This is a genomic window from Kitasatospora sp. NPDC056076 (genome assembly GCF_042266305.1).
Classification (GTDB): Bacteria; Actinomycetota; Actinomycetes; order Streptomycetales; family Streptomycetaceae; genus Kitasatospora.
In genome coordinates, this window is the sequence record NZ_JBHJWG010000052.1 from 1 (window position 1) to 55574 (window position 55574).

Sequence of the window (55574 nt, forward strand, 5' to 3'; positions counted from 1 at the left end):
TGCCCGGGACTTCCGGAGGGGAAGTCCCGGGCAGCGGCGCTTTCAGTGCCGGGGTCAGGCCGGGCGGGGTTTGCGGGCGATGGTGAGGGCGAGGGCGGCGCAGAGGATGGCGGCGAGGGTGGCGAAGCCGCTGACGGCGGGGAGGAGGCCGTAGGTCTGGACGAGGGCGCCGACGGCGATGACGGGGGCGGAGCTGCCGAGGTAGACGATGATCCAGAGGGAGCTCAGTTCGGAGCCCCGGCGTTCCGGGTTCATCGCGGCGACGGCGGTGGTGAACAGGGAGCGGAAGGCGACGCCCTGGCAGACGCCGCCGAGGACGCTGCCGATGAAGAGCAGCGCGGGTGTGTCGGTGTAGCCGGCCGCGACGACCAGGCCCAGGCCGGCGGCCAGGCCGGTCATGCCGAGGGCGATCACCGTACGGTCGGCGGTCGGCGGGATGATCAGCTGGGCGAGGGCCGAGGAGCCGAGCAGCAGGGCGGCCACGATCGCGCCGGTCAGGTGCGAGGGGGTGTGCAGCAGCTTGGCGGAGAAGGCAGGGGCGAGAGCCAGGTAGACGCCGAAGACCCCGTACGAGATGAAGCCCGCGGTGGCGGCGAGCAGGAACTCGCGGCGGCCGGTGCGCGGCAGCCGCAGGCGCTGCGGGCGCAGGTGGGCCGGGGTGGTGATCCGGGGCGGGGAGGCCGGCGGGCGGTTGCGGCCGGGCATCCGCGGGTGGACCAGGGCCAGTGGCACGCAGAGCGCCAGCAGGGCGACGGCGTGCAGCAGGAAGGGCGTCAGCAGCGGGTCCGAGCCGCCGGCGAGCAGGGCGCCGACCACCGGGCCGAGCGCGACGCCTCCGGCGGAACAGGCCAGGGTGAGCTTGGGGGCCAGCGCCGGGTGGTCGGGCAGCAGGTCGCCGAGGGCGGCCCCGGCTGCGCCGGTGGACAGGCCGACGGCGATGCCCTGGACGGCCCGGCCGACCGCGAGCTGCCAGAAGCTGCCGGCGGTGGCGAAGACGAGGTCGCCCGCGGCGGCCAGGGCGACGGCGGGCAGGATCAGGGCGCGGCGGCCGAGGTGGTCGGACCAGTGGCCGACCACGGCCAGTACGGGGAGCAGCGCGAACACGTAGATCGTGAAGAGGATCGTGGTGTCGAGCGGTCCGAGGCCGAGGCGCTGCTGGAGGAGCGGGTAGATCGGCGTCGCCAGGTTGGCACCGATCAGCATCAGCAGCAGGGCGCCGGCGACCAGGCCGACGCGTATGCCGCGCAGCGCGTTCCAGCGGCTGATCGCGGCGAGCTGGAGCTGGGCGCGGGGCGCGAGCTCCAGGGGGAGCAGGGCCTCCGACAGTCGGCGTCCGTCGAGCTGCGCGGTGCGCAGCACGGAGCCGGCGGGGGAGAGGTCCGCCATGGCAGGGGTCTCCTGTGGCCGGGCGCCACCGGGGTCGGCTGGGTGTGCCGGCGCGCCCGTCCTGAGGCGCTGTGGTGGTGGCCGCGGTGCGGGGCTCCCTGGTGGAGCGGGTGAGCTGAGAGAAGGGGCTTCGTTGCCCGGTGGCCCGCGCGGGGTTGTGCGCGGTGCCAAAGCGAAGGATAAGGGGTGGGCGCGTGGAAGCGGCGCGCGCCCCTTTGCGCGCCCTGTGAGGCCGGGCATCGGGGGTGCCCGGCCTATACGCTGAGGTGGTAGATCGACACGCGGAGCTGTTCGAGCTGACCGCTGGCTGAGGGAGAGCACACGACGATGGCCGGACGACGTCGGAAGAACACGGGGGCGGGGGCTTCGGCCGGAGAGGGCGCGGCCGAGGCGGTCCTGCCCGCGGACCTGGAGCTCCAGGACCTCTACGGGGCGTTCGCCGCGCACGGTCTGGACGACGAGGACCTGGACGACGCGGCGATCCTGGTGCCGCCGGTGAAGCTGCCCGCGGAGCAGGAGCTGGCCGAGCAGGCGAAGGCCGTGCCGATGTTCGGCTACGCGCTGGCGCTGGCCCGCTGGGCGTCCCCGCACCGGGTGGTGGACGAGTTCGGGGACCTCGTCCAGGAGGACCGGGCGCCGGTCGCCCGGCTGCTCGGGCTGGCCCCGGCCGAGGGCGAGGTGCCGGAGGAGGCCGAGGTCGAGGCGCTGCGGGCCTGGTCGCTGGCCTGCGACCTGGACCTGGTGGAGCTGGGCACGACCAAGGCGGGCGAGCACGTCGCCGTCCCGGGTCCGGACCTGGAGCCCGCCGAGCGCGGGGACGCGGAGACCGTCCTGGAGCTGTGGCTGACCGCCGCCGGGATCGTCCGGGAACTGGCGGTGGAGGCGGACTCGCTGCCGGAGCAGGACGAGGCGGCGGAAGCGTCGGCGGACCAGGCGGACCAGGACGACGCGGACGAGGACGACGAGGACGGCCTGAGCGAGGTCGAGGAGGCCCGGGACGCCGCCGCCGAGCTGCTCGACGAGGCGCTCCAGGTGCTGTACGAGACCACCGCCTTCGCCGACCCGGGCAACGAGACGGTGCCGCTGGGCGTGCTCGCCGCGCTGCTGGTGGTGCCGGAGGGCGAGGAGCCGAGCGAGGAACTGCTCGGCGACATCACCGACGTGATGGTCGCGCTGGACCCGATGCTGGGCGACCTCGCCGAGCTGGGCCTGCTGGAGTACCGGCCGATCGACCCGGAGCTGTTCGACGAGGAGGAGGGCGAGGAGCCCGCCCTCGTCGGGGAGGCGCCGCTGGACGAGGAGGAGTCGGCCCGCTTCGGGCTGGTCCGGCTCACCCCGCTCGGCCAGTACGGCATCCGGCAGTGGCTGCTGGAGGACGGCTACGACGCCCCGCTGGTCGGCGAGCTGGCCCAGGGGGACGCCGCCGAGCTGCTGCGCGGGGTGTGCGAGGCGGCCAACGTGCTGCCGGAGGAGGAGCTGCGGGCTTGGGTGGCCGGCCGGGAGCCGGAGCCGGCGGCGCGCGAGCTGCTGGCGGCGGCGCGCGGCGACGACGCGTACGGTCCGCTGCGCCGGATGCTGTGCGTCTCGGCGCTGAACCTGCTGGGGGCGGGCGCCGAGCCCGCCGCCCGGGAGGTGCTGGACGACCCGGAGCTCGGCGGTGCGGTGCGGGCCTGGCTGTCCGCGCTGGGCGCGACGGACGTGCCGGTGCCGGAGCGGACGATGGCGCTGTGGACGGTGGTCGACACCTTCGCCGCCCAGCTGCTGGACAGCGGCGGCGACGCGGCGCTGCTGCGCGAGCTGATCACCGACCTGCCGGTGAAGGGCGACCCGGCGTCGTGGTTCGGTGAGCTGTGGCGGGTCGACCACCCGTACACGGCGGACGTCCTGGAGGCGATCGGCGAGCTGCACACGGACCGGGCGCTGGCCAAGGAGGCGCGAAAGGCGGCCTTCAAGGCCCGGTCGAAGGGCTGACGAGGCGCTGAGGAAGGGCTGAGGAGGGGCGGGCGAGGACGGCGGAGGGACGGACGACGGGCTACGGGAGGTCCAGCGAGCCGTCCTCGGTGAAGGGGAAGAACGGGTTGTGGGCCAGCTCCCACAGGTGCCCGTCCGGGTCCTCGAAGTAGCCGGAGTAGCCGCCCCAGCTGGTCGGGACCGGCGGCTTGACCACCACGGCGCCGGCCTCGACCGCGGTGCGCAGCGCGGCGTCCACCAGGGCGGGGGACTCCAGGTTCACCGCCAGGGTGACGCCGCGGAAGGAGGGTTCGCCGGTCGCGGGTACGCCCGCGTCGGCGGCCAGCTCCTCGGAGGGGAAGAGGCCCAGCACCGAGTCGGAGGTGCGGAACCAGACGATCTCCGGGCTGGAGGCGGCGGAGCGCCGCCAGCCGAGGTCCTGGTAGAACCGGGCGCTGCGGTCGAGGTCGGAGACGCCGAGGGTGACGATGCTGATCCGGGCGGGGAAGGCGGGCTGGGCTGCGTCGTTCTGTGCTGTCATGCCGCCAGCGTAGGGAGGGCTGCTGACATCGTGGCCGACGGACACGGCCACCGCCCCCGTACGGCAGCGGAGCTGATGACCCGGCAGCTCCCGGCACGTAAAGTGGCGTCAGCGGTGCGGGCGCGAGGACTCGGGGGTGCGGCAGAGGATGGTGCGGGAGAGCGGCGGAAGGCCCCAGGAGTGGAACGTCGAGCGGTCGGGGCCGGAGCGGTCGGGCGGGCCGGAGCGCTTCGCCGGCCAGGAGGACTTCTCCCGCCGGACCCTCGCCACGGTGGACTTCCCGGTGTACGGCGTGGCCGGGCCGCCCGGCCGGGGCGAGGCGCTCGCGGCCTTCGAGACCTGCGGCGGTGAGCTGCGCTGGGTCGAGGTGCAGTGCGGTGACTGGACCACCGCGGCCGGGCCGTACGTGACCGTGCGGACGTACCGGCCGGGGGCCGACGGCTGTGAGGTGCTGCCCGAGCTGGAGGACGTGGTCGAGGACGAACGGGACCGCGTCTACGAGCAGTTGGGCGTGGACGAGGGGGACGGGCCGGGCCGGGTGCGGACGCTGCGGGAGTGGATCACCGTGGACGGTGAGCCCTGCGCGGTGGAGGTGCACGAGGACCGGCCGGTGCCCGGCGGGGCGGCGGGTGGCGGGGCCCCGGGCGGTGCGTCGGTCGTTGGGTCGGAGGCCGCCGGGCCGGTGTGGGCCGTCCGGTTGCGGGTCGACGGGCAGGCCGTCACGGTGTGCGGGCGCGGGCTGCCCCCCGGCGGGGTGGAGCTCGCCGGGATCGGGGACTTCGACTGCTACCTGCGCGGGCGCACCGAGCTGCTGCGCGACCTGGCCTCCCGGCGGGCCCGCTACGTCCCGGTCGAGGAGCGTGAACTGCCGACCGTCGCGGGGCTGGAGGCGCACCGGGAGCTGATCGCCCAGAGCATCGCGGAGGCCGCCGCGATCGAGGCGCAGGTGCGGGTCGGGCGGACGCCGCGGCTGCCGCGCGGGCTGCGCGGGGACGTCTGCGCGGTGCGCTGGGAGGCGGCGGTGCGCCAGCAGATGCGGCTCGCCACGGAGACCCGGGAGGAGGCCGCGGCGGCGGTGACCTCGATGGTCAACCACCTCAACCGGCTGTCCCAGCAGACGCACTGGCTGATCGGCACGCCGCAGGGCGAGGCGGCGGTCGAGGAGGTGGTCCGGTACACCGTGTTCGCCAGCGAGGTGGCGAGCCTGCCGGCGCAGCGGGCCTGGGAGCAGCTGTGGCGGGAGCGGCCGGGGACGGCCGGGTCGGGCACACCGGAGGAGCACCGGCTGGTGGAGCAGCTGTGGCTGGCGGCCTGGGAGCAGTGGCGGACCGGGCGGGGCTGATCCGCGCTCGGGCGGCCCGCCTTCGGTAAAGCGCGGGTCATGTGTCGGTCATCGGTTGGCAAATGGTCGCCTCGTCGTGCGGTGGGCGTCATGCCGGGTTCACCCCTGCGGCGGAGTCTGCTGGGCGTCGACGACCTGCCTCGACGCCCGTACACCCCCCCAGGAGTTGCTGCCATGTCGCTGTCCCGTCGGGACTTCGTCAACCGTTCCACCCTCGTCGGGGCCGGCGTGCTGATCGCCGGCGGTGCCGAGGCGCTGGCCAGCGCCCCCGGTGCGATCGCCGCGCCGGTCGGCGGCGAGGCCCCGGTCGCCGCCGCGGCCGGTGCCGCCGGGACCAACGCGGCGGGCGGCGCCGCGATCGGCTACGGCCCGCTGGTGCCGGACCCGGCCGGGCTGCTCTCGCTGCCCGCGGGCTTCTCGTACAAGGTGCTCAACCGGGCCGGGCAGACCCGGCTGCGCACCGGCGAGTTCACCCCGAGCAACCACGACGGCACGTCCGCCTTCGAGGACGAGCGCGGCGGCAACCTGATGGTGGTCAACCACGAGCTGTCCGGCGCCCGGGCCAACTGGCCGCACCCGGTGCCGCTGACCGAGGGGCACGTCTACGACCCGGGCGCGGCCGGCGGCTGCACGATCGTGCACGCCAAGCGGGACGGCTCGGTCGAGCAGTGGGTCGGCATCGCCGGCACCGCCACCAACTGCGCGGGCGGGGTGACCCCGTGGGGCACCTGGCTGTCCGGCGAGGAGACCGAGGACAAGGCCGGCAAGAACGGCTTCACCAAGGACCACGGCTACGTCTTCGAGGTCGACCCCTTCGACGACGACTACAACCGCGACCCGCAGCCGGTGAAGGCCTTCGGCCGGTACGCCCACGAGGCCGTGGTGGTGGACCCCAAGCGCGGTCACGTGTACCTCACCGAGGACGCCTCCAACCCGAACGGCCTGCTGTTCCGCTGGACCCCGCCGGCCGGCTTCCGGCACGGCCGGTACCAGCTGCGCAAGCTCGCCGCCGACGCCGGCGTGCTGGAGGCCTTCAAGGTCTTCGACGCCCAGGGCAGGTTCGTCGACGACCTCTCCCGGGCCACCAAGGTCGGCACCGTCTACGGCGCCGACTGGGTCAAGGTGCAGGACCGCGACGCCCGGACCGTCTCGGTGCGCAAGCAGTTCAAGGAGGGCGAGGTCACCCGGGCCCGCAAGCTGGAGGGCATGTGGTGGGGTGACGGCGGCTTCTACTTCGTCTCCAGCTACGCCCGTTCGGAGAGCCCGCTGCAGCACGACGGCCAGGTGTGGTTCTACAACCCGGCGCGTCGCACCATCACCCTCAAGGTGCTGCTGGGCGTCAACGACGACGTCCTGGGCGACCACGACAACTACGACGGCCCGGACAACATCACCGTCTCGCCGTACGGCGGCATCGTGATCGCCGAGGACGGCAACGGGATCTCGCACCTGTTCGGCGCCACCGAGGACGGGCTGGTCTACCCGATCGCCCGCAACGAGCTGAACATCGGCAGCGCGGCCAAGCCCGAGTTCAGCGAGTTCACGGGGGTGACCTTCTCGGACGACGGCCGGACCCTCTTCGCCAACATCCAGGAGCCGGGCATCCAGCTGGCGATCAGCGGGCCGTGGCGCCGGCTGAACGAGCACAAGCGCGGCCAGGGGTACGGGGCCTGACGGAGTGTCAACTGAACGGCTGCCTGCGGACTACTCGTCCGCGGGCAGCCGCAGTTGCAGCATCGCCAGCAGCCGCTGCTGCGGCTGGGCGAGGTCGATGCCGGTCAACTGCTCGGCGCGGCGCACCCGGTAGCGCAGGGTGTTGGGGTGGATGTGCAGGGCGTCGGCGGCGACCCGGACCTCGCCGAGCGCGTCCAGCCAGGCGAGCACCGACTCGGCGAGCCGGGTGTGATGGCGGCGGTCGTACGCGGTGAGCGCGGTGAGCCGCGGGTCGCGCAGGCCGGTGCGGTCCTGGAGCAGTGCGAGCACCTCGCTGACCAGCACCTCGGCCTGGACGTCGATCAGCGCCGCGACGTCGAGGTCGACCCCGCCGCGGCCCATCGCGTCCAGGATGCGGTCGGCCTGGGCGCGGGAGTCCGGCACCTGGGACAGGCCGTCGACGGTCGAGCCGATCGCGGCGCGCAGCGGGACGCCGAGGAGCTCCCGGGCGGCGGTGACCACCTCGGCCGCCCAGTCGCGCACGGTGGTCATCGGCAGGCCGGGCGGGAGCTCGGGCAGCAGCACGTAGACCCGGGACTCGATCGGGGCGAGCAGTGCGGCGCGGTGCCGGGCGGCGGTGTGCACCGAGATCAGGCCGGTGACGTCGGAGCGGTGCAGCGCCTCGGTGGTGCGGGCCCCGTACGCGAGCACGGTGGCCGGGCGGCGCAGGTCCAGGCCGAGGTGGGTGGCCAGCGACTGGGGGCCGGTGGAGCCCTCCAGCAGTCCGGTCAGCAGGGTCTGGGTGAGCCGGACGTCGGCGGACAACTCGCGTCGGCGGCGCACCAGTTGGGCGGCCGCGACCCGGGCGGCGCCGACCAGGGCCTGCTCGGCGTGGGCGGCCAGCGGCTGGGCGCCCTCCTGCACCCAGATGGTGCCGAGCGGTTGTGCGCCGGCCCGGATGCCGACCGCCAGGCGGCGGCGCAGGCCGAGTTCGGGGTGCGGTTCGACCGCGATCGGGGTGTCCGAGCTGCGCAGGTGCTGGAAGATGCCCCACTCGCGGAGCTTGGAGAGGTACGGCTCGGGGCCCTGCCAGCCGAGGATGGAGAGCCGGCGCAGGTCGTCGACCTCGTCGGAGTCGGAGGAGCGGGAGTAGGCGAGGACCCGGCTGGAGGTGTCCTCGATCGAGACGATGCCGTTGGTGAGCACGGCGACGGTCTGGGCGAGGGAGAAGAGGTCGCCCGCGTTGGGTTCGGGGGCGCCGGGGGAGGCCGGGGCGTCGGGACCGGCGATGATCGCCCGGGCCAGCGAGTCCAGGTGCTCCCAGCGGGTCTCCCGGCGCACCGACAGCAGGGCGACGCCCGCGTCGGTGGCGGCCTCGCGCAGGGCGTCGGCCTGGCCGGGGGCGTCCAGCTTGACCGCGACGGCGGCGGCGCCGGCCCGGCCGGCCGCGCGCAGGGCGGGGAGGGCGGCGCGGCCGCGGGCGCCGATCGCGAGCACGAGTTCGCCGGGGGAGGCGGTCGGCGGGTCCTCCGGGTCGAGGATCGCGACGTCGCGGACGGGGACGTCCAGGCCCTGGGGGGCGGCCTGGAGTTCGACCAGGGGTTCGCCCAGGGACATCAGCAGCTGGCGGAGCGGGAGCCCGGGGGTGGTCACGCCGGGCCTCCTTCATCCGCTCGGACAACGGTGTGCGGTCGATTTTAGCCGGTTGGACAGCGCCGGGACCGTCCAACGGTTCCGGCCGGGGCGTCCGGCCGGGGGTGGTGTCGGGCGTGGTCCCGAGGGTGGTGCCGGGCGTGGTGCCGGTGGGGCGGGTAGGGCGGATGGGGCTGTCGTGACCGTTGTGTGATCGCTTTCGTCGGTCCGGACAACGCCGTACGGGGGAATTTAGCCGCCCGGCCAATCAAGTGGCCGGGCAGCCAGGAATAGCGTTCGTGCTGTGGCCCGTGCGTGACCCGCGCAGGCCTTCCCCCGCATTGCAACGAAGGAGAGCGTGCGCCTCATGGACGCTGTGACCCAGGTCCCCGCGCCGGTGAACGAGCCGGTCCACAGCTACGCCCCCGGCAGCCCCGAACGGGCTCGCCTGGAGGCCAAGCTGAAGGAGCTGGGCGGCCAGGAGCCGGTCCAGCTGACCATGACGATCAACGGTGAGCGCCGGATGGGCGGCGGCACCGAGATCCACGTCGTCCAGCCGCACAACCACGCGGCTCGGCTCGGCACCCTGCGCAACGCCACCCAGGCCGACGCGCAGGAAGCCATCGACACTGCCCTGGCCGCTGCCCCGGCCTGGCAGGCGCTCTCCTTCGACTCGCGCGCCGCGATCTTCCTCAAGGCCGCCGACCTGCTGGCCGGCCCCTGGCGCGAGACCCTGGCCGCCGCCACCATGCTCGGCCAGTCCAAGACCGCCCAGCAGGCCGAGATCGACACCCCCTGCGAGCTGGTCGACTTCCTGCGCTTCAACGTGCACTTCGCCCGCCAGATCATGGCCGAGCAGCCGGTCTCCTCGGACGGCGTGTGGAACCGCAGCGACCACCGCCCGCTGGAGGGCTTCGTCTACGCGATCACCCCGTTCAACTTCACCGCGATCGCCGGCAACCTGCCGACCGCGCCCGCGCTGATGGGCAACGTGGTGCTGTGGAAGCCGTCCCCCACCCAGCAGTACTCCGCGCACCTGCTGATGCAGCTGCTGGAGGAGGCCGGCCTGCCCAAGGGCGTCATCAACATGGTGACCGGCGACGGCCTGGACGTCTCCGCCGTCGCGCTCAAGCACCCCGCGCTGGCCGGCATCCACTTCACCGGCTCCACCGCCACCTTCCAGCACCTGTGGCGTTCCGTCGGCGAGAACATCGCCGGCTACCGCACCTACCCGCGGATCGTCGGCGAGACCGGCGGCAAGGACTTCCTGGTCGCCCACCCGTCCGCCGACCCGGCCGTGCTGAAGACCGCGATGACCCGCGGCGCCTTCGAGTTCCAGGGCCAGAAGTGCTCGGCGCTCTCCCGCGCCTACGTCCCCGCCTCGATCTGGGCCGGCCTCAAGGACGAGTTCGCCGCCGAGGTCGACGGCCTCACCATGGGCGACGTCAGCGACCTGTCCAACTTCATGTCGGCCGTCATCGACGAGCGCGCCTTCGCCAAGAACAAGGCCGCCATCGACCGCGCCCACGCCGACGCCTCCGTCGAGGTCCTCGCCGGCGGCAGCTACGACGACTCGGTCGGCTACTTCGTCCGCCCGACCGTCCTGGTCTGCCAGGACCCGGCCGCGGAGTACTTCCGCGAGGAGTACTTCGGCCCGATCCTCGCCGTGTACGTCTACGAGGACGAGAAGTACGAGGAGATGCTGGCCCAGATGGAGTCCGTCTCCGCCTACGGCCTGACCGGCGCCATCATCGCCCAGGACCGCGCCGCGGCCCAGGACGCGATGCACAAGCTGCGCTTCGCCGCCGGCAACTTCTACATCAACGACAAGCCCACCGGCGCCGTCGTCGGCCAGCAGCCCTTCGGCGGCGGCCGCGCCTCCGGCACCAACGACAAGGCTGGCGCCAAGCAGAACCTGGCCCGCTGGACGTCGACCCGCTCGGTCAAGGAGACCTTCGTCCCGCCGACCGACTACCGCTACCCGCACATGGGCTGACCGGCCCACCCCGACCGCTCTGCGCCCCGTAGCCAACGGTCACCCGCGACGCCCGGCCCCGCAGCCGGGCGCCGCCCCGCCGGGGCGGCGGCTCACCCCCGTACCGCCGCCCCGGCTCTTTCTGCCACCCTTGGAAACATCAGCTCCAGGAGTCACGATGCTCCGTTCCGCCCTTCTCGCGGCCTCGCGGTCCCCCCAGGTCCGCACCGTGGTCGAGAAGTTCCCCCCGACCCACGCGATAGTCGAGCGCTTCGTCGCCGGTGACGTCCTCGACGACGCCGTGACCGCGACCGACGACCTGGTCGCGACCGGCCGCAAGGTCACCCTCGACCACCTCGGCGAGGACACCAAGGACGCCGCCCAGGCCGCCGGCACCGCCGAGGCGTACGAGCACCTGCTCAAGGCCCTCAAGGAGACCGGCCTCGCCGCCGGCGCCGAGGTGTCCGTCAAGCTGTCGGCCGTCGGCCAGTTCCTGCCGGTGGACGGCGAGAAGATCGCGCTGGAGAACGCCCGCCGCATCTGCGAGGCCGCCGCCGACGCGGGCACCACGGTGACCCTCGACATGGAGGACCACACCACCACCGACTCCACCCTCGCCATCGCGCGCGAGCTGCGGGCGGACTTCCCCTGGCTGGGTGTCGTCCTCCAGGCCTACCTGCGCCGCACCGAGGCCGACTGCCGCGAGTTCTCCGGCCCCGGCTCCCGGGTGCGCCTGTGCAAGGGCGCCTACAAGGAGCCCGAGTCGGTCGCCTTCCAGGGCAAGCACGAGGTCGACCTCGCGTACGTCCGCGCGCTCAAGATCCTGATGGCCGGCGAGGGCTACCCGATGATCGCCTCGCACGACCCCAACATGATCAAGATCGCCGGCCAGCTGGCCCAGTGGAACAACCGCACCCGGGACTCCTTCGAGTACCAGATGCTGTTCGGCATCCGCCCCGAGGAGCAGCTGCGCCTCGCGGAGGAGGGCAACACCATGCGGGTCTACCTCCCGTACGGCCAGGAGTGGTACGGCTACTTCATGCGCCGCCTCGCCGAGCGCCCGGCCAACCTCACCTTCTTCCTGCGCGCCATGGCCACCCGTAGCTGACCCTGGCGGCAGGATGAACGGCCCGCACCCCTGACGGGGGGTGCGGGCCGTTCCGTTGTTCCGGGCGCCGGGCCTAGGATCTTCGCGACTGTGAACTGGGCTTTCAGTGGGAGGAGTTGGGGATGTCCAAGGGGTTCGAGGAGTTCGAGGGGTTGTCGACGCCGTTGGTGGCGGATGCGTGTGTGCGGCTCGGGGTGGGGGTGCGGGCGGCGCCGGTGGGGGTGGGGGCGGTGGTGGCCGGGGCGCGGGTGGCGGGGCGGGTGCTGCCGGTGCGGCACTACGGGAGCGTGGACGTGTTCCTGGAGGCGTACGGGGGCGCGCTGGACGGGGACGTGCTGGTGATCGACAACGGCGGGCGGACCGACGAGGCCTGCATCGGGGACCTCGCGGTGCTGGAGGCGCGGGCCGCCGGGGTGGCCGGGATCGTGGTGTGGGGGCTGCACCGGGACACGCCCGAGCTGGTGGAGATCGGGCTGCCGGTGTTCAGCTACGGCGCGCTGCCGGTGGGCCCGCTGCGGCTGGACGGCCGGGAGCCGGAGGCGCTGGAGTCGGCGCGGTTCGGGCCGCACCTGGTGACCGCCGGGGACGTGGTGTTCGCGGACGCGGACGGGGTGCTGTTCGTGCCGGCCGACCGGGCCGGGGAGGTGCTGGAGACGGCCGCCGGGATCGCCGCCACCGAACGGGCGCAGGCCGGGCGGATCACGGCCGGGGACACCCTGCGGAGGCAGACCCGCTTCGAGGAGTTCCTGGAGCGGCGGGCCGCCGACCCGTCGTACAGCTTCCGGCAGCACCTGCGGCGGGTCGGCGGGGCGATCGAGGAGTAGGGCCCCGTGGTTACAGCGGGCGGTACATGACGTGCAGGCCGACGTAGCCGTCGACCGGGTGGTGGAAGGCCTCGGGGACGGTGCCGACCACCTCGAAGCCCAGCGAGCGGTACAGCTTGACGGCGTGGTCGTTGTTGGCGACCACCGCGTTGAACTGCATGGCGCGGAAGCCCGCCCCGCGGGCCCAGTCGAGGGTGTACTCGACCAGGGCCCGCCCGATGCCCTTGCCGTGGTGCGCCGGGTCGACCATGTAGCTGGCGCTGGCCACGTGCCCGCCGTTGCCGGGGCGGTTGCGGTTCATGGTGGCGGTGCCGAGGACCGTGCCGTCCTCGTCGACGGCGACCACGGTGCGGTCGGGGGCGGTCTTCATCCACCACTCCCGGCCCAGCTCGGAGGGCATGTCCAGGGGGTAGGGGAAGGTCTCGCCGGCGGCGACGATGGTGCGGAAGAACGGCCAGATGGCCGACCAGTCCTCGGGGGTGGCTTCGCGGATGATCATCCGACCAGGATGATCCCCGGAGGTGGGCCGTGCCACTGGTTTTCCCGCCCGGCGCCGGTCAGTTGCCGGGGAGGACGGGCTCGACCTGGGCGGCGGCGAACTTCTGGCCCTTGGCGTTGGGGTGCACCAGCGCGTACTTGAGCGGGATGATGCTGGTCAGCACGCCGTCCAGCCAGTGGTCGGGGTCGCAGACGCTGTGTCCGGCGGAGCCGGAGTAGAGGTCGACGTAGGTGTCCTGCTGGGTCGAACTCGTCTGCTGGATGGCCAGGTTGAGCGGCTTGAGGATGCTGTCGCGGGCCCAGCCGAGGTCGCCGGGGGTGAAGGTGCCGAACTGCAGCAGGCTGCCGTACTGGCAGCGGGTGGCGTCCTCGGGGATCAGGTGCGGGTAGCCGACGGTGACGATCCGGGCGGACGGGGCCTTCGTCCGGAGGGCGGTGAGCATGGCGGTGTAGTCGGTGCGCAGCTGGTCGAGCCGGCCGGGGATCTGGGCGTCGTACTTGTCCTTGCAGGGCGTGCCCAGGCCGAGGTGGGCGGCGCCGAGTTCGATGCAGTCCTTGAGGATCTGCCCGAAGCCGAGGTCGTTGCCGCCGGTGCTCACGGTGATCACGTCGCTGGCCGGGTCGACGACGTCGATCTGCGGCGGGACGGGCGGGTACGGCGCGTCGGGGTCGCTGCCGAAGGGCGGGAGCGGGCGGCCGAGCGGGCTCTGCTTGTTCGTGGAGACGTCCGGGCTGGTGGCGCCGCTGCAGCTGGCGTTGTGGAGGTCGACCAGTGCGCCGAGGTCGCGGCGGATCAGCTCGGGGTAGGAGCCGGTGGTGCGGGCGCAGCCGTCCTGGGGCGCGGTGAGGTCGCCGGTGGCCTCGATGACGCCCGCGGTGTAGGAGTCGCCGAGGGCGGCCCACTTGAGCGGGCCGGTCCGGGTGGCGGGCTTGGTCCCGGCGTGAGCCGCGCCGGGGGTGATCAGGCCGACGGTGAGGGCGACGGCGGCGCCGGCGACGGCGAGGCGGGACGGGAAGCGGGGCACGGTCTCTCCTCCACGGGTGCGCGGGTGGTGCGGGTGCGCGGTCACGGGGGAGAGCGCGAATCACCCCCCGGAGAGTCAATCGAGTCGATCCGTGGACGACTTGATGCCCCAGGGGGGTGAAATCGCTGGCATGGCTTTGACGTTGAGCGATGCGGTCGGGATCAGAGCAGGGCGGCGGAGGGCTCGATCATCGCCCGGGCGGTCTTGCCGTCGACGAACTCGCCGAGCGCCGTCATCTCCCATTCGCCGGACGGGCGGCGGACCAGCTTGCACATCACCACGCCGGTACGCGGCTCGGAGTGGGTCAGGTCGAAGCGGACCAGCTCCTCCTCGGTGCGGACGTCCACCAGGCGGCAGTAGGCGTTCCGCAGCTCGGTGAACTTCTGGCCGGAGAAGGAGTTGACCACGAACACCAGCGCGTGGACCTCGGCCGACAGGCCCTCCAGGTGGACGGTGATCGCCTCGTCGTCGCCGCCGTCACCGCCGACCAGGTTGTCGCCGGAGTGGGCGATCGCGCCGTTGAAGATGCTCAGCTTCATGAACCAGGCCGTCTCCAGGCGCCGGTGCTTCGCGTCGAAGGCCAGGCAGGAGGCGTCCAGGTCGATGTCACGGCCGCGGGCGGCGGACTCCCAGCCGAGGGCCATCCGGACCGAGGAGAGGAAGGGGCGGCCGTTCTTCACCAGGGAGACGGAGCTGCCCTTGACCAGGTTGACCCGGCCCTTGTCGAGGGTGACCTTGGGGCGCTCGGCGGGGTCGGGGGCGGGCGTCGCTGCCGGGGCCGGGGCCGGGGCCGGGGCCGGGGCCGGTGCCGGGGGCTCCGGGGGTGCGGCGGGCATGGACGGGACGGTGGCCAGGGCGATCCGGGGGTCGACCGAGGGAGCCGGCGGCGCCGGGGGCACGGGCGGGGCCGGGGGCACCGGCGGGACGGGCGGGACGGGCGGCAGCGGAAGGTCGGCCGGGGAGTGCATCTGGAGGGTCGGCGCGCTCGGCTGCGGGGCGGGGGTCGGCGCAGGCTGCGGTGCCGGTGCCGGGGAGTCGTCGACGGTGACGCCGAAGTCGGTGGCGATGCCCGCCAGCCCGTCCGCGTACCCCTGACCGACCGCGCGCACCTTCCAGACCCCGTTGCGCCGGTAGATCTCGACCACGATGAGCGCGGTCTCCAGGCCCAGCCGGGGCGGGGTGAAGGTGGCCAGGACGGCACCGGTGTCGGCGTCCCGGACGGTGGCGGTGGGCTCGATCCCGGCGAAGGTGGCGGACTGGTCGGCCGGGCTGGCGGTGACCACGACCTTGCTGATGTCGGCCGGGACGGCCGGGGTGTCGACGGTGATCGCGTCCGGTGCTCCGGCGGCGGCCGGGCGCAGGCTCACGCCCGGGCCGTGCGGGGCGTTGAAGAAGACGAAGTCGGCGTCCGAGCGGACCTTGCCGGCGTCGGTCAGCAGCAGGCCGGAGACGTCCAGCGCCTTGGGCGCGGTGACCTCGACGGTCACCCGCGCGGCGGTCAGCGGTGCGTTGCCGCCTTGGGTCAGGACGGTGGACAAGGACTCCTCCTCGGGTGCGGAACGACGGCCCGGGCCGGGGCCGCTGGGGGCGTCGGGCCGGGTGCTGCACACAGTAACGAACGGGGGTGCGGGGAAGAGCCCGGTGAGCTGGCCGATCGTCGGACGATCGGATCGGCCGAGGGGAGGTCAGTGGATCAGCCGGGGGGGGGGAGGTCAGCGGACCTGGCCCACCGGCTGCTGGGCGGCCTGCGGCGTGGGCTGGAGCGCCTGCTGCGGCGCGGTCTGCCGGGTGGGCTGCGCTGCCGACGGCGGGACGGGCGGCCGGCCGCCGGGCTGCTGGGTGGCGTGCTGGGCGGGCTGCTGGTCGGCCTGCGGCGCCGACGGGCCGAAGCCGCCGAGTGCGGCGACCGCCCGGGGGCGGCCGATGCCGAAGGCAGCGGCGTTCCAGCCCTCCTGCGGGCCCGACTTGCGCACCGGACCGGCCTGGACGGCCGGGCGGGTGCCGCGTACGACGAAGCCGTAGCGGCCGGGCTCGACGTCGGTGCCGGGCGGGGTGGTGAAGCGGTAGACCAGGGTGCCGCGTTCCTGCTGGGTGGTCACCACGGCGCCCGGCAGGTCGGTCCAGACGGTTCCGGTGCCGGGGGCCAACTCGCCTGCGGCGAGCCGGAATTCGGCCTGCAGTGCGGTGACCGGTTCGGTCACGGTGAGGTCGAGCGCGTGCCGGAGGCCGTCGCGGCCGAGGGTGGTGGTCAGCCCGGTGCCGGTCAGGGCCTGGTCGGTGTCCGGGGCGGTGCCGTCGGTGCTGCCGTCGGCGGCGCCAGTGCCGTCGGTGGTGCCAGTGCTGTCGGTGCCGGCGGCGTTTCCGGGGACGACGGCGGCCGGCGGCGGGAGCGGGCGGCCGGGCTTGGCCGGCTGGAGCGCGGGCGGGTGCGGGGACTCGCCCGTACCGGCTGCGCCGACGTCCGGTCGTCCGGTGCCCGTCTGTCCGGTGCCGGTCAGCCCGGTGCCCGGCTGCCCGGGGGCCGGGGCGGCCGGGGCGGACGGGTCGGCGGCCGTGGACGGCTGGGCGGAGGGGGAGGAGCCGTCGGCCGGGGTGTCGGCCGAGGGGCGCGGGTCGTGCCCGGCGGAGGCCTGCCCGCCGGCCGGCGGTGTGACCGGGGCGGCCGTTCCGGCCCGCAGCCCTGACGGCGGCGTGGCGGCGGCGTTGGCCGGGCCGGACGGGTGCGTCGACGGGTGGCCGGAGGGCTTCGGGGCGTGCGGGTGGCCGGAGGGCGGGGGAGGGGTGTCCGTGGTCCGCTCGGAGGCGGCCTCGGCCTGGTCCGTACCGCTCGGGCTGGGCGGCGGGGTGGTGCCGACCCGGGCGACGCCGGCCCGACGGCCGATGCCCTGCTGCTCGTTCAGCAGGAGGGTGGTGGCGATGCTGATGCCGACGACGGTGGACATCGCCATCGCGGCACCGGAGAAGCGCAGGGTGGGCAGCCGGAAGCGGCCGCCGAACGGGCGGGGCCGACCGTGTCGACCCTGCCGTGCGGGTTCGTGCTGCACGTCCCGCGTGGTCTCCCCACGCACAGCCACCGGACCCCTCCCTCCCCGAAGCCGCCGTCGCGTCGCCGTATTCTCCCACGCACCACGCCGGGCAGCGGTCCGGCCGTTCCGGGCCGGCCTCGCGGGCGGGCCCGCGCCGGGAGGGGGAGAGCGTACCAGCGGGTGGCCGGACGACGGACAGTATCCCTCCATTTTCCGGACATCCGTTCGATGAGCGGAAGTTGACGATCCGTCTGATATTCCTGGTAAGGGTCGGCGGGCCCGGGCGGGGGTTATTGCAACCCCCTTGCAACCCTTGCCCGCCCGGTCGCGGGTGACGCAGGCTGATGGCATCCCGCGCCGTTCCCGGAGAGACCGTCATGCCGCCCGACCCGCTGTCCGCAGCCTCCAGCGCCCCCCTCGCCGCCACCCCCACGGGCGGCGATGGGGGTGGCTCCACCGCCGCTCCGGTGTCGGTGGAGGAGGTGCTGACGCTGCGGATCTCACTGGGCGACGAAGTGGTCGGCGAGGTGTGCACCCGGTTCCGCTTCGACGCCGTACGGCCCTACGAGGTGCTGCTGACCTTTCACCTGGGGCGTCCGGACGAGGCGGACTGGGTGTTCTCCCGCGACCTGCTGCGCGACGGCCTCCAGGGGATCAGCGGCCAGGGCGACGTCAAGCTGTGGCCGGCGTACTGCCCCTGCCACGGCTCGACCCTGCACCTGGCGCTCGAATCCCCGCACGGCAGCGCCCTGCTGGAGGCCTCCAGGCCCCGGGTGCAGGCCTGGCTGGACCGCACCTACGCGCTGGTCTCGGCCGAGGCCGAGCGCGACTGCGGGCCCACCGACGCCCAGTTGGCCGCGCTGCTCGCGGGCGGCTGAGGGGCGCAACTGCCGCTTGCGGGTGGGGTGGTGGTGACGGAGCTGCCGGTGGACGGGTGGTTCGTGGGGGTGCTGTCCGTCGGCGGGTACGGCGCGTCGGGGTCGTCGTCCCGGTCGTCGCCCGGGTCGTCGTCCGGGACCGGCGGGCGCCCGCCGTGGCGCGGTGACGGCACGGGTGCCGCGGCCCCGGGCAGCCGGACCAGGCCCGCCACCAGCTCCGCCCGCAGCCGCCGTACCGCGGGGGCCGTGGAGGAGGGCAGCAGGTCGAGCGGATCGGTCGGCCCCTCCACCGTGACCAGCACCGAGTCGGCGAAGCGGTACGGCCGGTGGGCCAGCAGGCCGCCCAGGTAGCGGCGCAGCCGGGACAGTTCGGCGCGGACCGTCACCGTCCGCCCCGCGTCGCCGAACAGCGCCTCGGCCAACTGGGCCGCCGTACTGCCCTCGCGGGCGGTGGCGAGCAGCAGCAGGAGCTCGGCATGGCGCGGGCTGACCGGGTGCGACCAGCTGTCGGCCGCGCCCCGGACGGACAGCTCGGGGCGGTCCGGTCGGCGCAGGTCGAGCCGGAGCCGGGCGCCCTCGGCGCGCTCGGCGGTCACCGTGCCGGAGCCGTCCGCCCCGGTCGGGCGGACGGGCCGCACCAGCCAGCCGTCCGCGAGCGGTTCCAGTACGCACTCGCCCAGCCCCGGCACCCAGTGCACGGCAGCCGGGACCCAGCCCTCGCTGGGGATGCGCAGCCGGCTCTGCGGCGGCAGCCCGGCCGAGGCGGCGGTCCAGCCGGCCGCGTCCACCACCAGGGCCGGTCCGCCGACCCGGGCGAGCAGCGGGGCGGCCAGGGTGCGCAGCCGGTTCAGCGCCTCCAGGCGGTGGGCGCGCAGCTCGGTCTCGGCGAGCCGGGCGGCGGTGGCGGTGAGCTGGAGCAGGTACGGGCGGACGTTGTGGGCCGGGCCGCTGAGGTTGATGGCGCCGACCAGCCGGCCGGTGGTCGGGTCGTGCACGGGGGCGGCCACGCAGGTCCAGGTGTGGTGGCTGCGCAGGTAGTGCTCGGCGGAGTGGACGTGCATCGGGCGCTGGGCGCGCAGCGCGACGCCGATGCCGTTGGTGCCGACGGTCTCCTCGATCCAGCGGGCACCGGTGACGAAGCCGATCCGGTCGGCGCTGCGGCGCAGGCCGCGTTCGCCCTCCTGCCAGAGCACGTGGCCCTCGGCGTCGGCGATGGCGAGGATCAGCGGTGCCTGGCCCACCGGCTCCAACAGGGTCTCGCGCAGCACCGGCATGACGTTGTCGAGGCCGCTGGACCGGCGGCGCTGCTCCAGCTCGGCGGGGCCGAGCAGGACGGTGGAGGCGCCGGTGTCGGGGTCGAGGCCGAGGCGGCGCAGCCTCGCCCAGGAGTCGCCGATCTCGGGGCGGGGTTCGAGCCGGCCGGGCGTACCGGGCCCGGGGCTCTCGGGGAGGACGAGTTCGCGGGCGGCGGCGTCGGCGAGGGTGCGTTCGTGGACCCTGGCCAGCTCCGCCGCGGTCGGCGGGGTGCGGCGCTCTGGTCGTCGGGACTGCCGTCCGGTCTGCCGCACTCGGGTTGCTCCTCGCCGCCGTTCGAGGACGCGCCGGGGTCGACGCGCTGACGAAAGAGTACGGGTGCGACGGGCGCGTGGGGACGGGGTCCACCAAGTCCGCATACCGGGCGGTACGGAAACGGCGGGGGGCGCCCGGCGGGCGTTCGGTTGGCGCCTTTCCCGTGCCCTTGCGGTGCCCTTGCGGTGTCCTTGCGGCGCCCGTCCGGCGCCCGGCCGGCAGCGCCCGTCCGGGGGCGGCTAGCGCTCCGTACCGGGTTCGTGCTGGGCGGCCTCGACGGTGTGGTGGAGGTCGGCGGTGGCCTCCAGGGTGGCGCCGGTGGTCAGGGCCAGGCAGGCGGCCAGCGCCAGTGCGACGGCCCGCAGCCGGGTGGCCGGGGCGGTGGAGGGGCGGGGCTGGAGGAGGGCCGCGACCCGTCGCGGGACCGGGCCGGAGTGGGCGGCGGCGACCAGCCGGGGCCGGGCCGGCCAGGGCGAGCGGCTCGCGGCGAGGGCGGCCCGGCCGACCGCGCGGGCGGTCACGGCACGGTCGCCGATCCGGGCGGCGGCCACCTCGTCGGCCCAGCGCTCCAGGTGGTACCCGAGGGGCGCGCGCAGTGGGCGGAGCGCCGGGTGGACGTCGGCGGCGTGCTCGGCGAGGGCGAGGAAGACGTGGTGCCGGCCGGTCAGGTGGGCGCGCTCGTGGGCGAGCAGGGCGGAGCGCTCGGGCCCGCTGAGGGCGCGCAGCATCCCGGAGGTGACCACGATCCGGCCGGGCTCGCCGGTCCGGCCGGGGCGGCGCAGGCGGCCGGGGAGGGCGAAGGCGTCGGCGCGCTCGTCGTCCAGCACGGTGAGCGGGTGGTCGGCGGGGTGCCGGAGCCGGGCCAGGGCCTGCCGCCAGGCCGCCAGGGCGGGGCGTCCGGCGGGGCGGCGTGCGAGGCGGCGTGCGAGGCGCGGGGAGGGGAGTCCGGCGGGGTGCAGGGCGGGGTCCTGGGGCCCGCGCTGGGCGCGCGCCCAGCGCATCGGGGCTTGCCGGGGGCGCGTGTCCGGATGCTGGTCGGCGTCCGTCTCAGCGTGCGTCGCGGTGTGCGATGCGGCGTCTGCCTCGTCGCCCGGCCCGGGGGCGCAGGCGGCGCCCGGGGCGGGCAGTGCGGCCCGGGCGGTGCGCAGTTCCAGGCACCGGCGGCGGGTCGTCCGTACGGCGAGGGCGCCGAGCGCGGCCAGGGCGAGGCCGGCCACCGCTGCGGCGAGCGGGGCGCTGGGCGCGGCGGCGGTGAGCCAGGGCAGCGAGAGGTGGCCGAGGGCGGCGACCGGGGGCAGCTGGAGCAGTCCGGCGGTGGCGAGCAGTCCGAGTGAGCAGAGGGTGCCGCCGGCCAGGACGGTGGCGGTGCCGGCCAGCAGCCAGGCGGCGGCCCGGGGCGGCAGCGACTCGGCGAGCCGGCGGGCCAGCGGGACGGTCAGGAAGGGCAGCAGCAGCGGCGCCCAGACGGCGATCATCACGGGGCGCCCGCCGATCCGGGGCCGCCCGTCGGTCGGGGGCCGCTCACCGGTCCGGGTCTGCCGGCGGCGCCGGCGGTGCCGTCGACGTCGACCTCGGCCTCGACCCCGACGTCGCTGCCGTCGGTGCTGTCGCTGCCGTCGCCGAGCAGGGCGCGCAGCAGCTGCTCGTCCTCGGCGGAGAGGTCGGAGACGAAGCGGGCGAGCACGGTGGAGCGGTCGGCCTCGCGGCCGAGCTCGGTGTGCATCCGGCGGGCGGCGAGGCCCGCCGTGTCCTGGACGGTCGGGGTGTAGGCGTAGGCGCGGCCGGCCCGGGTGCGTTCGACCGTCCCCTTGTCGTGCAGCCGGGCCAGGATCGTCGCGATGGTGGTGCGGGCGAGGTCCCCGCCGAGCGCCGTCTGGACGTCCTGCGGGGTCATCGGCTGCCGGGCCGACCACAGGGCGGCCAGCACCTCGGACTCCAGCTCCCCGGCGGGCCGGCGGGCGGACGGTACGTCGGACATGGCGGCGCTTCCTCCAGCTTTCGTCTACAGTCATGTAGACCGTCTACGTCACTGTAGACGGTCCCGGGCGGGTCCGCCGCGCGTCGCGGCGACCGCCCCCCAACGTACGGGAGGTCCGCCAGCCTTGCTCCAGTTCCCCGCCGATCCGGCCGTTCACCTCGCGATGGGCACCCACCTCGCCGTGAACCCGCTGGACGCCTCCTCGCTGCTCGCCGCCTTCGGGGCGTTCGGCATCGCCGTGGTGCTGTTCGCCGAGACCGGCCTGCTGGTGGGCTTCTTCCTGCCCGGCGACTCGCTGCTGTTCACCGCGGGCCTGCTCTGCGTGCCCGGCGCCACCAAGGGCCCGCAGCTGCACCTGTGGCAGGTGCTCCCCGCCGCCCTGATCGGGGCGCTGGCCGGGGCCCAGGTCGGCTACCTGATCGGCCGGCGCGGCGGCCGGGCACTGCTGAGCCGCACCAAGCGCAAGAGCCTGCTGGAGGGCGCGGCGCGGGCCGAGGAACTGCTGGCCAAGTACGGCCACGGCAAGGCGATCGTGCTGGCCCGGTTCATCCCGGTGGTCCGTACGGTGCTGAATCCGCTCTGCGGCGTACTCGAAGTGCCGGTCCGCTCGTTCACCTTCTGGCAGGTCGCGGGCGGTGCGGTCTGGACCGTCGGCGTGGTGCTGGCCGGGTACGGGCTCGGGTCCTCGATTCCCGGGATCGACCAGTATCTGCTGCCGATCATCGGTCTGGTAGTAGTTGTCTCCGTGCTCCCCATTGTTCTCGAACTGTTCCGCGCCCGTAAGGCGCGCCGTCACGGAGGTGACGTGTGATGTCCTCTCGGGCTCTCGCCGTGTACGACGGCAGTGGCATCGACGGCGGCCTCTACACCCAGGTGAACAAGTGGGCGCAGTCCGCCCCGACCTGGCTGGACGACGTGATCAAGGTCTGGTCCGCGATCGGCCTCGGCCTGTTCGCCCTGTTCATGCTGTACGCCTGGTGGCGTGCGCGCGGCGCCGACTCCGCGGTGATGGCCAAGGTGCTCGCCTCCCCGGTGATCGTGGTCGTCGCGTACGGCCTCAACTCCGTGCTCAAGGGCATGGTCGAGGAACTCCGGCCGTGCGCGCAGATCAAGGGCAGCGTCTCGCTGGAGACCTGCCCCGCCGCCGGGGACTGGTCCTTCCCCAGCAACCACTCGGTGATCGCCTTCGCCGCCGCGATCTCGCTCTGGTTCGTCAGCCGCCGGCTCGGCGTCGTCGCCACCGTCTTCGCGGCCCTGATGGCCGCCTCCCGGGTCTGGGTCGGCGTGCACTACCCCCACGACGTGGCGGTCGGCGCCCTCGTCGGTACCCTGGTCGCGCTGGTGCTGGCCCCGCTGGCCGGACGCTGCGGACCGCTCGTCGACAGGATGCGGTCGGGCGCGCTGCGCCCCCTGCTCGGCCCCGGCACGGTGCCGGTGGTGACCCGCGGGTACGCCTCGCACCGCGCGCAGTAGAACCCGTAGAACCCGTAGTACCCATTTCGTGAGCGGCCCGCCCCTTGTCCGGTTTCGGACGGCGGGTGGAGCATGTGAGCCGGGCGTGCGGCCCCTGACGGGGGCGCCCGCCCGGCTCAGTCGTGCTCGGGGCGCGAAGGCACCGGGCGCCAGCGGAGGGAGTGCCGAATGCCGTACCGACTCGACGTCACGCAGGGGGACTGGCCGGGCGACCTGCTGCACAAGGGCGTCGAAGGACTGCTCGCCGAGGCCATGGTGCTCACCCTCGCCACCGCCGGCCACGAGCACGGACCGCACGCCAACCTCGCCTTCTTCGCCTACGACGAGGACCTCGTCCTCTACTTCGTCAGCGAGCGCTCCACCCGGCACAGCCACCACCTCGCCGAGGAGGCCCGGGCCGCCGCCACCGTCTTCCTGCCGCCGCCCGCCTTCGGCGAGCAACTGCGCGGACTCCAGCTGACCGGCAGCGCGGGCGAGGCCTGGGGGCACCAGGCGGAAGCCGCCCTGGCGGCCTACCAGGGGCGGTACCCGGCCTTCGCCCAGGACGAGGAGGTCCGGCGGCAGTACCTCACCGGGGGCGGCGCGGCGGCGCTGTACCGGTTCCAGGTCGAGGACCTCACGGCGGTCGACGAGCCCAACTTCGGACGGCGCAACTACCTGCGGGCCCGGGTGGTGCGGGAGTAGCTCACCGCCCGTCCCGCGGGCTGCCGCCGATGACGAGGCCGCGCCGGTACGGCACCCGGCGCGGGCGGCCGTTGCGGACCACCGACACCCCGAGACCGGCTGTGCCCGCCAGCAGGACGGCGTTGAGGCCGAGGGCGACGGCCCCGTCCCTGAGGAAGTCGACGTTCTCCGGGAGGCGTGCCTCCGCGACACCCCTGGGGTCGTAGCGGACGGTGAGCCGGTCGCCGACCGCGTGCGAGTGCAGGCCCGCGGACACCATGCCGTTCGGGATCGGTACGCCGTTCTCGTCGGCGACCTCGTACGACGAGCTCGGCTGCTTGCCCTGCGGGCGGTCGTGCACCGCCGTGACACGGGCGGTGGCGGTCACCCCGGACGTGCTCAGGATCACCGAATCCCGGGCCGACGCCACCGACCCCAGCGCGAGGAGCCACAGGACCGCGCCGAACGCCGCCATCCAGCAGCCCAACGCCGCCCCGAGCAGCCGGACCACGCCCACGACCCAGGCCACCCCGACCACCAACCCGAGCAGCGACGCCGTACCGAAACCGATGTACGTACTCACCGCCACCAGCCCGAACGTCCCGACCGGCACCGCCGCCACCAGCGCACCCGCCAGCGCGACCGTCCCGCGCCTGGTTCCCGTCCCCGCCACTGCTACCCCCGCTCCTCGATGCGCCGGGGTGGAACGCTACGCCCGGCCCCTGCCGCCCCTCGGGCGGGGGCTCAGGCTCGTCGATGACGCCGTCGCGTGCTCCCGATGGGAGTAGAAAGTCGGCCGGTCCGACTTCCCGGTCATCATCGTCGGCACCGACAGGCGGCCGCGGAGGACGCCCCGGTAAGAGCGGGTGGCCAAGTCGCCCTTCACCTCGATGACTTCGGCCAGGACGAGGGGCGCCCCCGGCGTGGCGATCTACAACTCGGCGGCCGTCATGGTGACGGTCTCGCCGACGGCGGGTACCCACAAGTGCCGCACCTGCCACGATCGGTCGATCGGCATGCTCAAGCAGCAGCAGCGAGCAGGGTGGGGCCTGTGTGGAGGCGCAGCGGCTGACCTCGGGGATCGTGATCCGCGACTCGAAGGACAAGAGCGGCCCGAACCTCCAGTTCACCCTCAAGGCCTGGTAGGGCCTCGTCGCGGGCATCAGGGCCGGCGAACTCGGCTGGTTCGGAGCGCGGGCGGCTCCGGCGGGGCCGGAGCCGCCCGCAACGACGAAACCTCAATCGGGTGGGATCGGGGCTTCCTCGGTGTCGAGGAAGAGGTAGGCGTGGACCTTCGTCAGGTAGTCGTACATCTCCTCCTCGGTCTCGAACTCGACCCAGGTGAGTTCGCAGTACTCACCCCGGGTGAGATCCCGCTCGGCGAAGAGTTGAGTGAACCACTTCTGGAGTTCTTCACCCCATATGGGGTTCGACATGCTGATGGTTCTCTTCAGGCGATCCATGTAGGAGAAGGCCATCTCGACATTGAGGTAATGCCGCATGAATCCGGCGAGTTCAGGTTCCATGACGTCCTATGGATACTTTCCCGCTGCCTGGTTGGCGTAGGAGGTGACCAGATGCCACTTTCCATGTGTATCGGGTTCGTAGAAGGTAGCGATTTCCCCGCCTTCGAAGTCCACTGGCAGGTAGCGGCTCGGATCCTGCGGATCCTTGTAGAAACCGGTGAAGCGTTTGTGGCCGTCGGGTCCGAGGATATCTTCGATCGGGACCGGACTGTTGAGTGGGCGTCCGTTCTCCCTGATGTACTTCCGCATGTACTTGTCGACCGCGACCAGATCCGCGGGATCGTCGTACCGGGTGGCGTAAGGCTCGCACTTGTGAGCCCTTGCCCTTGCCGCCGTAGTACCGGCCCCAGAACGTGCCGAAGGCGTCGATGGCGGGGCCGTGGTTGTTGGCGACGATGGCGGCGGCGTAGTAGACCTCGGTGGTGCCGGTCGGGGGGCGCCGAGGGTGTCCCAGGGTTGGGCGAGGGTGGGTTGGAGGCTCTTGCCGCTGGGTGAGAGGCTGGTGGCCTGGGGGTCGAACTCCGGGAGCTGGCGGGAGAGTTCGCGGTGGACGAAGCGGCAGTGTTGGGGCCTTGGGGGCGGTCATGGGAACGCGGTAGCGAACGGGCCGGGTCGGGGCGCCGGTGTTCCGGTGCTCCGACCCGGCCCGGGGGCAGGCGAATTGACGGTTAATCAGTGGCCGCCCTTGAGGTTGAGGACGACGACTCCGACGATGATCAGGGCGATGCCGAGGATCTGCACCTTGCCCAGTGATTCGCCGAAGGCGACCACGCCGATGCCGGCGACCGCGGCCGTTCCGGCGCCCGACCAGACGGCGTAGGCGACCGAGACCGGGATGTGCTTGAGGGCGCGGCCGAGGAGGTAGAAGGACAGCGCGTAGCCGACCCCGACGCCGAGGCTGGGCCAGAGGCGGGTGAAGCCCTCGGTGAGTTTGAGGCAGCTGGTGGCGCAGACCTCGCTCAGGATGGCGAGGGCGAGCAGGACGTAGGGCATGTCGCTGTCAAACGGCCGGGGCGGTGGAGAGCTTCCCCAGCAGGGCCAGGTCGGCGCGCTCCAGGCTGTCCAGCAGGGTGATCCGCCGGCCGTCGGGCATCGGGACGGCGGTGGAGGGTACGGCGAGCACCGCGCAGCCGGCCGCGGCGGCGGAGGTGACCCCGGTGGGGGTGTCCTCGACGGCGACGCAGGTGGCCGGGTCGAGGCCGAGCCGCTCGGCGGCGGCCAGGTACGGGTCCGGCGCGGGCTTGGTGCGGGGGGTGTCCTCGGCGGCCATGGTGACGGCGAACCAGTCGCGGCCGATGGAGGACAGGACGAGGTCCACCACCAGGCGCGGGGAGGCGGAGACCAGCGCGGTGGGCACCTGTGCGTCGCGCAGGGCGGCCAGCAGGGCGAGCGCGCCGGGGCGGGGCACCGTCTCGGCGGCGACCTTGGCGGCGAAGGACTCGCCGAGTACCGTGGCGAGCTCGGCCTCGGGGCGGCTGGTGCCGCTGACCCTGTGCAGGTGGGCGGCGGTGTGCTCGACGGCCTGGCCGAGCACCTCGGGGGCGTCCTGGTCGGTGAGCGGGTGGTCCAGCTCCTCGGCGAGTTCGGCGGCGGCCTTCCACCACAGCTGCTCGGTGTCGACCAGGGTGCCGTCCATGTCGAAGAGGACGGCGGCGGGGAGGGGGACGGGGGCGGAGGGAGTGGGAACGGACGGGACGGTTTCAGGCATGGCGGTACCTTCGGTGGTTCTTCTGAGGGTGCAGAGGCGGTAACGAGGATCCCAGACGGGCCGCTCAGGCGGTGCGGCGGTCCACCAGTACCGGGCGCTCCGGCAGGGTGAGCTCGGCGCGCGCGCCGGCCGGGAGGGCGGCGGCGGCCTCGGTGGGCAGGTCGGCCTTGACCTCGGTGCCGTCGTCGAGGCGGACGGTGAGCCGGGTGACGGCGCCCAGGAAGGACGCGGTGACCACCTGGGCCGGGCCGGTCGCGGACGGGGTGAGGACGACGTTCTCCGGGCGGACCAGCACCTGGAGTTCGCCGTCGGCGGGCGCCGTGCCGTCGACCGCGTGCCGGCGGCCGAGCACCTCGACGCCGTCCGGGGTGCGGGTGCACGGGATGCGGCTCATGGTGCCGACGAACTCGGCGACGAAGGGGGTGGCCGGCCGGCCGTACAGCTCGGACGGGGTGGCGCACTGCTCCAGCTTCCCGGCCCGCAGTACGGCGACCCGGTCGGCCATGGACAGCGCCTCCTCCTGGTCGTGGGTGACGAACAGGGTGGTGATGCCCAGCTCCTGCTGGAGGCGGCGGATCTCCTCGCGCAGCTGGAGGCGGACCTTGGCGTCCAGCGCGGACAGCGGCTCGTCCAGCAGCAGCACGCGCGGCTGGAGGGCGAGGGCGCGGGCGAGCGCGATGCGCTGCTGCTGGCCGCCGGACATCTGGTGCGGGTAGTGCTCGGCGCGGTGCGGCAGGCCGACCAGTTCCAGCAGCTCCTGGGCGCGCTTGCGGCGCTCGGCCTTGCCGGTGCCGCGCATCCGCAGCCCGAAGGCGACGTTGTCCAGCGCGGTCAGGTGCGGGAAGAGGCTGTACGACTGGAACACCATGCCCGCGTCGCGCTTGTGGGCGGGGATCGAGGTGATGTCCTGTCCGTCGACCAGCACCTCGCCGGAGTCGTGCTGCTCGAAGCCGGCCAGGATGCGCAGCGCGGTGGTCTTGCCGCAGCCGGACGGGCCGAGCAGGGCGAGCAGTTCACCGGGCCGGACGGTCAGGTCCAGACCGTCGAGGGCGGTGGTGGCGCCGAACGCGCGGCGCAGCGAGCGGAACTCGACGGTGGCGCCGCCGGCGGCGGTCGCGGCCCGGGAGGCGGTGGCGGTGGCCGTGGTCATGGCTGGTAACTCCTGGAGAACGGGGGGTGGTTCAGGACCGGGCGGCCTTGCGGCCGCGGCCGACGGCGGACATCAGCAGCAGGACGAGCCAGACGATCAGCAGGCTGAGCATCGACACCGCGACGGACATCTGGCCGTCGCTCTTGCCGTTGGAGTTGATCCACACCGAGAAGGGGCCGAAGCCGAGGATGGAGGCGGTGGTGAACTCGCCGAGCACCAGGGCGACGGTGAGCACGGCGCCGTTCAGCAGCGCGCTGCGCAGGTTCGGCAGGACGACGGTGAACACCGCGCGCAGCCAGCCGGCGCCGCAGTTGCGGGCGGCCTCGACCAGGGTGACCACGTCCACGCCGCGCAGTCCGGCGTCGATGGCCCGGTAGGCGAACGGCAGGGCCATCAGCACGTAGGCGATGACCAGGACGATCGGGAAGTCCGGGTTCTGGATGGCCACCATGGTCTGGAAGAACGGGGTGTCCTGGAGGTAGTCCGGGCCCCAGCGCAGCACGCCGATGATGCCGGTGGTGAGGGCCACCACCGGGACGACCAGCGGCATCGAGCACATGACCTCGATGACCGGGCGCAGCTTCGGCGCGCCGAGCCGGGCGGCGAGCACCGCGGGGACGAGCAGGAGCAGCAGCACCGCCACGGTGACGACGGCCAGTTCGAGGCTGAGCACCAGGCTGTCGGTGAAGCCGGGGGCGTTCAGCAGCTCGGTGTAGGCGCGGAAGGTGGTGCCGTTCTTGTGGTCGTCGACGCTGAAGACCACCGACGAGACCAGCGGCACCGCGAAGTAGATCCCGCAGAGCAGCAGGACCAGGCCGCGGCCGAAACGGATGCGATTGATCAGGCGAGCCACTTGGCACTCCGGCGCTGAAGGGGCAGGTACACGGCCATCACCAGGCAGGCGACCACGATCATGTCGAGGCCGAGGGCGAGGGCGAGGTTGCCCTGGCCGACCAGGACGTTGCCGGACAGCGCGTCGCCGATCTGCATCGAGATCAGCGGCACCGAACTGCCCACCATGGCCTCGGCGGTGGCGTACGCGGCGAAGGAGGCGCCGAACAGCAGCACGAAGCCGCCGAGCAGCGAGGGCAGCAGGACGGGCAGCGCCACGTGCCGCCAGTACTGCACGCCGGTGGCGCCGTTGTTGTACGCGGCCTCGCGCCACTGGACCTTGAGGCCCTCCAGGGCCGGGGTGATGGTGATGACCATCAGCGGCACCAGGAAGTACAGGTAGACCACGGACAGGCCGGAGAAGGTGTAGAGGTTCCAGCCGTGCGCGGTCAGGCCGAGCTTCTTGGTGACCTCGCCGGAGTTGCCGAGGGTGGCGACGAACATGAAGGCCAGCGGGACGCCGCCGAAGTTGGCGAGCACGCCGGAGGCGGACATCACGGCCTCGCGGAAGGCGCGGAACCGGGAGGTCGCCACGGCCTGGGCCAGCGGCAGGCCGACCACGGTGGCGATCAGCGCGGTCAGCAGGGAGAGCTTCACGCTGCCCCACAGGGCCGTCCAGTAGGCGCCCTGGAGCGAGCCGGTGAGGTTGTCGAGGGTGAAGGCGCCGCCGCCGTCGGGGGCGTCCGAGGAGGTGGTGAAGGCGCCGATGACGATCGCGACGGCGGGCAGGCCGAAGCCGATCGCGAAGAAGAGGATCAGGGGGAGGGCGGCGAGCCAGGCGCGGCTGCCGCGGGCCCGGCGCGCGGCCGGGCGGGGGGCCTCGGTGTGCACCGTGGTGGCGGTGACCGGGGCCGGGGCGGGGGAGACGGGGCCGGGGGCGCCCCCGCCGCTCTGGGCGGCGGAGGCGCTGGCCGGCACCGGGGTGGGAGCCGTAGTCATCAGTCAGATCAGCCCGAGATCGCCTTGGCCCAGTTCTCCGTCACGACCTTCTTGGCCGCGGTGGTCTGGTCGTCGGTCGGGAAGGTGGTGAAGGGCTTCTCGATGGCCGGGAGCTTGGCGGCGGCGGCCGCGTCCAGGGTGCCCGCGGCCTTCATGGCGTCGAACAGGGCCGGGGTGGCGTAGCCGCCCAGGTAGCCGTTCTGGCCCTCCGCGCTGTAGAGGTACTCCTCCCACAGGCGGGCGGCGGCCGGGTGCGGCGCGTCCTTGTTGATGGCCTGGTTGTAGAAGCCGGCGTAGATGCCGTCGGACGGGATGCTGACCTGCCAGTCGATGCCCTTGTCCTTGAACTTGTCGGTGTAGCCGGCGTTCAGGTAGGACCAGTCGACGCTGATCGGGGTCTCGCCCTTCTCGATGGTCGCCGGGGTGACCTCGACCGGGTTGAAGTTCCCGGCCTGCTTGAGCTTGCCGAAGAAGTCGATGCCGGGCTGGATGTTGTCCAGCGAACCGCCGTTGGCCAGGGCGGCGGCCATGACGGCGCTGTACGCGGCGTTCGCCTTGGTCGGGTTGCCGTTGAGCGCGACCATGCCCTTGTACTCGGGCTTGAGCAGGTCGGCGAAGGTCTTCGGGCAGGCCGACACCTTCTTGGCGTCGCAGGCGATCGAGACGTAGCCGCCGTAGTCGTTGTAGCTCAGACCGTTGGCGTCCTTCATGGAGGCCGGGATCTTGTCGAAGTCGGCGACCTTGTAGGGGGCGAACAGGCCCTGCTTGCCGCCGGAGGTGGCGAACGCGGCGCCCAGGTCGACCACGTCGGGGGCGCGGTCCTGGCCCTTGCGGGACGTGATCGCGTTGATCTCGTCCTGGCTGGAGCCGTCCGGGTTCTCGTCCTCGATGTCGATGCCGTACTTCGCCTTGAAGCCGTCCATCAGCTTGCCGTAGTTCGCCCAGTCGCGCGGCAGCGTGATGACGTGCAGCTTGCCTTCCTTCTTGGCGGCGGCGACCAGGGCGTCCATGCCGCCGAAGTCGGCGGCCGAGGTGGCGGTCTTGGCGCTCTTGCCGCCCGCGGCGTCGCTGCCGGACTTCGCGGTGGAGGAGCCGGCGGAACCGCAGGCGGTGAGGGACAGCGCGGCGGCGGTCAGGACGGCCGCGAAGGCGGCGGAGCGGGCACGGTGCACGGACACGGGTCAGTCTCCTGATCGGGTGTACTGCGAAGGGGGTGCTGCACGGGAGTGGTGTCCGATCTGATCGGGGGATCGATCGTGCGAGTGGCCGGGGCGCGGATCCGTCGGTGGCCCGTCGGGAGATCCGTCGGGGTTCCTTGCCGCGTTCGTCCGGTATCCGTTCGGAACCGTCCGAGTTGACTAGCCAACTTCGCTGACGGAGGTAAGTAACCCGAAGTTCGGTGACGGGAAGGTGAACGGACGGCCCAGAACCGGGGTCGGCTGCGGGAACGGTGGAATCCGGCCATCGGTGCGTGATCCGTTCGGTGCGATGCTCGAACGGCGCAGCGGGATAAGGTCGGGCTGTCCGTGCCGGTACGGCTGCGCTGGACACCGCCCCTGGAGGGTCAATTGAGTGACGTGGCAGTAGAGCCCGGGCGCCCAGTCGAGCGCACGGCCGGAGCCCTGTACCGCAAGGTGGCCGCCGATCTGCGCGAGGCCATCACCACCGGCGCGTACGGCGAGGCCGGCCGGCTGCCCGCCGAGGGCGCGCTGGCCGAGCAGTACGGGGTCTCCCGCGGCACCGTCCGCCAGGCGCTCGCCGTGCTGCGCTCCGACGGGCTGGTCACCTCCCGCCGCGGCACCCGACGGGTGGTGCTCGGCGGCGCCCGGGTGCAGAGCTTCTCGGAACTGCTCAGCTTCACGCACTGGGCGTACTCGATGGGCGAGGAGCCCGGCGGCATCCTGGACTCCCTGGTGCGCCGACCGGCCGACGCGGCCGAGCGCGAGCAACTGCGGCTGGAGCCCGGCGCCGAGGTGTACGTCACGGTCCGGCTGCGGACGCTGTCCGGCACCCCGGTGATGGTCGAGCGGACGATCTACCCGCCGCGGGTCGGCGAGATCGTCGCCGAGCTGCCGCCGGACGTCGTCTCGCACACCGAGGTGCTGCGCGAGCACGGCATCCTGTTCACCGACGCCGACCACACCATCGACATCGTCGCGGCCAACGCCGAGGACGCCCGACTGCTCGGCTGCCGCCGGGGCGGCCCGCTGCTGCGCGAGCGGCGGCGCACCACCGACCCGACCGGCACGCCGGTGGAGTGGTCCCAGGACCGCTACCTGCCCGGCACGGTGGCGTTCAGCGTGCACAACTCGCTGGCCACGTCGGCGCTTTCGCGGCACGCCCGGGAGCTGGACTGAGCTCCCGGGCGTCGTTCGGGGTTCCTGCGCGTCCTGCGCGTCCTGCGCGTCCTACCGCATGAGCGAGGCGAGCAGCGGGCGGTAGTGCTCGAAGTCCGGCGTCCGCAGGCCCGGCTCCTTCGCCTGCTCGTCCCACCGGCGCACGGCCACCGCGTCGACGGCGCCAGGGAGTTCGGCGAAGGCGGCGGCCTCGTCGGCGTCCATCGGGCCGCCCTGGACGGTGAGGGTGTACTCGGAGGCCTCGGAGAGCCGGGCGCGGTAGCCGGGCTCGACCGCGCACAGGTAGCGCTTGGCGGCCACGTGCAGCCGGACCGGCTCGGTGACCTCCGGGCCGAACCAGGCGGCCAGCCGGTCGGCGCCGGTGTGGCTGTGCCGGTTGTCCTGGCCCTCCATCAGATCCCTTCCGTGCAGCGTGCCGTGGCCGTGCTCATCAAAGAAGTGCCCGACGTCGTGCAGCAGGGCCGCGGCGACCAGGTGGCCGGGGGCCCCGGCGGCCTCGGCGGCGGCCGCGGCCTGGAGCATGTGCTCGGCCATGGTGACGGCCTCGCCCAGGTACTCCCCGGCGCCCTCGCGCGCGAACAGCCCGGCCAGTTCGTCCAGGGCGGCGGTGCGGCGGTGCAGCACGGCGAGGGTGCTGTGCAGGGAGTCCAGGTCCGCGTAGCAGCCCTGGAGGTGCCGGTGGCCGTCCTGCTGGAAGGCCGTACGGGCGTGCAGCAGGCGGGTGTTGTCGAAGACCAGGCAGTCGCCCGGGCCGAGCCGGAAGGTCAGCTGGAGCTCGGGGCGCAGGGTGATCGCGGCGAACCGGCGGTAGGCGGCGTAGAAGGATTCCCGGTCGTCGCCGCGGAGGGTGCCGATCGAGCGGTTGTTGAACCGGACCTCGCGGATCCGGCCCAGCGGGTCCACGTCGATCAGCGGGCGGTCGGCGCGCAGTTCGGTGCGGCGGTCGCGGAAGACGAAGGGGACGGGGGTGCGGGTGAGCGTCGCGAAGTCCTCGGGGGCCTCGTCCCGGAGGATCGCGGCTGCCTGGAAGCCGTCCACCAGGCCGGAGTCGCCGCCGGTCGCCGAGTTCTCCAGGCAGTGCAGCAGCTGGAGGGTCGGCACCGGGTCGCGGTACGGGTTGTCGGTGTGCGGGGCGATCGTCCTGTTCGTGAACGCGAGGTTGTTGGGGTCCGGCTCGACCCGGACGTCGAACAGCTCGCCGTAGTTGGTGACCCGCACGTAGCCGAAGCTCTCGGCCACCCGCAGCACCTGCCGCTCCACGGTGGGCACCCCGCGCAGCACCGCGAAGCCGCTGTGCCGGACGGCGGCGAGGACGGCGGCCTGCTCGGCGGGGTCGGTGAGGTAGGCCCCCCAGTCGGCCTCGGGGATGCCGCGGGCGAAGTCGGCGGCCGTCCAGAGCCGCTTGTCCTGCTCGGTGCGGCCGTCGCCGCCCGCCGGCTCGGCCAGCCAGGCGAGCGGGTAGCGGGAGCGGTGGCCGTCGGACCAGAGCACCTCCAGGTGGCCGTCGGTCTCCGTGCTCGCGGCGATCGCGAGGTCCGGCGGGAGGTCGTCGATCTGGAACAGCTTCTGGCCGTTGCGCGGGTCCCGGCAGTCGGCACAGGGGCAGTTGTCGCGCAGCCAGTACGGCGGCAGCTCGGTCACGGTCTCCTCCTCGGCGGTAAGTTGTCTAGCCAACTTCGGCTCTGGGCGGAGCCTGCCGGTCCCCGGTGAGTTCCGCGTGCCGGTCGGATGAACGCCCGGGGAACTGTGTCGGGGGGAGTGACCGAAAACCGTCGGGGCGGGGCTGGGCCGGGCGGATGGTGCCGCGCCGACCGGCGGCAGGGTGCCGTCCGCTCCGGCCGTTCGGGTGAGGGGGCGTGGGGCGCGGCGCGTTTCTCGGTGGGTGCGGATGCCGCTGCGGCACTGTCGGGGGGATTCCCCGAGGTGAGAGGCGTGGCGCCATGGCCCATTCCAATACGACGGCATCGCCCCCCACGGGGCACGGCGGGCTGAAGCGCGAGGTCGGCGTCGCCGGGCTGCTCTTCGCCTCGGTCGGTGCGATCATCGGCTCCGGCTGGCTGTTCGGGGCGCAGAAGGCGGCGGTGGCGGCCGGGCCCGCCGCGCTGCTGTCCTGGGGCATCGGCGCGGTGGCGATCGTCCTGCTGGCGCTGATCCATGCCGAGCTGGGCGGACTGTTCCCGGTCGCCGGCGGCACGGCCCGCTACCCCCACTACGCCTTCGGCGGCTTCGCCGGGATGTCCTTCGGCTGGTTCACCTGGCTCCAGGCCGCGACCATCGCGCCGATCGAGGTCCAGGCGATGATCAACTACGCCCGGCACTGGACCTGGGCGGACGGCTTCCTCAACAAGGACCTGACGCTGACCGGGACGGGCTTCCTGGTCGCGGCCGTGCTGATGGGCGTGTTCGTCGCGATCAACTTCCTCGGCGTCCGGCTCCTCGCCCACACCAACAGCGTGGCCACCGTGTGGAAGGTCGCGATCCCGATCCTGGCGATCTTCGCGCTCGGCATCCAGGACTTCCACGGCTCCAACTTCACCGTGCACGGCTTCGCCCCGGACGGCGCCAAGGGCGTGCTCGCCGCGATCAGCACCAGCGGCGTGATCTTCGCGCTGCTCGGCTTCGAGCAGGCCATCCAGTGGGCGGGGGAGAGCCGCAACCCCCGCCGGGACATCCCCCGGGCCGTCCTCGGGTCGGTGGTGATCGGCACGATCATCTACGTGCTGCTCCAGGTGGTGTTCATCGGCGCCCTGCCGCCGGAGACCTTCGCCGGGGGCTGGGCCAAGCTCGACTACCCGGGGATCAGCGGCCCGTTCGCGGGCCTCGCCACGCTGATCGGCCTCGGCTGGCTGGCGACGATCCTGTTCATCGACGCGGTGATCTCGCCCGCGGGCACCGGACTGGTCTACATCACCTCCAGCTCCCGGGTCACCTACGGCCTCAGCCGCAACGGCTACGCGCCGCAGGCCCTGCAGTACACCGACCGCAACTCGGTGCCCTGGCTCGGGCTGCTGATCGCCTGGGTCGCCGGGGTGGTCTGCTTCCTGCCGTTCCCGAGCTGGCAGAAGCTGGTCGGCTTCATCACCTCGGCGGTGGTGCTGATGTACGCGGGCGCGCCGCTGGCCTTCGGGGTGCTGCGCAAGCGGCTGCCCGGGATGGAGCGCTCGTACCACCTGCCGGCCGGCACGGTCATCTCGCCGATCGCCTTCGCGGTGGCGAGCCTGGTCATCTACTGGTCCGGCTGGGACACCCTGTGGCGCCTCGGGCTGGCGATCCTGATCGGGTACGCGCTGCTCGGCGGGTACTCGGCGTACGCCGCCTCGAAGGGGGTGCCGAACGCGCCGCGGATGGACTTCAAGGCCGGGCAGTGGCTGCCGGTCTACCTGGTCGGGATGGGGATCGTCTCCTGGCAGGGCACCTTCGGCGTGGGCGCCCAGGGGAACCTGCCGCTGTGGTGGGACATCGGGGTCGTGGTGGTGTTCTCGCTGCTCATCTACTACTGGGCGCTGTCCGTCGCGCTGCCGGCGGAGGAGATCGAGCGGAACATCCGGGGCGTCGAGGTGGTGGACGCGGGCGGGCACTGAGCGCAGCCGGGAGAACGGCCCCCGAAGCGATCCGGGGGCCGTTCGGCGTTTCCTAGGCGGCGGCCTCCCACGCCGCCCCGGCCGCCTCCAGCGCCGCGTCGGCGTCGCCCCCGGTGGCCGTGGCGAGGGCGGTCAGGCAGGCCCGGACGGTGTCCAGCGAGGCCGCCGTGCCGTAGTGGTTGACGCGGAGCATGGAGGCCGCCAGCGCCCCGCCGCCGGGCTGGACGGGCAGCGCCGGGTCGAGGGCGGCGGCGAGCTCGGCGGCGTGCACCCCGGCCGGGGTGCGCAGGGTGGTGGCGACCGGAGCCGCGGCGGCGTCCTGGTGGACGTACGGGCTGAGCGTGCCGAGGGCGCGGGCGCCGGCCCGGGTGGCGGCCGAGGCGGCGCGGTGCCGGGCGATCACGGTGGGCAGGCCGTCGGCGGCGATCCGGTCCAGGCAGGCGCCGAGCGCGAGCATCTCCAACTGGGCCGGGGCGTGCGGCAGTACGGTGCGGCCGGCGTCCGTCCAGCGCTCCTTCCAGTCCAGCAGGGACAGGTAGGAGCGGCGCGGGGCGGCCGGGTTGGCGGCGATCCGCTCCCAGGCGCGCTCGGAGACGGAGACGGCGGAGACCCCGGCCGGGCCGCCCATCGCCTTCTGGCCGCCGATCACGCACAGGTCGATGCCCCACTCGTCGGTGAGCAGCGGCTCCGCGGCGACCGAGGCGACCGCGTCGAGCATCAGCAGGGCGCCGTGCGCACGGACCACGGAGGCGATCCCGGCGACCGGGTTGGTGTTGCCGGTGGCGGCCTCGGCGTGCACCAGGGAGACGAAGTCGATCTCCGGGTGGCTCTCCAGCGCCTCGCCGACCTGCTCGGGGCTCACCGCGCTGTCGAAGGGCACCGCGAGGTCGACCACCGTCGTCCCGCAGGAGCGCAGCCAGTTGCCGAAGGTCTGGCCGTACGGGCCGGTGACGATGTTGAGCGCGGTGGAGCCGGGGTGCGCGGCGCCGCGGATCGCGGCCTCCAGCGGCAGCAGGGCCTCGCCCTGGGTGACGATGACGTCGGCCCCGGTGTGCAGCAGCGCGGCGACCTGGTCCTCGATCGCCGCGAACCCGGCGGCGCTGAGCGGGGGGAGGTCGAGCAAGGAACTCACGGCGTCACGGCCTTTCACGGGGCGGGTGGTGGGTGCGGCAACGAGTCTGCCGCATGCGTGCCGGTGGCAGGGAACGCGCCCGTCGGTAGAGTGCGGCCATGACTGAAGGTGCGGTGCTGCACGTCCGGGGCCGGGTGCTGGTCGGTCCGGAGGAGGTCCGGGACGAACTCTGGGTGGTGGACGGGCGGGTGAGCTTCACCCGACCGCCGACCGCCGGGGACGTCCGGACGGTGACGGGCTGGGTGCTGCCCGGCCTGGTGGACGCGCACTGCCACGTCGGCCTGGACGCGCACGGCGCCGTGGACGCCGAGACCAGCGAGAAGCAGGCGCTCACCGATCGTGACGCGGGCACCCTGCTGATCCGCGACGCCGGCTCGGCCGCCGACACCCGCTGGATCGACGAGCGCGAGGACCTGCCCCGGATCATCCGGGCCGGCCGGCACATCGCCCGCACCCGCCGCTACATCCGCAACTACGCCCACGAGATCGAGCCCGGGGACCTCGCTGCCTACGTGCGGGCCGAGGCCCGGCGGGGCGACGGCTGGGTGAAGCTGGTCGGCGACTGGATCGACCGCGAGCGCGGCGACCTCGCCGCCTGCTGGCCGGGCGACGCGCTGGCCGAGGCGATCGCGGCGGCGCACGAGGAGGGCGCGCGGGTCACCGCGCACTGCTTCGCGGCGGAGTCGCTGCCGGACCTGCTGGCGGCCGGGATCGACTGCGTCGAGCACGCCACCGGGCTGACCGAGGAGCTGATCCCGGCCTTCGCCGAGCGCGGGGTGGCCATCGTGCCGACCCTGGTCAACATCGCCACCTTCCCGCAGCTGGCGGCGGGCGGCGAGGCCAAGTTCCCGGCCTGGTCGGCGCACATGCGGCGGCTGCACGAGCGCCGCTACGACACCGTGGGCGCCGCGCACGACGCGGGCATCCCGGTGTTCGTCGGCACCGACGCGGGCGGTTCGCTCGCCCACGGGCTGGTCGCGGACGAGGTGGCGGAGCTGGTGAAGGCGGGGCTGAGCCCGGCCGAGGCGCTGTCGGCGGCGAGCTGGGGCGCACGGGAGTGGCTCGGGCGGCCGGGGCTGGAGGAGGGCGCTCCGGCGGACTTCGTGGTGTACGAGGAGGACCCGCGGGCGGACGTCCGGGTGCTCGCGGACCCGCGCACGGTGGTGCTGCGGGGGCGGCCGGTGGGGTGACCGGGCGCGGCGGTCGGCGAGGCGGTGGGCAGCCCGTCGACCGTCCGCAGTGATCGTTCGCGGTGACCCTCCGTCGTGACGCCCTGTCGGTATCGGCCGATAGGGTGACGACCATGGCACCGCGTCCACTGAATGAGATCGTCGAGCCCGGCTGGGCCACCGCACTTGAACCCGTCGCCGGGCAGATCGCCGCGATGGGCGACTTCCTCCGCGCCGAGATCGCGGCGGGCCGCACCTACCTGCCGTCCGGGCCGAACGTGCTGCGGGCGTTCCAGCAGCCGATCGCCGACGTCCGGGTACTGATCGTCGGGCAGGACCCGTACCCGACGCCCGGCCACGCCGTCGGCCTGAGCTTCTCGGTGGCACCGGAGGTCCGGCCGATCCCGCCGAGCCTGATCAACATCTTCCGGGAGTACGGCACCGACCTCGGCCTGCCGCAGCCGTCCAACGGCGACCTCACGCCCTGGACGCAGCAGGGCGTCCTGCTGCTGAACCGGGCGCTGACCACCCAGCCGCGCAACCCCCGGGCCCACAAGGGCAAGGGCTGGGAGGCGGTCACCGAGCAGGCGATCCGGGCGCTGGTGGCGCGCGGCGGTCCGATGGTGGCGATCCTGTGGGGCAGCGACGCCCGCAACCTGCGGCCGCTGCTGGGCACCATCCCGACGGTGGAGTCGGTGCACCCGAGCCCGATGTCGGCCGACCGCGGCTTCTTCGGCTCGCGGCCGTTCAGCCGGGCCAACGAGCTGCTGGTGCGGCAGGGGGCGCAGCCGGTGGACTGGCGGCTGCCGTAAGGGAGTTGCCCCCGTAGCAGATCCCGGTCAGTGTCGGACGTCAATCTCACCCCAACGAGTGAAATGACGTTCCGTGAGGCTCATGTGACGGATCGTTTGAGAAGACTGGCGGCTCATCGTTTCACCTGTGTGGGGGTCTCGCCATGTCTTCCCGGTCCTTCCGGTCTTCCCAGCTGTCCCGGCCGTCTCGCCGAATCGTTTCCGCATCCGCCGCCGTGGCGGTGAGCACGCTGCTCACCGCCGGGCCCGTCCAGGCCGCGCCGGCCACGACCGGGTCGACCGCCTCCGCGCCGGCCACGACCGCGCCCTCGTCGGGCAAGGCCCGAGCCGTCACCGCCGAGGTCGCCCTGGACGTCAGCTTCCTGAACAAGGCGGTCGACGTCCCGGTGGACATCGCGCTCAACAAGGTGGAGACGCCTGAGCAGAGGGACGGCTCGGTGCTGACCGCCAAGGTCGCGGGCGTCGACCAGAACGGCCCGGTCGAGCTGGTCAAGGCGGACATCGGCACGTCCGTCACCCGGGTCGACGCCAAGGGCGCCACCGCCTCCGTCAAGCTGGTCAACGCCGACGTGCACGCCCCCGGCCTGCCCGCCACCGCGCTGCTCGGCCTGGAGGCGATGAGCGCCGAGGCCACCTGCCCGGTCGACGGGCAGCCGACCGCGAACGTCGTCGCCCCCGCCAAGCTGACCGTGCTGGGCAAGCCCGTCACCGTCGGGCTGTACGGCCCGACCAAGGTGGACGTGCCGCTGGTCGGCAGCGTGTCGGTGGAGTTCTCCAAGAAGAGCACCACCACGACCACCGCCGCCGCCTCGGCCCTGGAGGTGCAGGTGGAGGTGAACCCGCTCAACCTGAACGTCGCCAAGGTCACCGGGAAGATCACCGTCGCCTCGGTGAGCTGCGAGAAGCCGTCCGGCCCCGCCGCCACCGGCACTCCGAGCACGCCGGGCACCCCGAGCGCCGTGCCGACGTCCGCGCCCGCCGCCCAGCCGGTCGCGGACGCCGGCACCTCGCGCGCCGCCGTGCCGCAGGCGGCGGTGGAGAAGCCCGAGCGGCTCGCCACCACCGGCGGCAGCAGCGCCACCGGCCCGCTGGCCGCCGGGGCCGCCGCCCTGGTCGCGGGCGGTGCGGCCGCGCTGTGGGCCACCCGGCGCCGCCGGGCCGCGCACGCCCGTCGCGGCTGAGCACCCGCAGCGGTGCGGGGTGCCACGCCCGGCACTCCCGCACCGTGACCGTGCCGATGCGGACGGTTGGTTCACATGCGCGTTACACGAGAGGAACAACCGGGAAACGGCGGCTTGCGACGCTACGCGGGCATCCACCACCCAGCAATCGAGGGACACGCCGTGGCAATCAAGGCCGAGTACATCTGGATCGACGGCACCAAGCCGACCGCGAAGCTCCGTTCCAAGACTCGCGTCCTGCCCAACGCCGACAAGATCCCGACCTGGGGCTTCGACGGTTCCTCGACCAACCAGGCCGAGGGCCACGCCTCGGACCGCGTGCTGGACCCGGTGAAGGTCACCAAGGACCCGATCCGCGGTGGCGACAACATCCTCGTCCTGTGCGAGGTCCTGGAGACGGACGGCACCCCGCACGAGTCCAACACCCGCGCCCTGCTGCGCGAGGTCGAGGAGAAGTACACCGTGCAGGAGTCGATCTTCGGCATCGAGCAGGAGTACACCTTCTTCAAGGGCTCCCGCCCGCTGGGCTTCCCGGAGGGCGGCTTCCCGGCCCCGCAGGGCGGCTACTACTGCGGCGTCGGCGCCGAGGAGGTCTTCGGCCGCGAGATCGTCGAGCTGCACCTGGACCGCTGCATGGACGCCGGCCTGGCGATCTGCGGCATCAACGCCGAGGTCATGCCCGGCCAGTGGGAGTTCCAGATCGGCCCGGTCGACGCCCTGACCGTCTCGGACGACCTGTGGATCGCCCGCTACCTGCTCTACCGCACCGCCGAGGAGTTCGGCATCGACGCCACCCTGGACGCCAAGCCGGCCCGGGGCGACTGGAACGGCGCGGGCGCCCACACCAACTTCTCCACCAAGGCGATGCGCGAGGGCTACGACGCCATCATCACCGCCTGCGAGTCGCTCGGCGCCTCCCAGGAGATCGTGATGGACCACGTCACCCAGTACGGCGCCGACATCGAGTCCCGCCTGACCGGCAAGCACGAGACCGCCCCGTGGAACGTCTACAGCTACGGCGTCTCCAACCGCGGCGCGTCCGTCCGCATCCCGTGGCAGGTCGAGGTGGAGCAGAAGGGCTACATCGAGGACCGTCGCCCGAACGCCAACGTCGACCCGTACGTCGTCACCCGCCTGCTGATCAACACCTGCTGCGCGGCCCTGGAGAAGGCCGGCCAGGTCTGATCCCCGCCCCTGGCGTGCACCGTCCGTAGGCCCTTCCCCGCCCGGGGGAGGGCCTACGGGCTCTGCCCTGCCCGGTGTTCGCCGGGTCGGGCATAATCGAGCGCATGACCGCTCCCCGCCCCCGCCTCCTCGTGCGCCGACTGCACGTGGACCTGGCGCGGGTGTGGGCGGCCGGCTGTCGTCGTTGTCGGTGAGTTCTCAGCAGCAGGACCGAAGCAGGACCGACCGACCCCAGACCGCACCGGCCGCAGGAGTGTGTCCGTTCCATGGCTCTCACCTTCCACTGGTTCCTCCCCACCAACGGCGACAGCCGGCAGATCGTCGGCGGCGGGCACGGCTCGACGCCCGGGACGGCCGGCTCCGACCGGCCGCCGAGCATCGGCTACCTGGGCCAGATCGCCCGCAGTGCCGAGCAGTTGGGCTTCGAGGGGGCGCTCACGCCGACCGGTGCCTGGTGCGAGGACGCCTGGCTGACCACCGCGATGCTGACCCAGGTGACCGAGCGGTTGAAGTACCTGGTGGCGTTCCGGCCCGGGCAGCTCAGCCCCACGCTGGCGGCGCAGATGGCCGCGACCTACCAGCGGCAGTCCGGCGGGCGGCTGCTGCTCAACGTGGTGACCGGCGGCGAGTCCGCCGAACAGCGGGCCTACGGGGACTTCCTGGACAAGGACGCCCGCTACGCCCGCACCGGGGAGTTCCTGGACATCACCCGGCGGCTCTGGGCGGGGGAGACCGTCGACCACGACGGCCCCCACCTGCGGGTCGAGCGGGCGCGCCTGACCCGGCTGCCCGACCCGGTGCCGCCGGTGTACTTCGGCGGCTCCTCCCCGGCGGCCGGCGAGGTCGCGGCCCGCTCCGCCGACGTCTACCTGACCTGGGGCGAACCGCCCGCCCAGGTCCGGGAGAAGATCGGGTGGATCCGTGAGCTGGCCGCCGCCCGGGGCAGGACGGTGCGGTTCGGGATCCGCCTGCACGTGATCACCCGGGACAGCTCCGCGCAGGCCTGGGCGGAGACCGAACGGCTGCTCGCCGGCATGGACCCGGGGCGGGTCCGGGAGACCCAACGGGCCCTCGCCGAGAGCGAGTCGGAGGGGCAGCGGCGGATGCTCGCGCTGCACGGCGGCTCGGCGCAGCGGCTGGAGGTGCACCCGGGGCTGTGGGCCGGCATCGGGCTGCTCCGCGGCGGGGCGGGCACCGCGCTGGTGGGCAGCCACCGGGAGGTCGCCGACCTGATCACCGAGTACCACGAGCTGGGGATCGACGAGTTCGTGCTGTCGGGCATGCCGCACCTGGAGGAGGCCTACTGGTTCGGCGAGGGGGTCCTGCCGCTGCTGGCCGCCCGCGGCCTGTGGCGCCGACCGCAGGCGGGGTAAACCACTGGTCAATCCCGGTCGCCCGCCGGAGAATTCACGGCATGACTCGACAGCCGCTGCTCCTCCTCGACGTGGACGGACCCCTCAACCCCTACGCCGCGCCGAGGCTGCGGCGGCCGGACGGCTACCGGACGCACGAGCTGATGCCCACCTGGTGGGCCGATCGGCAGACCAGGCGCTCCGCCGACGGCGAGGCGAAGCCGTTGCGGGTGTGGCTGAACCCGGCGCACGGGCCGGAACTGCTGGCGCTGCCGTACGAGTTGGTGTGGGCGACGACCTGGATGGACGAGGCGAACGCCCTGATCGGCCCGCGCCTCGGGCTGCCCGAACTCCCCTACGTCCGCTGGACGGAGCTGTTCGGCGAGGACCCGGACGGGCTGCACTGGAAGACGAAGGACGTGGTGGCCTGGGCCGCCGGGCGGCCGTTCGTCTGGGTCGACGACGAACTCGGGCCGCAGGACGCCGAGTGGATCGCGGCGCACCACCCGGGCCCGGCGCTCACCCTGCACGTCAACCCCCGGGTCGGCATGCTCGCCGGCGACTTCGCGACCCTGCGGGACTGGGCGGCCGCCGCATGACCGGGTCGCCGTTGCTCCTGATCGACGTGGACGGGCCGCTCAACCCCTACGCCGCACCGGACTCCCGCTGCCCCGAGGGCTACGGCACCCACCGGCTGCTGCCCGAGTCCTGGGTCGCCCGGCACGCTCCGCAGCCGCGCGAGCAGGTCGAGCCGCTGCGGGTGTGGCTGAATCCGGCGCACGGTCCGGAACTGCTGGCGCTGCCGTACGAGTTGGTGTGGGCGACCACCTGGATGGACGAGGCGAACACCTTCATCGGCCCGCGCCTCGGGCTGCCCGAACTCCCGTACGTCCGCTGGACCAACCTGTTCGGCGAGGGCGGGGAGGACCCGGACGGGCTGCACTGGAAGACCAGGGACCTGGTGGCCTGGGCCGCCGGGCGGCCGTTCGTCTGGCTGGACGACGAACTCGGGCCGCAGGACATCGAGTGGATCGCGGCGCACCACCCGGCCGAGGCGCTGCCGCTCTGGGTCGACCCCCGGGCGGGGCTGCGGGACCTGCACTTCGCGGCCCTGCGGGAGTGGGCGGAGGACGCGGAGTGCTGAGCGGCGGATCCGCGGGCGAGCTGGTCGGCCGGGTCGAGCGGCTGCGGCGCTACCCGGTCAAGTCGCTGCTGGGGGAGGACCTCCCGGCGGCCGAGGTGTCCACGCGGGGCCTGGCCGGGGACCGGGCGCGTGCCCTGCTCGACCTGGAGACCGGACGGGTGGCCAGCGCCAAGAACCCCCACCGCTGGGCCGGACTGCTCGACTACTCGGCGACGGCCACGGCGGACGGCCGGGTGGCGGTGACCGGCCCGGACGGGCGCGCCGCGGGCGAGGCGGAGCTGTCCGAGGCCTTCGGCCGCAAGCTCGCCCTGATCGCCGAGCGCCCGCCCGGCGCGGAGGTCGAGCGGGCCGTCCCGGAGGAGGTGCTGGCGCGCGGGATCGAGGCGGAAGTGCCGGTGACCGTCAACGAGTTGGGGCGGGCCGCACCGGACGGCGGGTTCTTCGATTTCGCCCCGCTGCACCTGATCACCAGCTCCACACTGCTCGCCTTCGGCGTCGAGGCGGAGCGCTACCGGCCGAACCTGGTGCTCCGCACCGAGGGCGAGGGATTCGTCGAGAACGCCTGGGTGGGGCGGGAGTTGACCGTCGGGGAGAGCCTGCGGCTGCGCATCGTGGCACCCACTCCACGCTGCGCCGTCCCCACCCTGCGGCACGGCCCGCTGCCGCGTCGGACGGAGGCGCTGCGGGGCCCGGCCGCACGCAACCGGCTGGTCCCGCTGGCGGGCATGCCGGCGCTGCCCTGCGCGGGGGTGTACGCCCAGGTGCTGGCGCCGGGGGCGATCCGCACCGGCGACCCGGTCAGGCTGGACTCAGCGCCGCCTCCAGGGCGCTGAGGAACCGGTCGGTGGTCTCCTCGTCCCGGACGGCGATCCGCAGCCAGTCCTCGCCCAGGCCGGGGAAGGTGTCCCCGCGCCGGACGGCGAAGCCGAGCTCGCGCAGCCGCGCCCGGACCGCCGCCGCGCCCGGCAGCCGGACCAGGACGAAGGAGGCGGCCGGCTCGCCGTGCAGCCGTACGGTCGGGAAGGCGGCCAGGCCCTTCACCAAGTAGTCGCGCCACAGGGTGAGTTCGGCGGCCGCCCGGTCCGCCTCGGCGAGCGCCGCCGGGCCGCTGCACACCTCGGCGGCGGCCAGCGCCGGGGTGGAGACCGGCCAGAGCGGCTGGGCGGCGCCGAGGGCGGCGATCAGCGGCGCCGGTCCGAGCGCGTAGCCGATCCGCAGTCCGGCCAGGCCCCAGGTCTTGGTGAGGCTGCGCAGGACGACGACCCGGCCGGGGAGGTCCCGGGCGGCGGCGAGGGACTCGCGCTCCCCGGGCACGGTGTCCATGAACGCCTCGTCCACCACCAGGGTGCGCCCGGGGCGGGCGAGCGCGGCGACGGCTTCGGCGGGGTGCAGGACGGAGGTCGGGTTGGTCGGGTTGCCGAGGACGACCAGGTCCGCCTGCTCGGGGACGGCGCCCAGTCGGAACCCGTCCCCGGGGGAGAGCAGCACCCGGTGCACCCGGTGCCCGGCGTCCCGCAGTGCGGCCTCCGGCTCGGTGAACTGGGGGTGCACCACGACGATGTGACGTGCCGTCAGAACTCGGGCGAGCAGCACGAAGGCCTCCGCGGCCCCCGAGGTGAGCAGCACCTCCTCGACCGGGCGCCCGTGCCGGGCGGCCACCGCCGCGCGGGCGGCGCCCTGGTCGGGGTAGGCGGCGAGGGCGCCGAGGGTCGCGGCCAGGTGCTCGCGCAGCCAGGCGGGCGGGGTGCCGGTGCGGACGTTGACGGCGAGGTCGACCAGGCCGCTCCCGTCGGCGCGCACCTCGGCGTCGCCGTGGTGGCGCAGGTCGGGCTCGGGGCTGGTCCGGTCGGTGGCGGTCATGCGGGGACCCCGTCCGTGTCGGCGGGCAGGCCGGGCGCGCCGGGCAGGCCGGGCACCCGTAGGAGCTCGTACGCCCCGGCGGGCACGGTGAGCCCGGCGCCGTCGCCCAGGGCGACCAGCGCGACGGCGTGCCCGTGCGCGGCGAGGGTGGCGGCCGCCCCGGCCGGGTCGACCGCCCGGCCGGCCCGGTCGGTCGCCACCCCGGCCCGGTCCAGTACCGCGCCCCGGGCGTTCCGCACCGTCCCGGGCTCCGGCAGTACGACCTGTCGCGTTCCCGGCCGGAGCAGCGCGGCCACCGCCTCGACGTCCGCCGGCCGGCCCACCACCACCGAGGCGCGGCGCAGCTCGGCCAGCGCGCGCGGCACCAGCAGGTCGTGGGCGCCCGGCCCGAGGCCGATCAGCGCCAGCCGGCCGCGCACCGCCGCCCGGGCGATCGCGATCGTGGCCGTGGCCGACTTCCGCTTGGGGACGACGAGTTCGCCGCCGTCGGCGCCGGCCAGGGCCGCCGCCTCGGCGACGCTCGCGGTGCCGACGGCCGTGCCGACCGCCGCGGACGGGTTCGGCACGGTGAGCCGGGCCAGGGCCTCGGCCGGGTGCTCGTCGACCGGCACGTTCAGGCAGCGCGCGGCCCATCGCACCGCCGGGTGGTCGGCCTTGCCGGTCACGGTGGCGATCCGGGCGATCGCCGAGCGCAGGTAGCCGGTCTCCTTGAGCACGTCCGTCAGCAGGCGCATGGCGTCGGCCGATCCGGTGCCGCTGCCCGCGCCGATGCCGACGACCAGGGTGCGCGGGACGACCAGGAGGTCCTCGCCGTCCGGGTCCTCGCGGTCGGTGACCCGCAGGACGGGGGCGTCCTCGGGCGCGTCCGGCCGTACGTTCGGGGGCAGTGCGGGCAGCGGGTACGCCACCTCGGTGACCAGCCGGACCGGCCGGCCGTCCGCCGCCGCCTCCGCCGCCTGGCCGGCACCGGCCCGGCGGTACCGGACGGCGTGCGGGGTCAGCACGTCGAGGGGGTTCCCGGTGTCGGCCGGGCTCCCAGGAGCGGGCGGGTTCCCGGGGTCGGCCGGGCTCCCGGGGGCGGGCAGCGGGCCGGTGAACACCGGGGTGACGCCGAGGGCGCCGGCCACCTCCTCGGCCAGCTCCACCGCGGAGTCGGAGTGGGTCAGCGGGATCACCCAGCGCCGGCCAGGGTCCACGCAGAGCACCTCGGCGCCGCGCGGGACGTCGACGCGGGGGTCGGTCAGCAGGCCGACGACGGCGGCGAGCGATCCGACGGCGATCACCTGGCGGTGGCGGTCGAGGGCGAACTGCATCGCCTCCGGTCCTTGGACGCAGTTGCCGCGCGAGGCCCGGTAGGCGTGGCTGCTCTCCGGCCAGAGCTCCTGCAGCTCGTCGGTCAGCGGGCGGCCCGGCCCGTAGATGGCGACCAGTCCGATCACGTACCGCACTCCTTGCCGTCCCCGGCCCGGTGCTCGCGGGCCCCCGTGATCCCACCACGGGCGGTGGAGGGGGGTCAATCGCGGCGGGTGTGACCTGCGCCGTGGTTCCCGGCAGCTGCCCTGCACGGTGTGGTCCGGCGTCCGGTTGCTCCGTACCGGGACCGCCTCGCAGCTGTTCGTCTGTTCTTCACTTCTCTTGTGCGGTACACGACACGCCGCGATCCTACTGTTCTCGGCGCTCCCGCCCCGGAAGCCCCGACCCCCGGAGGACCCCATGGCCTTCGCACGACCCCGCACCCCCGGCACCCCCACGGCCGGCCCGCGCCCCGCCCGTCGCCGCAGGCTCCGCCCGATCACCGCCCTCGCCACCGGCCTCGGCCTGGTCGCCGGCTCGCTCGGCCTGTGGGCCGCCAGCGGCGACGCGGCCGCCGACACCGCCGCCGCCCTGCCCTCGCCCGACCACATCGTGGTCGTGATGATGGAGAACCACGCCTACTCGCAGGTGATCGGCAGCTCCAACGCGCCGTACTTCAACAACACCCTGGCGGCCGGCGGCGCGACGCTGACCCAGTCCTACGCGCTCACCCACCCCAGCCAGCCCAACTACTACATGCTGTTCTCCGGCAGCGCCCAGGGCATCACGGACGACAGCTGCGTGGACGTCGGCGCGATGCAGCAGCCCAACCTCGCCTCCGAGCTGCTCGCCGCCAACCAGACCTGGGCCAGCTACAACGAGGGCCTGCCCTCGGTCGGCGCCACCGACTGCCGGGTCGACAACTACGCCCAGAAGCACAACCCGTGGTTCGGCTTCGGCAACGTGCCCACCTCCACCGCCTACGGCATGGACGCCTTCCCGACCGACTTCACCACCCTGCCGAAGGTCTCCTTCGTCACCCCGGACCTCTGCGACGACATGCACGACTGTTCGGTCGGCACCGGCGACACCTGGCTGCAGAACAACCTCGACGCCTACGCCCAGTGGGCCAAGAGCAACAACAGCCTGCTGGTGGTGACCTTCGACGAGGACAACAAGCTGTCGGGCAACCGCATCCCGACCCTCGTCTACGGCGCCCACGTCGCCCCCGGCAGCTCCACCTCCACCCGGTACAACCACTACGACGTGCTGCACACCCTGGAGGACCTGGCCGGCGTCAACGCCCACGCCGGCAACTCCGCCGGGGCCTCCGACATCACCGGCATCTGGAACTGACGCCCGTGTACATCGCGGACTCCCGCAGCTCGAAGGCCCCCGTCGCACCGGCCACCGGCCAGGTGCGGCGGGGCGCCGCCCTGCGCTCGGTGCCGGGGGCGGTCCTCGCCCTCGGCGCGGTCAGCATGGTCACCGACGTCTCCTCGGAGATGGTCAACGCCGTGCTGCCGCTCTACCTGCTCACCGGACTCGGCCTCTCCCCGCTCGGCTTCGGCCTGCTCGACGGCATCCAGAACGGGTTCAGCGCCCTGGTCCGGCTGGTCGGCGGCCACCTCGCCGACCGCCGCGGCCGCGACGGGGCCGCCCGGCACAAGGCCGTCGCGGCCGTCGGCTACGGGCTCTCCGCGGTGTGCCGGCCCCTGCTGCTGTTCGTCCACACCGTGCCGCTGATCGGCGCCGTCATCGCCGTCGACCGCACCGGCAAGGGCCTGCGCACCGCCCCCCGGGACGCGATGATCTCGCTGGCCACCGAACCCGCCCACCGCGGCCGGGCGTTCGGCGTGCACCGGGCGATGGACACCGCGGGCGCCCTGCTCGGCCCGCTCACCGCCTTCCTGGTGCTGCGGCTGGCCGGCAGCCCGCTGCTCGCCGACGGCGGCGAACGGCACGGCTACGACGCGGTGTTCACGGTCAGCGCCTGCGTCGCGGCGCTCGGCGTGCTGATCCTGCTGCTGTTCGTGCCGAACCGGCAGACCGGCGAGGCGCCGTCGACCGCCACCCCCTCGCTGCGCAGCAGCCTCACCCTGCTGCGCCTGCCCGGACTGCGCCGGCTCACCCTGTGCGCCGTCCTGCTCGGGCTCACCACGGTCAGCGACTCCTTCCTCTACCTGCTGATCCAGCGCCGGCTCGGCCTGTCCGTCACCCTGTTCCCGCTGCTGCCGCTGGGCACCGCGGCCGCCTTCCTGCTGCTCGCCGTCCCGTTCGGCGCGCTCGCCGACCGGATCGGGCGCCGCCGCCTCTTCCTGCTCGGCCACGGGGTCCTGCTGCTCGGGTACGGGCTGCTGCTCTCGCCGCTGCGCGGACTGCCCGCCGTGCTCTGCGTGCTGCTGCTGCACGGCTCCTTCTACGCGGCCACCGACGGCGTGCTCGCCGCCGCCGCGGCCGACGCCGTCCCCGCCGCCCAGCGCGGCGCCGGGCTCGCCCTGGTCGGCACCGGGCAGGCGCTGGCCCGGTTCGCCTGCTCGCTGCTGTTCGGCGCGCTGTGGAGCGCGGTGGGCGGGTCGACCGCCCTCGCCTGGTCCGCGGGCGCCCTGGCGCTGTGCGTGGCCGGCGCGGCGGTGGTGCTGCGCCGTTCGGAACCCGTCGTCGTGGAGCAGAGCGTGGAGGAGAGTCCGTGAACCCGCAGAACAACCGCAGCCGGGTGCTCGTGCTGCTGATCGCCGTCCTGGTGCTCGGTGCGGTCGGCACCGGCGCCGTCCTCTACGCCGCCGACCGCAGCTCCGAACGGGACCGCGCCCAGGCCGGCGGGCCGGCCGTCGAACCCGGCCCGGTCTCGCTCCGAGTGCCGACCAGCGGAAGACAGTTGCTCTTCCGCAACATGGCCTGGGGGCCGCACCGGGACGAGATCACCAGCGTCCCCGCCGACCACCCCGACGGCCCGCGCACCGCCTCCGGCACCCAGTGCCTGCGCTTCCACGCCGCCGCGGGGACCGGCATCTGCCTCCAGGCCCAGCACGGCGCGCTCGACGACACCTACCGCGCCGTCGTCCTGGACGACCACCTGCACGAGCGGCGCTCCTTCCCCGCCGCCGGCATCCCCACCCGCTCCCGGGTCTCGCCGTCCGGGCACCTCGCCGCCTGGACCGTCTTCGTCAGCGGGGACTCCTACGCGGGCTCGGACTTCTCCACCCGCACCTCGATCGTCGACGTCCGGGACTGGAACCTGCGGGAGAACCTGGAGGACTTCGCCGTCGTCAAGGACGGCCACCCGTACCAGGCGCACGACGTCAACATCTGGGGCGTCACCTTCGCCGACGACAACACCTTCTACGCCACCCTCGCCAGCTCCGGGCAGACCCACCTCGTCCGCGGCGACCTCGCCGCCCGCACCCTCACCACCCTGCACGACAACGTCGAGTGCCCCTCGCTCTCCCCGGACGGCACCCGCATCGCGTACAAGAAGCGCGTCCCCGGCCTGTCGCCCGACGCCCCCTGGCGGCTGTACGTCCTGGACCTCGCGACCGGCACCGAGACCGCCACCGCCGAGCAGCGCAACATCGACGACCAGGCGCTCTGGTCCGACACCGGGACGCTGGTGTACGCCCTGCCCGGCGACTACGGCGCCGACCTGTGGACCGTCCCGGCCGACGGCTCCGGTGCCCCGCGGCTGGTCACCAAGGCCGCCGTCGCCCCCGCCTACCTGGGCTGAGGAACTCTCCGCTAGCGTCCCACGTCGAGCAGAGTGCGACGTCCCGACCCGAGGTGCCGGTCGGACGTCCTGATCGAAGCGGGGGAACGAGCAACCGTGGACGGCATCCCACCCGAGCGCGTGGTCACCGACTCCTGGCCCGCCCTGCACGGCCGACCGGTCCTGCGGCGCACCGTCGCCGTCGGACTCGTGCTGTGCGTGTCCGCCGGCGCCGCCCTGATGGTGCGCGGCGTCAACGCGCTCACCGTCGGCCGGGTCGGGCGGGAGACCGACCGGGACCGCGCCGAACGGCTGGCGGGCCTCCACCCCTCCCAGCACCCAGGCGCGGGCCGCTACTACGTCCCGGTCGGGGCCGTCTACACCCGTACCTCGGACGGCGCGCCCGTCGCCTACCTCCACTACCGCCTCGGCGGCGGCAAGGAGCCCGGGCTCGGCGACTTCCTGCGCACCTACGACCTCCCGGCGCCCGGACCCGCCGCCCCGCTGCCGCCGGACCTCGCGGCCGCCCTCGGGGGCGACGAGCCGTCCGAGGCGCCGGAGCTGCCGGAGCCTGCGGTGGAGTCGGCGGGGTCGGTGGGGGTGGCGGGGTCGCTGGGGGAGTCGGGAGCGCCCTCGCCCGTGCCGTCGGGGTCCGCGTCGGCCTCCGCCCCCGCTGCCGTGGTGGCCCCCGGGGCGGGCGTCGCGCCGATGGCCGTCGCGGCGGATCCCGCCCCGGCCGATCCCGACCCGGACGGCTCCGGGGGCGGCGTCCCGGAGGCCGGTGCGGACGCCGGTACGGACGACGGGGCCGAGGACGGCTCCGGAAGCACCGGCGGCGCGGGCGGTACCGCGCACGTCCCCGAGGACAGCACCCCCGACCCGGTCCCCACCCCGACCTGGACGCCCACCACCAGCCCGTCCGCCGTCCCCACCCGGGCCCCGTCGGCCCGCCGGATCTACGTGGCCGCCGTCCCGGGCGGACTGCCGGGCGCCGCCGACATCTACATCCGCGCCACGGGCTGAGCCCGGGTACGTCCGTGCCCCGCCGGCCGGTGGCCGACGGGGCGGGGACGGGAGCGCAGGGTGCGGGCCCTCAGCGGGCGACCGCCGGTGCCCGGCGCTCGGGGGCGGTGGCGGGGACGCGGGCCGAGGCGGCTGCCGGGGCGGGGAGTGGCGAGGCGGGGGCCGGCGTGGTCCGGCGGGCCGGGGCCTGGCCGATCAGCATCGCGCCGAGCGCCAGCACCAGCCCCAGCACCTGCCACGGGGTGAGCGTCTGGCCGAGCACCACCAGGCCGCCGACGGTGGCCACCACCGGGTTGACCAGCCCCAGGAAGGACACCGGACCGGCGCCGAGCCGCTCGATGCCGCGGAACCACAGCACGTAGCCGAGCGCGGTGCTGAGCAGCCCGAGGTAGGCGAAGCCCGCCAGGTTGGCGGTGCTCAGGGCCGGCGGCGCGCCCTCGACCAGGGCCGCCAGCGGGACGAGGAAGACCGAGCCGGCCAGCAGCTGCCAGGCGGTGAGGTCGATCATGGTGGCGCCCTCCGGGCGGCCCCAGCGGCGGGTCAGCACGGTGCCCGTGGCCATCAGGCCGATCGCGGTGACCATCGCGGCGATGCCGATGCCGTCCAGCTTCGCGCCGCTCTTGAGCACCAGCAGCGCCACCCCGGCGACCCCGACCAGTCCGGCGAGCAGCGCCCGCCGCCCGGGCCGGACCCGGAGCACCCCGACCGAGAGCCCGGCGACCAGCAGCGGCTGGATCGCCCCGATGGTGGCCGCCACGCCGCCGGGCAGGCGGTAGGCGCCGACGAAGGTGAGCGGGAAGAACAGTCCGATGTTGAGCATCCCGAGCACCGCCGCGCGCCCCCACCAGCGCCCCTTGGGCAGCTTGCGGCCGATCAGCAGCAGGAGCAGCCCGGCGGGCAGCGCCCGCAGCGCGGCGAGCAGCAGCGGGCGGCCCTCGGGCAGCAGCTGGGTGGTGACCAGGTAGGTGGTGCCCCAGGCGGCCGGGGCGAGTGCGGCTGTGACGGCGATCCCTGCGCGCTTGCGGTCCATGGCGGTTCCCAATCCCCTCAACGTTGACTATCTGAACGTTGAGATATTTCTACGCCCGGGATCGGCGAACGTCAAGTATGTGAATGTTAAGATATCTGCACCGGCAGCAGCCCGGCCGTCCGAGGGAGATGACAGAGCATGCAGCAGCGCGACACCGTCGACGACATCGCCGAGCAGTGGGCCAGGAACCGCCCCGACCTGCCGCTGGAGGCGATGGCCCTGATCGGCCGGCTGCGGCGGCTCAACGTCCGGGTCGACAACGCCCTGCGCGAGTACTTCCTCACCTGCGGGCTGGACCCCTCCGAGTTCGACGTCCTCGCCACCCTCCGCCGCTCCGGCGAGCCCTACGAACTCAACGCCCGCGCCCTGCTCAAGTCCGCCATGGTCACCTCCGGCGCCATCACCAACCGGGTCGACAAGCTCTCCGCCAAGGGCCTGGTCGAGCGCAACCCCTGCCCCACCGACCGCCGCGCCGTCCTGGTCCGCCTCACCCCGGCCGGCAAGGACCTCATCGACGCCGCCCTCCCCGGCCACATCAGCAACGAGGAGAGCCTCCTTACCGCCCTCGACGCCGACGAGCGCGCCCAGCTCGACACCCTGCTCCGCAAGCTCCTCGTCGCCCACGGCGACACCGAGCCGCTGGGCTGACCGCCGGGTCGTTCGCGTGACCACCACCTCCCGGCCGCGTTAACCCATCGGGACGACGCGCCGGAGGAGAAGGCCGATGAAGCACAGGACCCCCAGGGACATCGCCGTCGACGACCAGCTGCGGGCCGCCGGGGCGGAGGGCGCCCAGTGGCTCGCCGCCGCCGGGTGGGGGCCGCCGGTGCAGGTGCCGCTGCAGAACGCGGCCAAGTGGCAGCGGGAGACCAGGGAGCGGATGCTCGCCGCACAGGAGGACGAGTCCTGCACCTGGTGCGACCACCTGCTGCACGGCGGCCCGCAGCCCGTCGTCGTCCACGCCGAGCACCCCACCCACCTGGTCTGCCGCGCCTGCTCGATCACCGCCCGCCCCCACCGCCGCTGCGCGGACTGCGGCGAGCCGGCCCGGTCGGCCTCCCCGCTCGACGGCCGCGAGGACGTCTGCATGGGCACGGTGGCGATCTACACCCGCCTCCGCTGCCCCGCCTGCCACCGCAGCGACCCGATCAACGGGACCTTCGGGAGCGGCTGGTGAAGATCCGTCAGGTGATTGCGACCAGCGCGTAGCGCTCGTCCGTCACCGGGCCGCCCCACAGGGCCGCGTCCCCGGTGAGCGGCTCGACACGCAGCTCCGCGACCAACGGGCGGACCGCCGCGGCCAGTTCGTCGGCGCCCACGCCGCCGCCCCAGGGCAGCCGCTCCGCCCCGGCGACGTACGGGGCCGCCTGCTCGCCCGCCTCGCGCCAGCGCCCCTCGACCAGCACCAGCCGCCCGCCCGGGCGCAGCAGCCGCACCCAGGCGCGCAGCGCCCGTTCCGGGTCGGGCAGGGTCCAGGCCAGGTGCCGCGACAGCAGCACGTCGAAGCCGCTCTCCCGCACCGGCGGCGCACCCGCGTTCCCCACCAGGAAGCGCCCGGCCAGCCCGGCCGCCGCCAGCTTCGCCCGGGCCCGCGCGACCATCCGCGGCGCCAGGTCCACCCCCGTCACCCGGTGCCCGTCCGCCGCCACCAACTCGGCCAACGACCCCGTCCCGCACCCGACATCCAGCACTTCCACCGCCCCGCCCGGCAACCACCCCCGCACCCGCCGCGCCCACGCCTCCCGCACCACCGGCGCCCGCAACCCGTGGTCCGGCTCCTCGTCGAAGACCGCCGCGGCCGCGTCCCAGTAGTCGGGGATGGCCCGCCCTGAGTCCGTCATGCCGCCCATCCTCCCGATCCCCACTGACAATCCGGCCCGGCTCCACCCGCGCCAGTCGTGGTCCCCGTCGCGGCGGTCGCCGTGGGCGGGCCGGAGTTCCATCGTGAACTTGGCTTATCGCGGGGGAAGTTCACGGTGGGCGGCGAGTTGCTGGTCCCGTGGCCACTGACGGTCCCGGGGTGGGCGTCGCGCGGTGCCGTGCTGGTAGTCGTCCAGTGCCGCCGAGATCCTCAGGCCGCCGGGTGGAGGGCGGGGGGCTGCCAGTCGTAGAGGGTGCCGGTGCGGCCGAGGAGGGTGCGGGCGGGGAGGAGGCCGGCCAGGGTGAGGGCGGTGGTGCGCAGGAGGGTGGCGGCGGGGGTGCGGAGGGCGACCAGGCTGCCGGTGCGGCGGGAGGCGGTGACGACGGCGGTGGTGCGGGGGAGGCGGGCGGCGGTGTAGGCGGGGAGGGCGGTGGCGGGGTCGCCGGCGGGGGTGAGCAGCGAGGCGAGGACGACGGCGTCCTCGATGGCCTGGCAGGCGCCCTGGCCGAGGAAGGGGCACATCGCGTGGGCGGCGTCGCCGAGGAGGGCGACCCGGCCGTGGTGGTGGGCGGGCAGGGGGTCGGCGAGTTCCCGGACGTCGTTGCGGAGCAGCCGGTCCGGTTCGGCGAGGGCGAACAGCTGGGGGACGGGGGCGCACCAGTCGCCGAAGAGCCGCCGGAGTTCGGCCGCTTCGTCGCCGGCGCGGGCGCCGGCCGGGGCGAGGGCGGCGCCGTAGACGTAGACCCGGTCCTCGGCGAGCGGGACGATCCCGGCGAGGCGGCCGGGGCCCCAGACCTCGCCGGCGGCGGCCGGTCGAAGACGGGCCCCGGGCGTGACGATGGCGCGCCAGGTGGTGAATCCGCTGTAGCGCGGGCCGGGGTGGTGGGGGAAGAGCAGGCTGCGGGTGGCGGAGTGGATGCCGTCGGCGGCGACGACCAGGGCGGCCGCCCGGTCGCCCTCGCGGGTGCGGACGACGGCGGGCCGGTGGTGGTCGCCGGGGTCGGTGACGGTGGCGGGGGAGTCGGTGCGGACGGTGCCTTCGGGCAGCGCGTCGACCAGGGCGGCGATGACCTCGGCACGGGCGACGGCGGCGACGGAGTCGCCGAAGCGGGCCCGGACGGCGGCGCTGGTGGTGCGGACGAGCCAGCGGCCGGAG

General features: G+C 74.1%; 52 protein-coding genes and 1 pseudogene (1 of these 53 running past the window's edge). 27 read left to right on the forward strand and 26 right to left on the reverse strand.

Features of this window, described 5'->3' with window-relative positions; genetic code table 11:
- Positions 1-54: 54 nt before the first annotated feature.
- Positions 55-1386 (reverse strand): MFS transporter, encoded by a 1332-nt coding sequence (locus ACFC1T_RS32110; RefSeq protein ID WP_375894457.1) that lies wholly within the window; start codon positions 1384-1386, stop codon positions 55-57.
- 327 nt (positions 1387-1713) lie between these two features.
- Between ACFC1T_RS32110 and ACFC1T_RS32115 the strand changes: the two genes are divergently transcribed.
- Positions 1714-3357 carry a hypothetical protein gene (locus ACFC1T_RS32115; protein ID WP_375894460.1) on the forward strand — a complete coding sequence of 548 codons (1644 nt, stop codon included), beginning with the start codon at positions 1714-1716 and terminating at the stop codon, positions 3355-3357.
- Positions 3358-3418: 61 nt separating this feature from the next.
- On the opposite strand, the gene ACFC1T_RS32120 is transcribed toward ACFC1T_RS32115, so the two are convergent.
- Positions 3419-3877: a VOC family protein gene (locus tag ACFC1T_RS32120; RefSeq protein ID WP_375894462.1), complete on the reverse strand. Its 459-nt coding sequence runs from the start codon at positions 3875-3877 to the stop codon at positions 3419-3421.
- Positions 3878-4013: 136 nt separating this feature from the next.
- On the opposite strand from ACFC1T_RS32120, the gene ACFC1T_RS32125 reads away from it, so the two are divergent.
- Positions 4014-5219, forward strand: coding sequence for a hypothetical protein (locus ACFC1T_RS32125; protein WP_375894465.1), 1206 nt, complete (start codon positions 4014-4016; stop codon positions 5217-5219).
- Between the two features lie 174 nt (positions 5220-5393).
- A complete protein-coding gene (locus tag ACFC1T_RS32130; protein ID WP_375894467.1) occupies positions 5394-6893 on the forward strand; it encodes an alkaline phosphatase PhoX in 1500 nt (499 codons plus the stop codon).
- 30 nt (positions 6894-6923) lie between these two features.
- Here the strand turns inward: ACFC1T_RS32130 and ACFC1T_RS32135 are convergent, their stop codons facing one another.
- Positions 6924-8525 carry a PucR family transcriptional regulator gene (locus tag ACFC1T_RS32135; protein ID WP_375894470.1) on the reverse strand — a complete coding sequence of 534 codons (1602 nt, stop codon included), beginning with the start codon at positions 8523-8525 and terminating at the stop codon, positions 6924-6926.
- Between the two features lie 346 nt (positions 8526-8871).
- Between ACFC1T_RS32135 and pruA the strand changes: the two genes are divergently transcribed.
- The 3 genes from pruA to ACFC1T_RS32150 all read left to right on the forward strand — a co-directional run bounded on the left by pruA (position 8872) and on the right by ACFC1T_RS32150 (position 12411).
- Positions 8872-10500 carry an L-glutamate gamma-semialdehyde dehydrogenase gene (pruA, locus tag ACFC1T_RS32140; RefSeq protein WP_375894473.1) on the forward strand — a complete coding sequence of 543 codons (1629 nt, stop codon included), beginning with the start codon at positions 8872-8874 and terminating at the stop codon, positions 10498-10500.
- Between the two features lie 157 nt (positions 10501-10657).
- The gene (locus tag ACFC1T_RS32145; RefSeq protein WP_375894476.1) at positions 10658-11587 is read left to right on the forward strand and encodes a proline dehydrogenase family protein; all 930 of its coding nucleotides are present in this window, start codon (positions 10658-10660) and stop codon (positions 11585-11587) included.
- Positions 11588-11709: 122 nt separating this feature from the next.
- A complete protein-coding gene (locus ACFC1T_RS32150; RefSeq protein ID WP_375894479.1) occupies positions 11710-12411 on the forward strand; it encodes an RraA family protein in 702 nt (233 codons plus the stop codon).
- Positions 12412-12421: 10 nt separating this feature from the next.
- Here the strand turns inward: ACFC1T_RS32150 and ACFC1T_RS32155 are convergent, their stop codons facing one another.
- From ACFC1T_RS32155 to ACFC1T_RS32170, 4 genes are all read right to left on the reverse strand, one after another.
- Positions 12422-12910 carry a GNAT family N-acetyltransferase gene (locus tag ACFC1T_RS32155; protein ID WP_375894482.1) on the reverse strand — a complete coding sequence of 163 codons (489 nt, stop codon included), beginning with the start codon at positions 12908-12910 and terminating at the stop codon, positions 12422-12424.
- A gap of 58 nt (positions 12911-12968) precedes the next feature.
- Positions 12969-13934: an SGNH/GDSL hydrolase family protein gene (locus tag ACFC1T_RS32160; RefSeq protein WP_375894485.1), complete on the reverse strand. Its 966-nt coding sequence runs from the start codon at positions 13932-13934 to the stop codon at positions 12969-12971.
- 161 nt (positions 13935-14095) lie between these two features.
- Positions 14096-15460, reverse strand: a complete 1365-nt coding sequence (locus ACFC1T_RS32165; protein WP_375894611.1) for a TerD family protein — start codon at positions 15458-15460, stop codon at positions 14096-14098.
- Between the two features lie 186 nt (positions 15461-15646).
- The gene (locus ACFC1T_RS32170; RefSeq protein WP_375894487.1) at positions 15647-17008 is read right to left on the reverse strand and encodes a hypothetical protein; all 1362 of its coding nucleotides are present in this window, start codon (positions 17006-17008) and stop codon (positions 15647-15649) included.
- A 329-nt stretch (positions 17009-17337) separates the two neighbouring features.
- Between ACFC1T_RS32170 and ACFC1T_RS32175 the strand changes: the two genes are divergently transcribed.
- Positions 17338-17838: an SsgA family sporulation/cell division regulator gene (locus tag ACFC1T_RS32175; RefSeq protein WP_375894490.1), complete on the forward strand. Its 501-nt coding sequence runs from the start codon at positions 17338-17340 to the stop codon at positions 17836-17838.
- Here ACFC1T_RS32175 and ACFC1T_RS32180 read toward each other — a convergent pair.
- The 3 genes and pseudogenes from ACFC1T_RS32180 to ACFC1T_RS32190 all read right to left on the reverse strand — a co-directional run.
- Complete coding sequence (locus tag ACFC1T_RS32180; RefSeq protein WP_375894492.1) at positions 17757-19406, reverse strand: GAF domain-containing protein; 1650 nt, start codon at positions 19404-19406, stop codon at positions 17757-17759. The two genes, ACFC1T_RS32175 and ACFC1T_RS32180, sit on opposite strands and share 82 nt — an antisense overlap.
- A 240-nt stretch (positions 19407-19646) precedes the next feature.
- A complete protein-coding gene (locus tag ACFC1T_RS32185; protein WP_375894495.1) occupies positions 19647-20882 on the reverse strand; it encodes a M48 family metalloprotease in 1236 nt (411 codons plus the stop codon).
- 137 nt (positions 20883-21019) lie between these two features.
- Positions 21020-21385, reverse strand: a pseudogene (locus ACFC1T_RS32190) (BlaI/MecI/CopY family transcriptional regulator); the annotation flags it as partial.
- 163 nt (positions 21386-21548) lie between these two features.
- Here ACFC1T_RS32190 and ACFC1T_RS32195 point away from each other — a divergent pair.
- The 3 genes from ACFC1T_RS32195 to ACFC1T_RS32205 all read left to right on the forward strand — a co-directional run bounded on the left by ACFC1T_RS32195 (position 21549) and on the right by ACFC1T_RS32205 (position 23542).
- Positions 21549-22196 (forward strand): DedA family protein, encoded by a 648-nt coding sequence (locus tag ACFC1T_RS32195; RefSeq protein WP_375894613.1) that lies wholly within the window; start codon positions 21549-21551, stop codon positions 22194-22196.
- Positions 22196-22858, forward strand: a complete 663-nt coding sequence (locus ACFC1T_RS32200; protein ID WP_375894497.1) for a phosphatase PAP2 family protein — start codon at positions 22196-22198, stop codon at positions 22856-22858. Before ACFC1T_RS32195 ends, ACFC1T_RS32200 begins: the two co-directional genes overlap by 1 nt.
- 168 nt (positions 22859-23026) lie before the next feature.
- On the forward strand, positions 23027-23542 hold the full coding sequence (locus ACFC1T_RS32205; RefSeq protein WP_375894499.1) for a pyridoxamine 5'-phosphate oxidase family protein: 516 nt from the start codon (positions 23027-23029) through the stop codon (positions 23540-23542).
- A 1-nt stretch (position 23543) separates the two neighbouring features.
- On the opposite strand, the gene ACFC1T_RS32210 is transcribed toward ACFC1T_RS32205, so the two are convergent.
- Positions 23544-24194, reverse strand: a complete 651-nt coding sequence (locus ACFC1T_RS32210) for a DUF3592 domain-containing protein (RefSeq protein WP_375894501.1) — start codon at positions 24192-24194, stop codon at positions 23544-23546.
- A gap of 329 nt (positions 24195-24523) precedes the next feature.
- Between ACFC1T_RS32210 and ACFC1T_RS32215 the strand changes: the two genes are divergently transcribed.
- Entirely contained in the window at positions 24524-24667 is a 144-nt protein-coding gene (locus ACFC1T_RS32215; RefSeq protein WP_375894615.1) for a DUF397 domain-containing protein, read from the forward strand.
- A gap of 92 nt (positions 24668-24759) precedes the next feature.
- On the opposite strand, the gene ACFC1T_RS32220 is transcribed toward ACFC1T_RS32215, so the two are convergent.
- The 8 genes from ACFC1T_RS32220 to ACFC1T_RS32255 all read right to left on the reverse strand — a co-directional run bounded on the left by ACFC1T_RS32220 (position 24760) and on the right by ACFC1T_RS32255 (position 30913).
- Positions 24760-24957 (reverse strand): hypothetical protein, encoded by a 198-nt coding sequence (locus ACFC1T_RS32220; protein WP_375894504.1) that lies wholly within the window; start codon positions 24955-24957, stop codon positions 24760-24762.
- Positions 24958-25053: 96 nt separating this feature from the next.
- Positions 25054-25296, reverse strand: a complete 243-nt coding sequence (locus ACFC1T_RS32225) for a hypothetical protein (RefSeq protein ID WP_375894506.1) — start codon at positions 25294-25296, stop codon at positions 25054-25056.
- A 423-nt stretch (positions 25297-25719) separates the two neighbouring features.
- Positions 25720-26040, reverse strand: coding sequence for a DMT family transporter (locus ACFC1T_RS32230; protein WP_375894509.1), 321 nt, complete (start codon positions 26038-26040; stop codon positions 25720-25722).
- Positions 26041-26047: 7 nt separating this feature from the next.
- Complete coding sequence (locus ACFC1T_RS32235) at positions 26048-26755, reverse strand: HAD family hydrolase (protein WP_375894512.1); 708 nt, start codon at positions 26753-26755, stop codon at positions 26048-26050.
- Positions 26756-26819: 64 nt separating this feature from the next.
- Positions 26820-27905, reverse strand: a complete 1086-nt coding sequence (locus ACFC1T_RS32240) for an ABC transporter ATP-binding protein (RefSeq protein ID WP_375894514.1) — start codon at positions 27903-27905, stop codon at positions 26820-26822.
- A 31-nt stretch (positions 27906-27936) separates the two neighbouring features.
- Positions 27937-28746 carry an ABC transporter permease gene (locus ACFC1T_RS32245; protein WP_375894617.1) on the reverse strand — a complete coding sequence of 270 codons (810 nt, stop codon included), beginning with the start codon at positions 28744-28746 and terminating at the stop codon, positions 27937-27939.
- Positions 28746-29735, reverse strand: a complete 990-nt coding sequence (locus ACFC1T_RS32250) for an ABC transporter permease (protein ID WP_375894517.1) — start codon at positions 29733-29735, stop codon at positions 28746-28748. Before ACFC1T_RS32250 ends, ACFC1T_RS32245 begins: the two co-directional genes overlap by 1 nt.
- Positions 29736-29743: 8 nt before the next feature.
- On the reverse strand, positions 29744-30913 hold the full coding sequence (locus ACFC1T_RS32255) for an ABC transporter substrate-binding protein (protein WP_375894520.1): 1170 nt from the start codon (positions 30911-30913) through the stop codon (positions 29744-29746).
- A gap of 399 nt (positions 30914-31312) precedes the next feature.
- On the opposite strand from ACFC1T_RS32255, the gene ACFC1T_RS32260 reads away from it, so the two are divergent.
- A complete protein-coding gene (locus ACFC1T_RS32260) occupies positions 31313-32092 on the forward strand; it encodes a GntR family transcriptional regulator (RefSeq protein ID WP_375894522.1) in 780 nt (259 codons plus the stop codon).
- Between the two features lie 51 nt (positions 32093-32143).
- On the opposite strand, the gene ACFC1T_RS32265 is transcribed toward ACFC1T_RS32260, so the two are convergent.
- Positions 32144-33733: a TauD/TfdA family dioxygenase gene (locus tag ACFC1T_RS32265; RefSeq protein WP_375894525.1), complete on the reverse strand. Its 1590-nt coding sequence runs from the start codon at positions 33731-33733 to the stop codon at positions 32144-32146.
- 299 nt (positions 33734-34032) lie between these two features.
- On the opposite strand from ACFC1T_RS32265, the gene ACFC1T_RS32270 reads away from it, so the two are divergent.
- A complete protein-coding gene (locus ACFC1T_RS32270; RefSeq protein WP_375894528.1) occupies positions 34033-35673 on the forward strand; it encodes an APC family permease in 1641 nt (546 codons plus the stop codon).
- A gap of 52 nt (positions 35674-35725) precedes the next feature.
- On the opposite strand, the gene ACFC1T_RS32275 is transcribed toward ACFC1T_RS32270, so the two are convergent.
- Positions 35726-36805, reverse strand: coding sequence for a pyridoxal-phosphate-dependent aminotransferase family protein (locus tag ACFC1T_RS32275; protein ID WP_375894530.1), 1080 nt, complete (start codon positions 36803-36805; stop codon positions 35726-35728).
- A gap of 98 nt (positions 36806-36903) precedes the next feature.
- Here ACFC1T_RS32275 and ACFC1T_RS32280 point away from each other — a divergent pair, with 98 nt between their 5' ends.
- The 8 genes from ACFC1T_RS32280 (at position 36904) to ACFC1T_RS32315 (ending at position 44481) form a co-directional block, all read left to right on the forward strand.
- On the forward strand, positions 36904-37995 hold the full coding sequence (locus tag ACFC1T_RS32280; RefSeq protein WP_375894531.1) for an amidohydrolase family protein: 1092 nt from the start codon (positions 36904-36906) through the stop codon (positions 37993-37995).
- A gap of 113 nt (positions 37996-38108) precedes the next feature.
- Complete coding sequence (locus ACFC1T_RS32285) at positions 38109-38786, forward strand: uracil-DNA glycosylase (protein WP_375894534.1); 678 nt, start codon at positions 38109-38111, stop codon at positions 38784-38786.
- Between the two features lie 215 nt (positions 38787-39001).
- Positions 39002-39967, forward strand: a complete 966-nt coding sequence (locus ACFC1T_RS32290; protein ID WP_375894537.1) for an SCO1860 family LAETG-anchored protein — start codon at positions 39002-39004, stop codon at positions 39965-39967.
- A 162-nt stretch (positions 39968-40129) separates the two neighbouring features.
- Positions 40130-41152: a glutamine synthetase GlnII gene (gene glnII, locus ACFC1T_RS32295; RefSeq protein ID WP_375894540.1), complete on the forward strand. Its 1023-nt coding sequence runs from the start codon at positions 40130-40132 to the stop codon at positions 41150-41152.
- A gap of 266 nt (positions 41153-41418) precedes the next feature.
- On the forward strand, positions 41419-42525 hold the full coding sequence (locus ACFC1T_RS32300) for an LLM class flavin-dependent oxidoreductase (protein ID WP_375894543.1): 1107 nt from the start codon (positions 41419-41421) through the stop codon (positions 42523-42525).
- A 41-nt stretch (positions 42526-42566) separates the two neighbouring features.
- Positions 42567-43103: a hypothetical protein gene (locus ACFC1T_RS32305; protein ID WP_375894546.1), complete on the forward strand. Its 537-nt coding sequence runs from the start codon at positions 42567-42569 to the stop codon at positions 43101-43103.
- Positions 43100-43648 (forward strand): hypothetical protein, encoded by a 549-nt coding sequence (locus ACFC1T_RS32310; RefSeq protein WP_375894548.1) that lies wholly within the window; start codon positions 43100-43102, stop codon positions 43646-43648. Before ACFC1T_RS32305 ends, ACFC1T_RS32310 begins: the two co-directional genes overlap by 4 nt.
- Positions 43642-44481, forward strand: a complete 840-nt coding sequence (locus ACFC1T_RS32315) for an MOSC domain-containing protein (protein WP_375894551.1) — start codon at positions 43642-43644, stop codon at positions 44479-44481. Before ACFC1T_RS32310 ends, ACFC1T_RS32315 begins: the two co-directional genes overlap by 7 nt.
- On the opposite strand, the gene cobC is transcribed toward ACFC1T_RS32315, so the two are convergent.
- The gene (gene cobC, locus ACFC1T_RS32320) at positions 44447-45508 is read right to left on the reverse strand and encodes an Rv2231c family pyridoxal phosphate-dependent protein CobC (protein ID WP_375894553.1); all 1062 of its coding nucleotides are present in this window, start codon (positions 45506-45508) and stop codon (positions 44447-44449) included. The genes ACFC1T_RS32315 and cobC overlap by 35 nt on opposite strands.
- Positions 45505-46947, reverse strand: a complete 1443-nt coding sequence (locus ACFC1T_RS32325; RefSeq protein ID WP_375894556.1) for a cobalamin biosynthesis protein — start codon at positions 46945-46947, stop codon at positions 45505-45507. The genes cobC and ACFC1T_RS32325 overlap by 4 nt, the downstream gene beginning before the upstream one ends.
- A gap of 274 nt (positions 46948-47221) precedes the next feature.
- Between ACFC1T_RS32325 and ACFC1T_RS32330 the strand changes: the two genes are divergently transcribed.
- From ACFC1T_RS32330 to ACFC1T_RS32345, 4 genes are all read left to right on the forward strand, one after another.
- Positions 47222-48157, forward strand: a complete 936-nt coding sequence (locus ACFC1T_RS32330; protein ID WP_375894559.1) for an alkaline phosphatase family protein — start codon at positions 47222-47224, stop codon at positions 48155-48157.
- Between the two features lie 5 nt (positions 48158-48162).
- Positions 48163-49494: an MFS transporter gene (locus tag ACFC1T_RS32335; protein ID WP_375894562.1), complete on the forward strand. Its 1332-nt coding sequence runs from the start codon at positions 48163-48165 to the stop codon at positions 49492-49494.
- A complete protein-coding gene (locus tag ACFC1T_RS32340) occupies positions 49491-50525 on the forward strand; it encodes a TolB family protein (protein WP_375894565.1) in 1035 nt (344 codons plus the stop codon). Before ACFC1T_RS32335 ends, ACFC1T_RS32340 begins: the two co-directional genes overlap by 4 nt.
- Before the next feature lie 96 nt (positions 50526-50621).
- Entirely contained in the window at positions 50622-51527 is a 906-nt protein-coding gene (locus ACFC1T_RS32345; RefSeq protein ID WP_375894568.1) for a hypothetical protein, read from the forward strand.
- A 70-nt stretch (positions 51528-51597) separates the two neighbouring features.
- On the opposite strand, the gene ACFC1T_RS32350 is transcribed toward ACFC1T_RS32345, so the two are convergent.
- Positions 51598-52557 (reverse strand): EamA family transporter, encoded by a 960-nt coding sequence (locus ACFC1T_RS32350; RefSeq protein WP_375894571.1) that lies wholly within the window; start codon positions 52555-52557, stop codon positions 51598-51600.
- A 138-nt stretch (positions 52558-52695) separates the two neighbouring features.
- On the opposite strand from ACFC1T_RS32350, the gene ACFC1T_RS32355 reads away from it, so the two are divergent.
- Both ACFC1T_RS32355 and ACFC1T_RS32360 read left to right on the forward strand, forming a co-directional pair.
- On the forward strand, positions 52696-53205 hold the full coding sequence (locus tag ACFC1T_RS32355; protein ID WP_375894574.1) for a MarR family winged helix-turn-helix transcriptional regulator: 510 nt from the start codon (positions 52696-52698) through the stop codon (positions 53203-53205).
- 76 nt (positions 53206-53281) lie between these two features.
- Positions 53282-53734, forward strand: coding sequence for a hypothetical protein (locus ACFC1T_RS32360; RefSeq protein ID WP_375894577.1), 453 nt, complete (start codon positions 53282-53284; stop codon positions 53732-53734).
- A gap of 7 nt (positions 53735-53741) precedes the next feature.
- Here ACFC1T_RS32360 and ACFC1T_RS32365 read toward each other — a convergent pair whose 3' ends face one another.
- Both ACFC1T_RS32365 and ACFC1T_RS32370 read right to left on the reverse strand, forming a co-directional pair.
- Positions 53742-54398, reverse strand: a complete 657-nt coding sequence (locus ACFC1T_RS32365; RefSeq protein ID WP_375894580.1) for a class I SAM-dependent methyltransferase — start codon at positions 54396-54398, stop codon at positions 53742-53744.
- A 230-nt stretch (positions 54399-54628) separates the two neighbouring features.
- On the reverse strand, positions 54629-55574 hold the 3' portion of the coding sequence (locus ACFC1T_RS32370) for an FAD-dependent monooxygenase (RefSeq protein ID WP_375894583.1). It continues 236 nt past the right edge of the window; only the last 946 of its 1182 coding nucleotides appear in the window; its start codon lies off the right edge, out of view; its stop codon occupies positions 54629-54631.

Excerpts from the sequence above, each read along its gene's own strand:
- ACFC1T_RS32110 (WP_375894457.1), bottom strand. The coding sequence starts at position 1,386 with ATGGCGGACCTCTCCCCCGCCGGCTCCGTGCTGCGCACCGCGCAGCTC.
- ACFC1T_RS32115 (WP_375894460.1), top strand. The coding sequence starts at position 1,714 with ATGGCCGGACGACGTCGGAAGAACACGGGGGCGGGGGCTTCGGCCGGA.
- ACFC1T_RS32120 (WP_375894462.1), bottom strand. The coding sequence starts at position 3,877 with ATGACAGCACAGAACGACGCAGCCCAGCCCGCCTTCCCCGCCCGGATC.
- ACFC1T_RS32130 (WP_375894467.1), top strand. The coding sequence starts at position 5,394 with ATGTCGCTGTCCCGTCGGGACTTCGTCAACCGTTCCACCCTCGTCGGG.
- pruA (WP_375894473.1), top strand. The coding sequence starts at position 8,872 with ATGGACGCTGTGACCCAGGTCCCCGCGCCGGTGAACGAGCCGGTCCAC.
- ACFC1T_RS32145 (WP_375894476.1), top strand. The coding sequence starts at position 10,658 with ATGCTCCGTTCCGCCCTTCTCGCGGCCTCGCGGTCCCCCCAGGTCCGC.
- ACFC1T_RS32150 (WP_375894479.1), top strand. The coding sequence starts at position 11,710 with ATGTCCAAGGGGTTCGAGGAGTTCGAGGGGTTGTCGACGCCGTTGGTG.
- ACFC1T_RS32155 (WP_375894482.1), bottom strand. The coding sequence starts at position 12,910 with ATGATCATCCGCGAAGCCACCCCCGAGGACTGGTCGGCCATCTGGCCG.
- ACFC1T_RS32175 (WP_375894490.1), top strand. The coding sequence starts at position 17,338 with ATGCCGCCCGACCCGCTGTCCGCAGCCTCCAGCGCCCCCCTCGCCGCC.
- ACFC1T_RS32185 (WP_375894495.1), bottom strand. The coding sequence starts at position 20,882 with ATGATCGCCGTCTGGGCGCCGCTGCTGCTGCCCTTCCTGACCGTCCCG.
- ACFC1T_RS32195 (WP_375894613.1), top strand. The coding sequence starts at position 21,549 with ATGGGCACCCACCTCGCCGTGAACCCGCTGGACGCCTCCTCGCTGCTC.
- ACFC1T_RS32200 (WP_375894497.1), top strand. The coding sequence starts at position 22,196 with ATGTCCTCTCGGGCTCTCGCCGTGTACGACGGCAGTGGCATCGACGGC.
- ACFC1T_RS32205 (WP_375894499.1), top strand. The coding sequence starts at position 23,027 with ATGCCGTACCGACTCGACGTCACGCAGGGGGACTGGCCGGGCGACCTG.
- ACFC1T_RS32220 (WP_375894504.1), bottom strand. The coding sequence starts at position 24,957 with ATGTCGAACCCCATATGGGGTGAAGAACTCCAGAAGTGGTTCACTCAA.
- ACFC1T_RS32225 (WP_375894506.1), bottom strand. The coding sequence starts at position 25,296 with ATGCGGAAGTACATCAGGGAGAACGGACGCCCACTCAACAGTCCGGTC.
- ACFC1T_RS32230 (WP_375894509.1), bottom strand. The coding sequence starts at position 26,040 with ATGCCCTACGTCCTGCTCGCCCTCGCCATCCTGAGCGAGGTCTGCGCC.
- ACFC1T_RS32235 (WP_375894512.1), bottom strand. The coding sequence starts at position 26,755 with ATGCCTGAAACCGTCCCGTCCGTTCCCACTCCCTCCGCCCCCGTCCCC.
- ACFC1T_RS32240 (WP_375894514.1), bottom strand. The coding sequence starts at position 27,905 with ATGACCACGGCCACCGCCACCGCCTCCCGGGCCGCGACCGCCGCCGGC.
- ACFC1T_RS32250 (WP_375894517.1), bottom strand. The coding sequence starts at position 29,735 with ATGACTACGGCTCCCACCCCGGTGCCGGCCAGCGCCTCCGCCGCCCAG.
- ACFC1T_RS32270 (WP_375894528.1), top strand. The coding sequence starts at position 34,033 with ATGGCCCATTCCAATACGACGGCATCGCCCCCCACGGGGCACGGCGGG.
- ACFC1T_RS32280 (WP_375894531.1), top strand. The coding sequence starts at position 36,904 with ATGACTGAAGGTGCGGTGCTGCACGTCCGGGGCCGGGTGCTGGTCGGT.
- ACFC1T_RS32285 (WP_375894534.1), top strand. The coding sequence starts at position 38,109 with ATGGCACCGCGTCCACTGAATGAGATCGTCGAGCCCGGCTGGGCCACC.
- ACFC1T_RS32300 (WP_375894543.1), top strand. The coding sequence starts at position 41,419 with ATGGCTCTCACCTTCCACTGGTTCCTCCCCACCAACGGCGACAGCCGG.
- ACFC1T_RS32305 (WP_375894546.1), top strand. The coding sequence starts at position 42,567 with ATGACTCGACAGCCGCTGCTCCTCCTCGACGTGGACGGACCCCTCAAC.
- ACFC1T_RS32310 (WP_375894548.1), top strand. The coding sequence starts at position 43,100 with ATGACCGGGTCGCCGTTGCTCCTGATCGACGTGGACGGGCCGCTCAAC.
- cobC (WP_375894553.1), bottom strand. The coding sequence starts at position 45,508 with ATGACCGCCACCGACCGGACCAGCCCCGAGCCCGACCTGCGCCACCAC.
- ACFC1T_RS32330 (WP_375894559.1), top strand. The coding sequence starts at position 47,222 with ATGGCCTTCGCACGACCCCGCACCCCCGGCACCCCCACGGCCGGCCCG.
- ACFC1T_RS32350 (WP_375894571.1), bottom strand. The coding sequence starts at position 52,557 with ATGGACCGCAAGCGCGCAGGGATCGCCGTCACAGCCGCACTCGCCCCG.
- ACFC1T_RS32355 (WP_375894574.1), top strand. The coding sequence starts at position 52,696 with ATGCAGCAGCGCGACACCGTCGACGACATCGCCGAGCAGTGGGCCAGG.
- ACFC1T_RS32360 (WP_375894577.1), top strand. The coding sequence starts at position 53,282 with ATGAAGCACAGGACCCCCAGGGACATCGCCGTCGACGACCAGCTGCGG.
- ACFC1T_RS32365 (WP_375894580.1), bottom strand. The coding sequence starts at position 54,398 with ATGACGGACTCAGGGCGGGCCATCCCCGACTACTGGGACGCGGCCGCG.